The following is a 56,780-nucleotide window of genomic DNA, read 5'->3' as shown; positions in this document are numbered from 1 at the left end:
GTGTTCGCCGACGCCCACCTGGCCATCCTGCAACCGGAGTGGCACGGGCAGGCACGGGAATTCCTGCAGTCCGGCGGCGCCTTCTTTCCCTTCGAAGTCCAGGTCGATGCCAGTGGCCAGCTCTTCGTGCGCGCGGAACTGGGCGGAGCGGCGAGTTCGTACGCGCGCAAGCGTATCGAGCGCATCAACGGCGTGGCGGCAAAACAGGTAGTCGATGAGCTGCTGAGCCTGATGCATGGCGACACGCCAGAATTTCGCGCCCAGTTGCTGTCGCGCCGGTTCTGGTTCTTCTACTGGAAAGTGTATGGAGCGCCCGCGCGTTTCGATTTGTCGGTGGAAGGACAAGTCCTGCAGCGCGAAGCGAGCACCGCGCAGGGGCAGGCACTGCAGCTCGGCAGCGACGCGCCCTTCGAACGCATGTTCCATCTCAAGCACCTCGGGAACGACACTGCGCTACTGACGATCAACACCTTCCTCTGGCCGGATACCGAGGCGTTCTACGCCTTCACGACAGCGGCGTTCACGCGCCTGCGCGACGAGAAGGTAAAGACCCTCTTGATCGACGTGCGCGAGAACGGAGGGGGCGATGAAATCTGGAGGCAGGGAATCTTGCGGCACATTGCCGACAAGCCTTTCCGGAACGCCTCCACCTACATCAAAAAGGTGATTGCCGGACGCGCCGGCGCAGGTGAGAAGGTCGGCGACGTCGTGCATGGTAGCGCCACCAGTTGGGAGCAGCCGCAACCTGACAATCCGATCCGGTTCAAGGGCCAGGTGTACGTGCTGGTGGGAGGCACGACCTACTCGGCGGCGACGCTGTTCGCCAACGCGGTGCAGGATTTCGGTTTCGGGAAGCTGGTGGGGGCGGCCGGTTATGCGCGCGCGCGCCAGAGCGGCGGCGTGCAGAGCCGCACCTTGCCGAACACGGGCCTGGAAGTGGTGTCGCCGCGGTTCATCCTGGACCGTCCGTCGGGCCTGCGCGAGCCGGTGCTGCTGCAGCCCGACATCGTCTTGCCGGACGATCCGTTCAATCCGCAAGGCCTGGTCGACGCCCTGCTGGCGCGGCTGCGCACGCTGCCGGCGCGGACAGCGTCGCGGTAATAGATAGGGCTTAGCGCGGCGCCTTGAAGCCGTTCTCGATCCAGCCCTGGGCCGAGCTCGGGGTCAGCTTGAAGGTCGGCGCCACGCGCACCTGGGCCACCTGCTCGCCCATCTGGTCGATGGCGGTCAGCAGCGCATAGGGGTCGTCGTCATCGGGCACGATGTCGAGCGTCACCTTCAGTTCGCCCTCTTCGGTCGACACCACGGTGCTCTTGTGCAGCATCGCGTGCAGGTGCTGCTCGTGGCGGCGGATGACTTCCGACGCCGTCTTGATCAGCGTATTGAACGCGTTGACATCGAGCGGCTTCGGGTTTTTCTTGTCGCGGCCCATGGTCCACGGGCCGACCAGCGCCGGTTCCGGGTGGCCATCCTTGTACATGGCGACTGCCCAGCCTTCGTCGTCGTCGTTCTTGATCACGCGTGCGGTCCAGCCATTGCCTTGCCACAGGCGTGGTTCCTGGACCAGGGCGTCCGAGGTGTCCGCAGTGTCGTCGCCCGCTTCCAGGTCACCTGTTTCTTCGTTCATCGCTCACTTCTTTATCTGCCGGGCCTGTCGCCCAAAGACGAGATGATAGTGGAAATGCCGCGTGCAGCGCGATAGCAAACGGATAACAAAATGCAAATCACATCCGCATGCTGGGCGCGCCGGGTGGACGTACCGGCGGCGGCAAGGGCGTGCGCAGCGGATCGATGTTCGGCTGCCTTGGCGCTTCGCGATTGAAGGGATTGATGATAATCGGTGGAATGGTTGGCGGCGCCGATGGCGGACCCTTCGGGCCACCGCCAGCCAGGGACGCCGGTGTCCTGGCTTGGTGCATCTTCATCGTTGAGCTGACGATATGCATAAGAAGCCTCCTGGTAACCTACAACAGAGCAGGCTGTCAGTATAGGCGGCGAAACGCGTATTGCAAGGTCGGATGCACATCGGCATTCGTCGGCATTCGTCCGCGATTGGCGCGCTCCGGCCCGCCAAAAACGCCACCCGTCGCATGCGGCTGGCGAGAGGCCGCGGCCCGGCCTAGAGTTGCACCATCAACCCGACCCTCAAGGACCTGCCATGAAAAAGATCGCGCCCTACATTATCCTGATCCTCTGCGCCCTGCTGCTGTGGGACCTGCTGTTCACCTTCAGCGACGCCAGTTTCCACATCGACGGCGAAGAGTTCGACGGCCCGATCGGCGCCATGCTCGGGATCCTGCTCGGCGGCGGCGGCATGCTGATCGGCCTGCTGGTGGCGATCGTGGTGGGAGCGGTGCTGGCGGTAGTGTTTGCGGGCGTCGGCATCGTCGTGATCGTCGCGCTGGCGATTGCCTGTTTCGCCGTGGCGGCAGCAATCGTGCCCTTCCTGCTGCCCCTGCTGCTGCCGCTGGCGCTCGTCTGGTACCTGGTCAGCCGCTCGCGCAGGAATCGCGTCGTGAACCAGCAGGCGATTTAGAGCGCCTAACAAAACCTTCAGAGCAAGGCGCGGCGACGAAGACAGTACGCATGTACGGCGAGGAGCTGCAACGCAGCTATGGAGGTTTTGTTAGGCGCTCTTAAACGGTACCGCTCCGCGCCGCTGCAAACTGGGCATAGCCGCGCGCCCGCAGTTCGCAGGCCGGGCAAGTGCCGCAGCCATAACCCCAGTCGTGGCGCGCGCCGCGCTCGCCCAGGTAGCAGGTATGGGTCTCAAAGCGCACGAGGTCGACCAGCGCCGCTCCGCCGGCCTGCTCGGCCAGTTCCCAGGTCTGCTTCTTGTCGATCCACATGAGCGGTGTCTCGACCTTCAGGCGCGTTGCCATACCCAGGTTGAGCGCGACCTGCAAGGCCTTCATCGTGTCGTCGCGGCAATCGGGATAGCCCGAGAAATCGGTCTCGCACATCCCGCCCACCAGCACCGTGAGGCCGCGGCGGTAGGCCACGGTGGCGGCCACCGTCATGAACAACAGGTTGCGGCCAGGCACGAAGGTATTCGGCAAGCCGTTCGCCTGCATTTCGATGGCGACATTGCTGGTCAGCGCCGTATCGGAAATGCGGGCAATCAGCGACAGGTCGACCATGTGGTCTTCGCCCAGGCGCGCGTCCCAGCTTGGGGACAGCGCGCGCATCTTTTCCAGGACCGTCGGGCGCACTGCCAGCTCGATCGCATGGCGCTGTCCGTAGTCGAAACCGATCGTTTCCACCCGGGCGTAGCGCTCCAGCGCCCAGGCCAGGCAGGTGGTCGAATCTTGTCCGCCACTGAAGAGGACGAGGGCGGTATCGGAAGCGTGCATGTGTCGTTTTTTTGAAAGTTAATCGTTCGCCATCATTTTTGCAATTCCGCTAAGATGCGCTCAGCATTTATATACTGAATACTGAGACGGAGAGACATGGTTCTCGCGACATCCCAACGGACCGCAACGGCGGCAAGGCAATCACGGATTTTGGCACAAATCATGCTGTCCGTGTATGCGGTGCTGGGCACGCAAGCGGCCTCGGCCCAACAGGCAGGCGAACAGCCGCTGAGCGGGCAGACGCCGACCGAGCAGCCATCAAGCGAGCAACCGCTGACCGCCCAGCCCCTGAGCGGGCAGACACCGAACGGGCCCGTCAAGTACACCGTGCGCATTGACGCGCCGGGACGCCTCGACAACCTGCTTGAAGACAACCTCGAACTGCTGCGCTGGCGCGGCAATCCACGCGTCGACCTCGACCAGTTGCAACGCCTCGTGAAGGAGGCGCCCGAAGAAGCGAAAACCCTGATCGCCACCGAAGGCTATTACTCGCCGAAAATCACCGCAACGCTCGATACGAGCGGCGCCACGCCTGTGGTGCGCATTGGCGTCGATCCGGGCCAACCGACCCTGGTGAGCGACCTTGACCTGGTGCTGCAGGGCTTCGTGATCTTCGAGGGCGGCGGCGCCCCGTATGACGCGGGCGCGCTGCGCAACCGCTGGTCGCTGCCGGTGGGCGCGCGTTTCCGCACGGCCGACTGGGAAGGCGCCAAGCGCGATTTGCTGCGCGAAGTAACGCGCTCGCGCTTTCCACGCGCGCAGCTGGTCGAAACCAGCGCCACCGTCGATCCTGATGCTTATAAGGCTTCCTTGCGCGTCGTGATCGACAGCGGTCCCGAAATGCGTTTCGGCGCGCTGCGCATCCGCGGCCTGAAGCGCTACCCGGAATCGATCATCACCAACCTCAACAAGATCAAGCCGGGCGACATGTACAGCGAAGTCGCCCTGCAGGCCTTGCAGGCACGCCTGCAGGAAACCGGATACTTCGCCACGGTCGAGGTCAGCGCCGACATGCGCGCCGTGCTCAACGCCGAGATCAAGGACTTGAAAGAAGACGGCGACCTGGACGGCACAGCGACCGGGCCGGCGGCCGATTCCGCTGCTGCACAGGCTGCACAGGATGCGCCTGCCGTGCCCGGCCAGGCCGCGACTGGCGTCAAGCCGCCGGCCGCCACCGGCCCGACCGTGCTGCCGGTGCTGGTGCGCGTGACCGAAAACAAGCAGAAGAACATCGAAGTCGGCGTTGGCGTATCGAGCAATACCGGTGCGCGCGCCCAGGTCAGCTACGACGACCTGAACGTGTTCGGCAAGCGCATGAAGAGCGACCTGATCTACGAACAGAAGCGCCAGACGGCGCGCGTCGACTTTTACTGGCCGACCACGGCCGATGGCTACAACGACAGCGTCGGCGGCGGCATCGAACGCACCGACGTGCGCGGCGAACTGCTGACTGTCGGCACCGTGGCCGGACGCCGCGCCTGGGGCACGCCCGAGCTCGAGCGCAGCATCACCCTCGAGGCGCTGCTCGAACAGCGCGAGGTCGCAGGCCTGGAAACGACGCGCAGCAGGAGCGTCCCGCTCACCTACGCCGTCACCCGCCGCAAGCTCGACAATCTGGTGCAGCCGACCCGCGGCTACGCCCTCAACTGGCAGCTCAGCGTAGCGCCGCTGCCGCTGTTCACCGATGAAAAATTCGTTCGCGGCTACACCCGCGGCGTGTACTATCGCCCCATGGGCGAGAGCGGTACGATGATCCTGCGCGGCGAAGCCGGCGCCGTCTACTCGAAGGAGAAGCTGGGCGTGCCGAGCACCCTGCTGTTCCGTGCCGGCGGCGACCAGTCGGTGCGCGGCTACGGCTACCAGGAACTCGGCGTGCGCGAAGGCGACGCCATCGTCGGCGGACGCTACCTGCTCACCGCCGGCGCCGAATACCAGTACTGGTTCCGTCCACCATGGGGCGTGGCCTTCTTCGTCGATGCGGGTAACGCCGCCGACAAGCTCAGCGACCTCAAGCCGGAAGTCGGTGTCGGCATCGGTGCGCGCTGGCGCAGCCCGGTCGGTCCGATCAACGTCGATCTCGCCTACGGCGCGGCCGTGAAAAAACCGCGCCTGCACTTCTCACTTGGATTCACGTTCTGATGAACGACCATACCCCTACCCCACCTTCCACCGAGCCGAAGGCACAGGCGCCGGCCAAACCGCGGCGCTGGCCGCGCCGTGTCGGCATTGGCCTGGTTGTCACCGGCGTCATCGTCGGCGGCACGATCTGGTATCTCGGGCGCGAAACGACGCTGCAGATGATCGCCGAGCGCGTCTCCCGTTCCACCGGTGGCAAGCTGACCATGACCGGCGTGCGCGGTTCGCTCTACGGCGCCATGCACATCGACCGCATCGTCTGGCGCACCGACGAGCAGCTGGCGATCGCCACCAACATCGACCTGCAATGGTCGCCGCGCCAGCTGCTTTCGCGCGGCATTGAGATCAACAAGCTGCACGCGGCCGACCTGCGCATGGAAACCCTGAAGGAGACCGACGAGCCCGCGAAAATGCCGACCTCGCTCGCCGCGCCCTTCAAGATTACCCTCGACGACGCGCGCCTGGCGAAACTCACTTTTGTGAACAAGGGCGCCAGCACCGAAATCACCAACGTCCGCATGCGCCTGTACGGCGACAAGGCGCAGTGGCAGCTGCGCGATGCGGCGGCCAGCACGCCCTGGGGCCAGGTGGCAGCCAACGGCAGCATCGCCGCGACGAAGCCGTTCAAGCTCGATGCGACCGCCAGCCTGTCGGGGTCGCAGGTAGCCGCGGGCAAGGGTGCCACATCCGTGCCGGCGCAACTGAAACTGCGCGCCGGCGGCGACCTGAACCTCACTACCCTCGACATCAACGGCCAGGCCGGCCGCGCGGGCGGCGAAGCGCGCATGGGGATTTCGCCGTTTGCCGAGATCCCGCTGCGCACGATGACCCTAAACGCGCGCAACATCGACCCCGGCTTCTTCAACCCGGCCCTGCCGACCGCCGACCTGACCCTGTCGCTCGCCGCCAAGCTGGACGACAAGCGGGCGATTTCCGGCAGCGTGAACATGATCAACGACGGCCCGGCCGGCACCATCGACCAGCAGCGCCTGCCGCTGCGCGCGTTTCGCGGCCAGCTGGGCGGCGACCTGACGGCGATGCGCCTGTCGGACGTGCTGATCGACTTCGGCACTGCCGGGCGCTTCACCGGCAGCGGCAGCGTACAGCGCGGCGAAGACGAAGAGGGAATGGGCACGGCGAAGTTCGCGCTGCACACCGACCGCTTCGACTTGAAGCAAATTCACGGCAGCATGAAGCCGACGAAAATCGCCGGCGACATCGCCGTGGCCAACGTCGGCAAGGTGCAGACGCTCGACATCAACCTGTCCGAGCGTGGCCTGCGCCTGGCAGCGCGCGCCAGGCTCGAGAACAATGTGGTCGATGTGCCGGAAGCCCGCCTGTCGGCCGGCAGCGGCACCATTGCCCTCAGCGGCCGTGCGAATCTGTTAGAGGATAAAGCGTTCAAGGTCACGGCGAACGCCAGCCGCTTCAACCCGGCAGACCTCGGCGACTACCCCGAGGCGAACATCAACGCCGTGGTGAATGCCGCCGGCGTGATGGCCCCGGCGTGGAAAGTGACCACCGACTTCGCGCTGCGCCCGAGCCGCCTGTTCGACCAGCCGCTGTCGGGCAAGGGCAAGCTGACCGCCGACGCGAAACACGTCACCGGCGTGGACGCCGCCGTCTCCCTGGGCCAGAACACAGTCAACCTGAACGGCAGTTTTGGCGCGCCGGGCGAACGCATGAACTGGCGCGTCGATGGCCGCCAGCTCGCCACCCTGCGCAGCGACCTGTACGGCGCGGTGGTGGCGACCGGTGTCGTCACCGGCGCCATGGCCAATCCACGCACGACCTTTGTTGCCGACGCAAATGGCCTCGGCTGGGTCGCCGCGCAGCGCAAGGCGAATAACAGCAACCTCCATGTCAGCGGCGAAGCCTGGCTGGCCGGCAAGGAAGGCGCGCGTTTCGTCGAGGCGAAAGGGAGCGGCAACATGGCGCGCTTCAACCCGGCCGCGTTCGGCAGCCCCCTGCCCGGCAGCATCAACGGCAGTTTCGATGCCAGCGGCCGTTCCGGCGACAACTGGCGCGGCGCGCTGAACCTCAAGCTGCAGGACTCCACCTTGTCCAAGTCGCCGTTCTGGGGCCATGCGCGCCTGGCGGCGGATGCCCGCCACGTGTCGGGCGCCGACGTCGACCTGCATGTCGGCGCGAACGTGGTAGCCGCCAAGGGCAGCTTCGGCGCCGCCGGCGACCGCCTCGACTGGCGCATCGACGCTCCCCAACTGGCGGCGATCGGCCCCGACTTCAGCGGCGTCCTGCGCGGCGCCGGCACGGTAAGCGGCACGATGGACACGCCATCGCTCACCGCCAGCCTCGAAGGCCAGAACCTGCGGATGCTCACCCACAACCTGCGCACGCTGCGCGCCACCGCCAACCTCGGTTCCGGCCGCGGCGGCGCCGACCCGCTGGTGAGCGACATCCAGGTGGTCGACTATGTCAGCGGCGACACCCGGATCGCCGCCGCCAGCCTGCAGACGAACGGCACCCGCGCCGCGCACACGCTGCGCGCCGCCGCCCGTGGCGCAGATTTCGACGCCCTCACCGAGGTGCGCGGCGGCTGGAGCGGCAATGCCTGGGCCGGCACCCTGGCCACCCTGCAGAACAAGGGCCGCTTTGCGATGACCCTGGCGCAACCGGTGCCATTGCGCATCGGCGTGGCGCCGGGCGCCGGCGTGGCCGGTCTCGCCAAGCCGCAGTCGCTCGCGTTCAACGGCGCCGTGATCCGCCTGCCCGCCGGCACGGTACGGGTCGACACACTGACCAAAACCGGCTCGCGCTGGAACAGCAGCGGCGCGGCCGCCGGCGTACCGCTGAATTACCTCGCGCAGTTCTCGGAGGCGCTGCGTGAAAACGTGCGCGGCAACCTGCTGCTTGGCGCCAACTGGGCGCTCGACCTGCGTACCGCGACCGCCACCGGCGGCGCGCCGGCCCTGGCGGGCAATGTGCGCGTGTTCCGCGAAGGCGGCGACGCCATCGTCGGCGGCGGCGTCGCACCGGTGCCGCTCGGGCTGCGCACCTTCGAGGCGCGCGCCGATGTGCAGGGCAGCTCGCTGCGCACGCAACTGACGATCGACGGCACGCGTACTGGCACCGTCCGCGCCGACGGTACCGTGCAGATGATCCGCGGCCGCGTCGACCGCGACAGCCCGCTGCGCATGACGGCGAATGCCGACATGCCCTCGATCGCCTGGATCGCGCCCTTCGCCGGCCAGCGCGACCTGGAGCTCGACGGCAGCGTGAAGCTGGCGGTCACCGCCGGCGGCACCATCGGCACCCCAGTCCTGAACGGCAGCGTGAATGGCGATGCCATGGCGGTGCGCTGGCCCGAGCAGGGCGTACGCCTGCGCAACGGCCAGCTGCGCTCGCAACTGGCGGGCGACCGCCTGGTGCTGCAGCGCCTCTACCTGGAAGGCATGAGCGGCAACGCGACCGCCGACGGCTCGATCCGCTTCGGCGCCGGCGCCCCGGCCATGCAGCTGAACCTGGTGGCGAACAAGTTAGAAGCGCTGTCGCGGCCGGATCGCACCGTGATCGTGTCCGGCAATGCCGCGCTGGTGCGCGATACCAACCGCTTCACGCTCGACGGCAGCTTCAAGGCCGACCGCGCGCTGATCGAGTTCGCACCGGCGGGCCGGCCGACGATCTCCGAGGACGTCATCGTGCTCGGCCGCGGCAAGCCGGTGCCGCCGGAACCGAAGGAAGCCGAAGTGCCGTTGACGGTGAACCTGGCCGCCGACCTGGGCGACAATTTCCACCTGCGCGGCCTGGGCCTGGACGCCATGCTCGAAGGCAGCGTCAGGGTGCGCAAGATCGGCCCCCGCCCTCCGCGCGTGAACGGCACCATCCGCGTGGCCAGCGGCAAGTACGCCGCCTACGGCCAGAACCTGGCGATCCAGCGGGGCGTGATCACCTTCAGCGGGGCGATGGACAACCCTGCGCTCGACGTGCTCGCCGTGCGCAAGCAGCCCGAAGGCGAGCAGCTCAGCGAAACCAATGTCGAAGCCGGCGTGCAGGTGCGCGGTACGGCCCAGTCGCCGCAGGCGCGGCTGGTCTCCACGCCAAACGTGCCCGACAGCGAGAAGCTGGCCTGGCTGGTGCTCGGTCACGGCATGGAAGGCACGAGCGGCAACGAGAAGGATGTGCTGAGCGCGGCAGCTGGCGCCCTGCTGGGCGGCAAGGGCGGCACCGGCGGCATTACCAGCAAGATGGCAAACGCGCTGGGCGTCGACGAACTCGGTATCGGCCAGGGCCGCAACGGCGACGCCGAGGGCCTGGCGAACACGGTGGTGACGGTCGGCAAGCGGATTTCCTCGCGCGCCTACATTAGCTTCGAGCAGGGTGCGACGACGGCGTCGAGCCTGGTACGCCTGCGCTACAAGATGACCCCGAAAATCACGCTGCAGTTCCAGACCGGCACGAATACTGCGCTTGATGTGCTGTATGCGTGGGCGTTTGATTGAGGAGAGGACTCCGATTCAGGAGTATTTACACTCCTGAATTGGACCCTTTCAGTGCAGAATGCTGGGCTTCGGATCGGGGACCGGGTCGTCGTTCTGGGGCGTGTGCACCGGCATATGGTGCGGATGCGGCGCATCGAACGGTTCGGGCATCGGTTCTTCATTCGGGACGGGGTCCGGCGCGCGGTGAAAGCGCACCGGCACGGGAATGGCTGGGATCATGTTCGGGCTCTCCTGATTCTAGGGAGTTAACACCTTATCATGCCCGTCCAGGGGCCGACGCTCGGATGCCGACGCCCGTATGGCCGACGCTCGGATGCGGTCGATTACAATGCCGGCTTCGGCTCAACCTTTGCACCAGAATCGCATGAACATCACCACCCTCGCCCTGCTCGCCCTGACGCCCATCCTCGTCTGGCGCATCTATACGCGCCTGAAGACGCAGATGGCGCGCCAGCGCTCGATCGTCTCGCGCCACTACACGGGCGCGCTGGTGTTCGGCGGGATGATCCTGGTGTCGCTGTCGGAAACCCTCATGCGGCCCATGGAACTCGGCGCGCTGGCGGCGGGCACCGCGCTGGGCGTGTTCTGGGGCGTGTTCGGGCTGCGCCGCACCGTGTACGAAGATCTTGACGTCGGCTACTTCTTCACGCCGCCGATGCGGCTCGGGATCATCATGGCGATGATCCTGGTGGCGCGCATCCTGTACATCGGCATCGAGATCTACGCCAACCAGGGCAGCGGACTGCCGGCGCCGCGGCTCACGGAAAGCCCGCTGACCATGCTGTGCGTGGGGCTGACGGCCGGGTACTTCCTGGCGTATTCCGTCGGGCTGCTGCTGTGGCGGCGCAAGCTGCGGCAGGCGATCGGGAAGGTTTGAATTGTGCAGGGTGTGATGTACTATTGTTTAGCAAATTGAGCACATTGGAGGGAAACATGAGCAAAAGTCAGGATGCGAAGAAAGCCACCAAGAAAGAACCGGCCAAGACCGACAAGGAAAAAAAGGAAGCAAAAAAGGTAAAGAAAGAAGAGAAAAAGCGGCAGCAGTAAGGGCCGGGTTGCGTTGAAAAAAGGGGCCCATCGGGCCCCTTCTGCTTTACGCGGCTTTTGCCTCTTCCTTCCTTCGCTGCAGCACGAAAATCGGCTGCGCCCACTGCGTGTCCTTCTTCTTCTTGCTCGTGATGAGCGTCAGTTCCGAAGGATCGTAGACGTCGGTGTTGTGCGTCAGCGGCGTCGTCATCAGGTACTGGGCGTCGGTGTTCTTCAGGAATTCGCCCACCAGCTGGATGTTGCGGATGTCCAGGTGCGCGAACGGTTCGTCGATGAACACGAAGCCGCCCGAGCCCTCTTCCGACTTGAGCAGGCCGATCAGGAGCACCAGCGACTTCATCACCTGCTGGCCGCCCGAGGCTTCGCCGTCGTTCATCCCGATCTGGTCCTTGCCGTCGAACTTGAAGCGCACGTGCAGGCCGGCCTGGGCCAGTTGCACGTCGTCGTTCTCGAGGCGCACCGGGTCGGCCTGGACGTCGATGCCCGCCAGCGAACCGAGCTCCTTGATGTTCTTCGAGTAGGCCTTGATCGTGTAGCGCAGGCGCTCGATGTAGGCGCCGCGCGCGTTCCCCGTCGCTTCGATCGCGCGGTTGTTCTGGTAGCGGCGTTCCTCGGTCTCGACCTGGCGTCCCTGCAACTGGTCGTTCAGGCGCGCGTACTGGTCGATGACGGTGGCGTCCAGTTCCCAGTCGTCGCGCGCCAGGGCGTGTTCGAGCGAAGACACGCGCAGGTTCACCTGGTGCGCGTTCTGGTGCTGGGCGACCAGGGCCGCGCCGCGCGCCGGGCGGCGCCAGGCAGCCGGGATATTGCGCCAGCCGCGGCGCAGGGCCAGCAGCGCCTTGGCGTGCTCGCTGCGCTGCTCGATCTGGCGGCGGCTGTTCAGGCGCAGGCCCGCTTCCGCTTCCGACAGCGCCATGCGCGCGTTCTGCCACACGGTGTCGGCACGGGTGCGCGCCACCGTCGCGTTTTTCGTCAGGGTTTGCAGCTCGCCCAGGCGCGCGCCCACTTCCAGGCGCTCGGCCTTGATCGGGGCAATGCTGCGCGCCGCTTCCTCGAACTCGGCCTGGCGCGCCGCCAGTTCCTTGGCGGCGTCCACGCCCGCGATGCGGGCTTTCAAGCCGCCCACTTCGGCGGCGAGTTTGCTGATCGCCAGTGTCAGCGCGTCTTCTTTCGCTTCCAGTGCAGGCAGCGACTTCTGGATCGCTTCCAGGCGCTGGGTCTTGCCGGCGGCGCCGAAGCGGTAGCGCGAGGGCTCGACGAACAGCGAGCGGCCGCCGCGGCGTTCGCGGTGGTAGGCGTCCGGCGTGATCCACTCTTCGGTACCCGATTTGAAACCGGCGTCGACCGAATCGACGCGGTCGATGCGCGCCAGCTGGTCGATCAGCCAGCCAGGGGCCGGCGCCGAGAAGTTCACCACCGACAGCAAGCTGTCGTCCTTCATTTTTGGCGCTTCGATGCAATCCGGGACGATGAAGTGGCGATAGCGCTCTTTTTCGGCCAGGCGGTAGGCCGCCGGCGCATCCTTGGCGCGCTCGAGCAGCACGACCGAGGCGTAACCGCCGAGCACGCCCTCCACTGCCCCCTGCCACTTCGGGTCCGTCACTTCGACGATATCCGACAGCATCGCATGCGGAATACCCTCGTCGCGCAGCGCGCGGCGCATCTGGCGCTGGGCTTCCGGTTCCGGCATCGCGCTCTTGCCCTGCAGCGCGGAGATGGTGGCCATCTCGCCGGCGATTTTTGCCGCGATCGACTCGCGCGCGGCGCGCTGGCGCGCCAGCTCGGCTTCCTTCTCTTCGAGCTGCGAGGCCACTTCCGCCATGTCGGCGCCGGCCTCCGCCGCCAGCTTTTGCAGGCGTTCCTTCTGCTCGAGCAGGTTCTCGATCGGCTTGATGCGGCTGTTGATTTGCGTGAGGCGGCTCGCCAGCGCCGTGCCTTCCTGCTCGAGCAGGGTTTCCTGCTGCTGGGCTTCGGTCAGCGCGCGCTGCTGGGCGGCGAGGGCCTGGCGCTTTTCAAGCAGGATGGCGTCGACCTGCGCCATCGGTTTGCGCTGCTCGTGCAGCGCGCGGCTGATGTTGGCGGCCTTTTCGCGCGCTTCGTGGTATTCGAGGCTCGGCAGCACTTCCTCTTTCAGGTCGCGCCGCTCCTTGTGCAGGTCCTCCCATTGGTGGAAGTTGGCCACGCGCAGGCGCAGGCCTTCCAGGTTGATGCGCGAGGTTTCCAGTTCGGCCTCGAAACGCTTCAGTTCCGTTTCGGTGTCGCGCTGGTGGCGCTTCGCTTCGTCGTAGGCGTCCAGCACTTCCTTGTCGCCGAAGACCTGGAACACCAGGTCCAGCAACTGGCGCGGCGCGTATTCGCACAGCTTGTCGGTTTCGCCCTGCTCCAGGGCCAGCACCTTCGACATGGCCGGCGACAGGCCGGCCGAGGCCAGGCGTTTCCGGTAATTCTCGACGCCCATCCAGTCGGTCGCCTCGGTCACTTCCTCGATGTCGACATTCCCCGGGCGCATCAGGTACTGGCGCTTCCAGTCGCCGCCGTTCTTCTGCACCTGGCAAAAGAGCGTGACTTCGTCGTCGCTGAAAAAGCCCGAGTGGCGGAACGGGCGGTTCGAGAGCTGGCGCCCGACCGGCTTGTTGTCGACCACGGCGCGGATCCAGGCGCTTTGCTGGCCCGAGTGGCGCGCGTAGTGCTTATAGGTGCGGCCCATCGAGCAATCCAGGCCGAACAGCGTGCGCAATGCGTCGAGCAGGGTCGTCTTGCCGGAGCCGTTCTGGCCGGCGATCGTGATGATCTTGGCGTCGAGCGGGATGTTCTTGATCCGCTGCCAGTAATCCCAGTGGACCAGTTCGAGTGATTTAATGTGGAACATGGTGTCTCAATTCGGTGTTTCGAGGATGTCGACTGAGTCGGCGTCGTTCGCCGCGTCGACCTTGCGCGGCACGGCCGCCAGCGGCGCGCGCTTGAACACGTCGGACAGCGCGCCATTGATGATGCGTTCCTTCAGCAGGTCGGTGTCCATCATCAGGTCGAGCAGCGGACCCTCCAGGATCACGTCGCCGCGCCGTTCGATGAAGCCGAGTTTCGACAGCACGCCCAGGTTCATGTCCATGCGCGTCTTCTTGCCCAGCTTGTCACCGAAGTCCGACAGCAGCGCCGTGTAGGAAATGCCGATCGAGGTGTCTTCGGCGCGCGGGATCGGGCTGTCCTTGTCGAACAGGTCGTTCTGGTCGTCCGCCACGGTGATGTGGGTCTCCTGGCGCTCGCGCTTGGGCAGGATGATCTGCGCCCACAGCACCACCAGCAGCGCCACGCCATCGCGCGTCAGGCCGAAGTTATTGTTCTGCCAGATGTCTTTCGCGCCGAATATCTTCGGTTCGACATTGCGGTGCAGGGCGATCGTCACATGGTCGGCATACACGTTATCTAACAACTTCATGCCGGCGTCCAGCAGGCGCTTGTCGACTTCGATGCGGAACTGCTCGTCCGACAGCGCGCGCTTGACCATCTTGTCGTCGCGGCGCAGCGTCTGGTGCGTCAGCAGGCGGGCGATCAGGATTTGTGCGTCGTCATTCATTATCCGGGGTGCTTTCTGGATTCAGTGAGAGGGTGGCAAACGACATGGCGGCCACTTCAGGGTCATCGAGCTGGACCATGTCGTCGGTCGGCTCGAAGCGGATCGGCAGGCGCGCCAGTTCGGCCGTCGCGCCCTGCAGGCTCGCCTCGGCGGCGTCGCCCAGGAGCGGCAGCAGCGAGGCGCGGTAGGAGGCCAGCGCAAAACTCGCCGGCAGCAGCGACTCGTGCAGCTGCACCTTCTTGGGGCCGGATTCCGAGAATTCCGGGAAGTTGCCGAGGTTGGCGAAGTCGGCCAGTTTGTTGATCCAGTCGTTCAGTTCCCCCTGCATCGCCGGGTTGTCGTTGATGGTGAGCGGCGCGTTCTCGCCGGAAGGCAGCCCTTTCGGGCCGGCGACGACCGTGCGCTCGGTCAGCAGCTCGGTTTCGGCGACGTCGATCATCTCGGCCGGCGTGCCGAACAGCGGCACCACCGGGCGGTCGATCGCGTTTTCGGCCAGGCTGGCCAGGTCCTCATGCGCCAGCAGCCAGCGTTTCACGTCGGTGGTGGACAGGCCCGACTGGCCCAGGTGCACGCGCTGGCGCTCGATCTGGTTCAGGGCGCGCGAGAACATGCCCTGCATGTTGAGCAAGGCGCTTTGCGCCCGGCCGATCGCCTGCGCCGCCTTGTGGGTGGCGGCGTCGGCGCGTTCGTCCGAGGTGATCGCGCGCAGGATCACGGAGCCCTTCTCGACCCAGTCGCAGGCCATGTGCCACTTCGCCTGCGAGGTGCGCAGCTTGAATTCGGAACCGGAGGCGATCGCGTCGCGGAACTCCTCGGTCAGTTCGACCAGGCGCCCCAGCAGGTGCCTGAGCTGCTCCACCGTGACGCCGCCCACCGCCTGGGCGCCGGCCACCTGCGACAGCAGGTAGCCCATCTCGGCATCGTCTTCCTCGGGCTTGCCGAGCGCCAGCAAGGCGTCAAGCGCGGAGAGCACGTTGCGCGCCAGCGGCGTGATGCGGTAGACGGCGCCCGGCGCGTCCCAGGCCAGGAGGCCATGGGTGCGCAGGCGGTTCAGTACCGTCTCCAGGCTCTCGGGAATCAGGTAGGCGAGTTTCGTATTGATGTCGGCGCGCGAGAAGGCCGGGCTGGCGGTGTCGGCAGCCAGTTCGCGCAGCACCAGCAGGCGCACCAGGACGCCGTCCTGGCCGCCGTGGAACAGCGCCGTGAACGCGGACAGCATCGGCTGCGCGCGCTTGAGGTGGAAGACCTGCTCGATTTCGTCCGGTGCGACGCCGTGCTGGAAATGCGCGGCGAGCGGATCGTCCTCGAGCGCCGTGCCATGGGATTCCGCGGCGAGGGCCGCGCCTGCCTGTATGTCGATCATGTGGGATACCAGTTTATACCAGTGTTGCTGGCGCGAAGGGGGGCTGCTGCTGCCAAGCAAAGTCAACGCAGAGTCAATGGGGCAGCCCGGCTGTTTCGCGGGGGCGCCAGTATAACAGTTAAGATCGGGCAACTAGGAGGGGAAGACGCCGGCAGGATACCGGCTTGGCCGGAATGACACACTCCGGCTGGCGGTCCGATGCAAACTTGATAACGCCTTCCTTGGCTTTATTTACGCGTGATGCGCGACACCGTCTGCTCGATCGTCTCGCGCTCGTCGTCGCGGAAACGCAGCTTGACCGGATACCATTCCTGGTCGGGCGCCAGCCAGATGTCGACGCCCTCGCTCCTGCCCCCGGCACGCGGCTCGCGGGTCACCAGCAAGGTGTCGAGTTCGCCCATGCCGGTCTGGATCTTTTCACGCTTGACCACCTTGAAGGTCCAGGGCTCGACGTCGCGCCGGCCTGCGACCACGAAGGTCCACTCGCTGCCCGGCTTGAAGCGGGCCTCCCCCGCCGCCCGCGCGACGGACGCCAGCTGCCAGGTCACCGAGGCGCGGTCCTGCTCGCCGCCCTTGAGCGCGACCGGTTCTTTCCCTTCGGGCAGGGTAATCGTTTTCGCCTTGCGGTCGAAGACGGTCGTCGTCGGGTCCTTGCGGTAGCGCTTTTCGTAGTAGTCGGCCGGCGCCAGCCCGAAGCTGTCGACCGTGCCCTGGCTGCGGTATTCGGTGAGCTTGCCGATCAGGGGCACACGCGCTTCGACGTCGACATCGTATTTGCCGTCGCCGGCGCGCCAGGTGATGGTTGCCTCGCCCTTCAGGCCGAAGCCGCGATGCTGGGCGGCCAGGTCGTAGGCCAGGTCGGCCGACGGCGGCAACTCGACCGAGCGCCTGGTTGGATTTGGTGCGGCAGCCTGCGCCGCCACGCCCAGGGTCAGCAAGGCGGCAATGACGCTGGTCTTGAGGAGAGTGCTTCGCATATCATTTTCCTGTAGCGGTAAGGGCTATATTATTCACGGTTTGCGTGGTGACCGCACCGTTGGCTTCCGTACTGCGACTCTGCACCGGATACCAGCCACGCGAGGGCGCCAGCCAGATGTCCAGGCGCGAGCGGTACGAGCCCTCTTTCGGCGGGCGCGACAGGTGCACGGTCTGCAGCTTGCCGAGTTTCGTGTCGATTTCTTCCTGCCCCACCACGACGAAGCGGTACACGACCGCGTCGCGCTCTTCGCCGACCTGGATGTCGATCTCGCCCGTGAGCTGCGCCGGGTCGCCGCGGGCAATGGCCGTCAGTTGCAGCGGCACGCTGGCCTTGTCCTGCGCCCCCGCCGCCAGGTCGACGTTCTTTTGCGAGGCGGAGAAACTGATCTTCTTGTTCTCCCAATCGAAATGGGTGGCGGTCAAGGCACGGCCACGGCGCTTTTCCGTCATTTTCACGGGCGCGAAACCGGTGCTCGCGACAGTGCCTTCGCTGGTCAGCACCGCCAGGTTGACTCGGGTGAACACGACGCGGATGCCGGCCTCGAACGCGATCCGGTAGCGCTCGCCCTCCTGCTGCCAGGTCAACTGCGCCTCGCCGCTCCAGCGCGTGCCGTCGCGATCGACGCGGGCGACGTCCATCGTCATCGCGCTCGAAGGCGGCAGGCTGACCTTGTAGCTGCGCGGTTCCGGCACCGGAGGCGCAGGCTGGGGCTCGGGCGCGGGCTCGGGCTTCGGCGGCGCAGGCTCGCCCGCGGCCAGGATGGCCTTGGCCTCGCGCACCACGCCCATGTCGGCAAGCATGTCATCACCGAGGCCACCGGCGCCCGGCTCGACCGGCGGGGCAACTGCATCTTCGGCCAGGAGCGGCGCCGGCTCGGGCAGCTCGGTCGCCAGCTCCGGCAGCGGCGGTGGCGGCAGGGACTGCGGCGCCGGGATCGGCACGGGCGGCGCCACCTCCGGCGCAGCATCGGGCAACAGCTCGGCCTGCACGAAACGCGTGTCGGACAGGCCGCCGGGCAGGCGCGGCAGCGCGATGCTGCTTCCGATCAGGGAGAACAGCATGGCATGCAGCAAGACGATCAGCGTGCCCAGCATCACGGCGCGGCGATGTCGGCGAATGATGGAAAAGATACCCATGCCCCTAGTGTACCTGCCCAACTGAGCGCTTGCTGCCCGTCAGCGGCGCCGCCTTTGTACGCTTGTTATTTATCTGCTACGCTAGAACTCCAATTTACGGAGAGACCAACATGCTTAAACCACCCTCGCAGAATGTGCCCGGCATGACGGATACGCTTGAGTTCGTGAAGAACCTGTGGGGCGGCATGGGCGTGCCTGTCGGCATGCCCGGGCTCGGCGCACCCCAGGTGTCCATCGAGGATCTCGACAAGCGCATCACCGACCTGAAAGCCGTTGAAACCTGGCTCAACCTGAACCTGACGATGCTGCGCACCTCGATCCAGGGGCTCGAAGTGCAGCGCGGCACCATCGCCGCCCTGAAATCGATGTCCGACAGCATGGCCCAGGTAATGGGCAAGGCCGGCGACCAGACCGCCTCGCTGCCGCCCTTCGCCTCCTTCTTCACGGCAGGCGGCACCCCGCAGCCGGGTACCGGGACCGCGGCATCGGCCAGCTCCCCAGGCGCAGCCCAGCCTGGCGCCGACGGCGCGCTCGATGCGACGATGGCCCCCGCCGTGGCGTGGTGGAACCTGTTGCAGGACCAGTTTCGCCAGGCGGTAGCCAGCACCATGCCGGCGGATGGCGCCGCCCCGGCCCCTGCCGCGTCCAACGCGCCGCGCAACGAGTCGCGTGCCGCAGCGGGAAATGAAGCGCGCGCCGCAGCGCCCGGCAACGAATCGCGTGCCGCGCCGGCCAGCGCGGCAGGCAGCACGCCGCGTGCACCTGCCGGCGGCGACGTCGGCGGTACGTCAGGCACCAGTTCCCCGAAGCCTGCGCGTCCGAAATCCGACAAAGCGTAATCATTTGACAGGACAAGCGTCCTGTTCCGCCCGTCATTTGATTTGACGGGCATCACATCTGCCCTAGTCGTGCTGAACTCGTTCTGAACGTGACAGCACGGCCCGGGCATCCCGGCTGCCGTGTTCCTGTTGGAGAACGGCATGTCCACCATCAATGCTTCTAGCACCGATTTTTCCGGCGTTAATTTCTCTGCTTTCACTGCCGAGCAGGTCGGCGACGTGCGCCGCAAGCTCGAGAGCGCGGGCTGCCGCGTGCCGCCGCATGCCCACCGGCTCGAGGAACTCGGTGCGGCCATTGCCGCGTTTCGCAAGGCGCAAGGCCTGCCCGCGACCGGCCCGCTCGACGCCACCACCTGGCGCCGCCTGAACGACCACAGCGGCAGCGTCTTCGGCGAGGTGTTCCAGAACGAACTCGACCTGCTGCGCCAGCGCGAAGGCGCCGCATCGCCGCCGACCGCGGTGCCGGCACCGGCAGAGGTCCAGCCGGCCGCGATGTCCGCCCTGCTGTCGCGCGCCCACCAGGAGCAGCTGGCCGGACTGGCCCTGTCCGGCGGCGGCGTGCGCAGCGCCACCTTCAACCTCGGCGCGCTGCAGGCCCTGGCGGAGCAGCGCCTGCTGCGCGATTTCGATTACCTGTCCACCGTCTCTGGCGGCGGCTTCATCGGCGGCTGGCTGTCGAAATGCATCCGCGAACGCCGCGGCGACGTGCGCGAGGTCGAGGCACTGCTCACGCCCGGAGTGACCGGCCAGGCAGTCAGCGCCGAGCCGGTCGAAATCCAGTTCCTGCGCCAGTACAGCAACTACCTGTCGCCGAGAAGCGGCACCTTCAGCGCTGATACCTGGACCCTGATCGGCACCTATGTGCGCAACACCTGCCTGAACCTGGCGATGCTGGTGGCCTGGCTGTGCGCGCTCCTGCTCCTGCCGCGCTTCGCGGTCTGGGCCGTCAACCGGGTGATTGGCCCGGGCGGGCCCTGGGCGCGCTGGTCGGATGCGATCTGGCTGCTTGGGACCGGCCTGTTCCTGGTCGCTGTGTTCTGCATCGCCCTGTCGATTTCCAGCAAACCGGAACACTCGCGCGGGGTGCGCCGTTTCCCGCAGCAGCAGGGCGCGGTCCTGTGCTGCGTCAACCTGCCGCTGCTGGCGGCGGGTTTCCTGGTCAGCATCGGGCTGTGGCGCCACGGCGGCGTGGTGCCGGTGATCTGGGAAGTCGGGCTGCCGGCACGCTTCGCCGGCTGGGGCGCGGCCTGGCTGCTGGTGCCGGGCCTGGTGTATTTCATCGTCTGGGCCAGCGGCTGGTATCTCGCGCACGACCGCATCAGTCCCTACCGCGGCGCCGGCTACGTGATCTGCGGCGCCGGTGCGGCCGCCGTGGCCGGCATGTCGCTGGCGGCGGCGCTGGAATTCGCGCCGGGGGCGCTGGCGCACTTCATCGCGGTCCCGGTCGCGCAGCTGGCGGCCTGGTGGATTTGCCCGTCAGCGGTGGCCGTGCTGCTCGTCTACGCCCTCGGCCTGGCCATGGAGCAGCGGCTGCGCCTGCACCGGCCGGCTCCCGACATCTCGCGCGCCGAGCTGCTCGAAGGCGCCGGCCACTTCCTGTGCGCGGTCGGGGCGCTGGCCGTCGGTACGCTGCTGTTATTGGCTGGTCTTGCGCTGCTGCCGGATCCCGAAAAACACCCGATCCTGAACAACGCCATCGCGCTGGGCACCTTCGGCATGCCGCTGATGATGACCCTGTTTTCGGTGACGATGACGCTGATGATCGGCCTGATCGGCTCGCTGTACAGCGACGCCAGCCGCGAATGGTGGAGCCGCCAGGGCGCCTGGTCGTCGATTTTTTCGCTGGCCTGGCTGATCATGTTCGGGGTCGCCTTTTTCTGCGCACCGCTCTTGCACTGGGCCTGGTTGACCTATGACCCGATCGCCAATGCCGGCACCGCGCTGGGCTGGCTGGTGATGACCTGGATCGGCCTGAAGGCCGGCAGCGGCAGCGCCACCGGCTCGCGCGAAGGCAACTGCGCCAAGCGCGAAATCGCCGCGCGCCTGGCGCCCTATTTTTTCACGGTCGGCATCTTTGCGCTGTTATCGAGCCTGGTGCAGGCCGTCGTCGCCAGCCCGGAGATACGCTGCCCCTCGCCGGTGTCGCTGCCCTGCGTGTACGCCGCGCACGCCAACGCCACGCTGGCGACGGGCGGTCAGACGCTCTTCAATGCGTTCTGCTGCTTCCTGGGCGCGGCGCTGCTGCTCGGCTGGCGCGTCGACATTAACAAGTTTTCGCTGTATATGCTGTACCGCAACCGCCTGGTGCGGGCCTATTTCGGGGCCAGCAGCGCCACCCGCAAACCGCATCCGTTCACCGGCTTCGACCCGAACGACGACCCGCAACTGGCCGACTTCGCCAACCAGCGCCCCTACCACATCGTCAACACCTCGCTCAACCTGGTCAGCGGCGAGGAACTGGCCTGGCAGACGAGAAAAGCCGCCTCGTTCGCCTTCACGCCGCGCTTTTGCGGCTTCGAGATGCCGCTGATGCCGGCGCACGGCGCCAACGGCGGCCTGCGCGACGCCCAGCGCGGCATCTATCGCCCGACCCGCGAATATGCGTCGCGCTCGGGCACGGGCGACGACGACACCAAGGTCGGGCTCGGGATGGCGGTGGCCCTGTCGGGGGCGGCGGCCAGCCCGAACATGGGCACGCACTCCTCCCCGCCGCTGAACTTCCTGATGACGATGTTCAACGTGCGCCTGGGACGCTGGTGCCCCAACCCGCGCAAGTCCGCGTGGACCCATTCCTCGCCCGGCATTGGCCTGTTCAGCCTGATTGCCGAACTGTTCGGCATGACCAATGCCGACGCCAACTACGTGTACCTGTCCGACGGCGGCCATTTCGAGAACCTCGGCATCTATGAACTGGTGCGGCGGCGCTGCCGCCTGATCGTCGCGGTCGATGTCGCCAGCGACAAGGAGACGGCCTTCGAAGACCTCGGCAACGCGATCCGCAAGTGCGCGACCGACCTGCACGTGAGCATCGACGTCGACGTCTCGAAGATGGACCTGGTGAAAGGGACCAGCCTGTGCGGCGGCAGCTGCGCGGTCGGGACGATCCGCTACAGCCACGTCGACCCGGACGGCCTGGACGGCACGCTGCTGTACATCAAGCCGGCGATCGTCGGCTCGGAAAACGCCGACGTCCTCAATTACCGCAAGGCAAACCCGGACTATCCGCACCAGAGCACGGCCGACCAGTGGTTCGACGAGGCGCAGTTCGAGAGCTACCGCGCGCTCGGCTACCACATCACCAAGGCGGCGCTGGCAAAGGCCGCCGCGGCATCGGCACGGCCCGGTGGCGGGCATGATATTGCGAAGCTGTGCGAGCAGTTGATGAAGCAGCATGGGTTGGCGCCGGCGGTGGCGGCGGCATCGCCGGCAAGGGCGTGCGGATGCCAGGCCGTGTGCGGCTGCGGGCGCGAGGTGCGGGACCGGTTCCGGTGAATCACGCCGTCGTATCCACGGCTTCCGGCTTCGGCACCAGCGCCGCCAGCTGCTCCATCAACTGCGCAAACCGCTGCTGTCCCGGCTGCAGGCGGTCGACGTGGGCCAGCACATGATAGGCCTCAAGCGACAGAGCCTCGTCGTAGCCTTTTTCGCGCATGGTTGACACCAGCACCTGGGCCGCGTTGAACAGGATGCGCTGGTTGTTCGGCAGCTTGGCACGCGCGCTGCGCATCCATTCGACGGCCTCGCGCAGCTTGCCGGTCTTCCACAGCAGGACGCCCTGGTTCATCAGGTCCGACGCTTCCTTTTTCGACGCGCGGATCAGGTCGACGCCCTCCTCAAGCATGCGCGCCTTCTCGAAAATCGCCTGCACCTCGTCGAGCAGCACCGGGTTGTCGTGGTTGTTGCGGGCCACGTAGCACAGCAGCTCCACGGGCGCATCCTTGACGCCGACCGCGAACAGCAGGGTCGCCATCTCGAGGCAGGTCGGCACGTCGGGCCGCTCGGCACGCGTTTCCAGCAGGGCTTCCAGTTCGTCGCCGGCCTTGCGCGCGCGGCGGTAGTCGCCGCTCTCGTGGTACACCAGCCCTTCGGTGATCTTGGCGCGCAAGTCGATGTCCGGGTGCAGTTCGCCAAATTCGCGTTGCGCGGCCGCCAGCAGCGCCTGCGCCTCCTTCGGATCGTTCTTCAGCCCGCAGACGCGTGCCAGTCCCAGGTAGGCATCAGGCGTGCGCCGCACCGAATATTCTCCGATGGCGATGCATTTGCGGAAGGCCCGCTCGGCCATGCCGACATGGCCCAGCTTCAGGCAGACCTGCCCCAGGCTGCTCTGGCGCGGTACCGAATTCGGGGACAGCTTGGCGGCGCGCTCGAGGATCGAGCAGGCTTCCTCCAGCTTGCCCAGGCCCAGCCAGGCCTGCGCCAGGCCGTCGTAGGCGTCGATGTAATAGCGGTTCTCGGCGATCACGCCCTGGAACATCTGGCGCGCCTGCTCGAACTCGCCATTCGCGAGGCGGATCTTCGCCAGCCCGGCGCGCGCCCACTGGTATTCGCGCTGGGCCAGCACGCGCTCGTAGGCTTCGCGCGACCGTTCCGGTTCGCCGCTCTTTTCCATCAGGCGCGCCTTCATGCGCAGCAGTTCCACCTCGTGCACGGGGCTGGCGGCGATCTGCTCGTCGCACAGGCGGGCGGCGCGCAAATAATCCTTTTCGGCATACGCCTGGTCGATCGGGCGAAATACCTGCTTGCGGTGCCAGACGCGGTTCAGGCGCGTGAGCAGCACGCCTTCGGTGATCGGCTTGACGAGGTAGGCATCGGGCTGGTGCTCGGCCGCGCCCATCACCGATTCGACGCTCTTTTCGGCCGACACCATCATCCAGATGCTCGATGGCAGCAACAGGTTGCGCATGCGCGCTTCCTCCAGCACCTGCTGGCCGTTCTTGCCCTCGCCCAGGTTGAAGTCGCACAGCACCACGTCGTAGCGGATCTTGGCCAAGAGGCCGATCGCCTCGCCGCCGCTCGCGGCCTGGTCGATGTTGCGCGCACCCAGGCTGCGCAGGCTCTCGCGCAGCAGCTGGCGCACGCCGATGAAGTCGTCCACGATCAGGTAGTTCTTGCCGGCCCAGTCGATCGGTTCGGCCCGGGCGCCGGAGAGCTCAGGGGGGCTCATGGCAGGCTCAGGATGAAGCAGCCGCCGCCGAGCACGCCGCCATTTTCCAGGCGCACGGAACCGGTGCGGCCGCGGTGGCGGTGCATGCGGGCGACTTCGCGCGAGAAGTACAGGCCGAGGCCGGCGCTGTTGCCGTGGAAGTCGACCCCACTGTCCATGCCGGTCAGCGCGGCGGCGCCGGCTTCCAGCAGCGGCTGCGGGTAGCCGGCGCCATTGTCCTCGACACGGATGTCCAGCAGCTCGCCATTGCGGCGCAGGGACAGGCGGATGCGGTCGCGCGTGTAGTGGACGGCGTTGTTGACGGCGTGCGATACCACGCCGACGATCAGGTCTTCGTCCAGGTGCCAGACCAGGTTCGCTTCGACGTCGAGATCGAGCGAGATATCGCGTGCTGCCAGCAATACCCGACCCAGGGCCACGACCTGCGCGGCCAGCTCGCCCGCCTCGATCGGCTGCACGTCGAACGGATAGGCCGGCGTGCCGACCTGCTTGTACAGGGCGAGCAGCTGCATCAGGCTGTCGTTCAGGCGGCGCGTCTGGTACAGCATCTGCGCCATCTGGCCGTAAGTCTCACTGCGAGCCTCGCCGTGCGCCCCGTTCTGCCCCGCGCCATCGCCGAGCAGCCCCTCCAGGGTGCCGGAGAGGACGCTGATCGAATTCTTCATGTCGTGGGCGGTCGAGGCCAGGAACATCAGCAGGTCCGGCGAGTGTCGGGTGTCGTCCATGCGACGGCGCCCTCCAGTGGCGCAAAAAAGTTGCTTCGCGTTAATTATACGCGCGTGACAGGGGATGCGCGCTTTGCGCCAGCGCAGACGCGCCTAATCCGTCTGATTCAATGCGGGCCCACGCCCGGTGCGGCGTGCACGCAACACAAAGCGTGCCGGATCGAGCGCGTCGACCAGGGCCGACTCCAGCGGCAGCGGTTCGTTTTCGAGGCGGGCAGCGAGCAGCTCGGCGCATAGCGGCGCCCAGATCAGGCCGCGCGAGGCGTAGCCGAGCAGGCCGTGCAGGCCGGCATGGCGCGGCACGTCGCGCAGGCGCTCGGTGCTGCCGGCGGCGTCGAAGTCGGGCAGCGTACCCACCAGCGGCAGGCGGTCGGGCGCGACGCTGCGAAATCCGACGCGCCCGTCGAGCGGGGCGTCCGCGCCTGCAGCCGGGCTTGAGATCAGGCCGCGCAGCCGCTCGATGTTTTCGGCCTGGCTGGCGATACTCAACTGCGGATCGGCATCGAGGTCGTAGGTGGCGCCGGCGCAGGCGATGCCGCCGGCCGCCGGGGTCAGGTAGGCCTCGCGGCACAGCACGAAGGGCAGCTCCGGCAGCGTGGCCGCATCGAGGTGGGTGACCTGCCCGCGCAGCGCCGCCAGCGGCAGGCGCGCGGCCTGGGCCAATTGAACCGAACCGGCGCCGCCGGCCAGCACCACGGTCGCGGCGCGAGCAAGCGTTGCGCCATCTTCTGCGCGCACTTGCCAGGCGTCGCCATCGCGCGCCAGGCTGACGCTGCCCACGCCGAAATGCGTCGTCAGCTGCGTGCCGCAGGCAGTCAGCATGGCCTCGCAGACGCTGCCGGGGCGCGCCCAGCCGCCCTGCCGGAACAGCCAGGCGCCGTCTGGTGCGGGCAGGCCAAGCTGCTGCTGCGCCTGCGGTGCTTCCAGCCACTCGGCGAACTCCTGCGGATACTGTCCGCTGGCGGCAATCGCACGCGAAGCTGCCGCATGTTCGGCGTCGCGCGCCAGCTGCATCACGCCGCAGGCGGCGCCTTCGATTTCGCGGCCAATACCGCCCAGCGTGTCCCAGTAGCGCAGCGCATACAGGTAGGCGGCGCGCGTGAGCCGGGTCGGGATGTTGTCGTCTTTCGACAGCAGCGGCATGAAGATGCCGGCCAGGTTGCCCGACGCCTCGCGCGCGACGCCTGCATGGCGCTCCACCAGCGTCACCTGCCAGCCGCGGGCGCACAAGCGTTCGGCCGCAGCGCATCCGGCCAGCCCGGCGCCGATCACGATAGCCTGGCGCGCGGGAAGCGGCGGCAGCGGCAGGCGCGGTTTGCGGCTGGCGAAGTGCGCAGCGGCGTTTGCGTCATCGAACACGAAGCCCTGCGCCGCCAGGGCGTCACGCTGCGCGCCGTCCAGGCCGTCGCAGGCCAGGCGCGCGTCAGTTGCAGCCAATCGCGCCAGTCCGCGGGCAAAGCCCGTCCTCTGCCCTTGTATCCCTTCCAGGTGCGCGAAATCGATCCGGCACGCGAGCTGGGACAATGCACTGTCGAGCGGCGCGGCCAGCAGGTCGAGCGTGACGCCTGCCTGCTGTTGCGGGATGCGGTGAAAACCAGGCAGCAGGCCGTCGGCCAGGGCGACGATGTGCAGGCGCGCCGGACGTGCCGGATCGGCGCGCCACGCCTCGATCAGCGCGGCGGCCCTGGCGCCGCTGCCGTAATGCGTGTCGAAGACCGTATAGCGCTCGCGGCCCTGCCAGAAGCTTGCCGCATTGTTTACCACACTCACGCCGCTCCCGCGTGGCGAAAGCACTGTGGATCGTGGTCGTCGACCATGCCGATGCCCTGCATGTAGGCATACACGATGGTCGAGCCGACGAACTTGAAGCCGCGTTTCGACAGGTCTTTCGAGATGCGGTCGGACAGGGCCGTTTTCGTCGGCCGCTGGCCGTCCGGCCAGTCCATGACGATCGGCTTGCCGTCGACGTAGTCCCACAGGAAGCTGTCGAGCGTAAGCCCTTCGGCACGCAGCAGCAGATAGGCGCGCGCATTGCCGATGGCCGCCGCCACTTTCAGGCGATTGCGCACAATGCCGGGGTCGGCCAGCAGTTCGGCCACCTTGGCCTCGTCATAGCGGGCGATGCGTTCCGGGTCCCAGCCGTCGAAGGCGGCGCGGTAGGTATCACGCTTGTTGAGGATGGTTTCCCAGGACAGGCCGGCCTGCGCGCCCTCCAGGTTGAGCATTTCGAACAGGCGGTTCTCGTCATGGCAGGGTACGCCCCACTCGTGGTCGTGGTAGTCGAGGTAGCGGGGATTGACCGGGTTGGCCCAGCTGCAGCGGTTCGTCGTCATGGGCGCAAGTATAAAACAGGGCGAGACAGCGCGGCCCGCAACATGGTTATTTCAACCACGCCCGTTTTGCCTTAGGATAAGACTTTTTTATCGCGGAGAAGCGCTGATGTATATCCCTGCCTCGACGGCCGAAACCCGCCCCGCCATGCTGCATGCCTTAATCAGCGCGCATCCGCTCGGCATGCTGGTGTCGCACGGCGCATCCGGAATCGATGCCGACCACATTCCGTTCGAGATCGCACCGGGCGACGCGCCGCTGGGCGTGCTGCGTGCCCATGTCGCCCGCGCCAATCCGCTGTGGCGCAACGACGGTGAGGCCGTGATGGTGGTGTTCCGGGGCGAATCGGGCTATGTGCCGCCAAGGACGAGCATGCGCCATCCCGGCGACACCCGCGTGGTGCCGACCTGGAACTACAGCGTCGTGCATGCCCACGGACGCCTTCGCACCGTCGAGGATCCGGCGTGGATCATGGCCCTGCTGCGTCGCCAGAGCGCCGTGCACGAGGCGGCCGAGGCCCAGCCGTGGTCGCCGGACGATGCGCCGCGCGACTACATCGACAGGCTGCTCAAGGCGATCGTCGGCATCGAAATCGTTATCGAACGGTTGGATGGCAAGACCAAGGCGGGCTGAGCGCACAAACAAAAGCGCGCAGGACAGTTTTACCGTCTTGCGCGCCCATCAGGCACCTGGGTGCCTGAGCAATCAAACGATGCTTGTTTGCCCGCTTATTTGCCCGACGTCGTACCGGCCTTGGCGGTCGGCATCTGCTGGGCGGATTTCAGGTGCTGCTCCACCACCGGCATCATCTTGGTCACCAGGGCCTGAACGTCAGGATCCTTGGCGGCCTTCTGGTTCTTTTTCAGCAGGGCGTGCGCTTCCTTGTGCGCTGCCAGGCCGCCGACCTTCATGTATTCGCGGTCGAACTTCTCGCCGCTCAGCTTCGCCAGCCTGTTCGACATGGCCTTGTGCTTGGTATCGAGTTCGGTCGGCAGGGTCACGCCCTTGGACTGGGCCACGCCTTGCACTTCCGCCAGGCCCTTGGTGTGGTCGTCGATCATTTGCTGGGCGTAGGTTTTTACCTCCGGATTCTGGCTCTTGCTTTGGGCCAGCTTGCCCATTTCGATCTCGGCCATGTTCACCATCGCCATGTCCATGATGCCCTTGCTGTCGGCCTTGTTCATTTTCGCGGTGCCGGCGGCGGTCGCGCCCGCCGTGCCGGACTGGCCCGAGGTTTGGCTCGACATGCCGGTGGCGCCGGTGCCGGTGCTGCCGCTCATGCCGGCGCTGCCGGCCGTGCTGCCGCTCTGGTCGCTATGGCCGGCGTGACCGCTGTGGCCGGCAGTACCCGACGTGGCGCCCGTGGCCGTGCTGCCCGATCCGGTCGTGGTCTGACCGGCGGTGCTGGAGCCGACCTGGCCGCTGCGGTCCTCCATGCCCTGGCTGTTGGTGTTGCCGGCGGTGCCGTCACGGGCGGTCTTGCCGGTCATGTTGGCCGTGCCCTGGTCGGTCTGCTTTTGCAGCTCGGCCGCGCTCTGGTTCGAGGTGGCGGTTTGTGCCTGGACGCTGAAGGCGCTGAACATGGCGGCTGCTACCGATACGGCGAGCAGTCCCTTCAAAGCTTTGTTTTTTTGCATGATGCTCTCCTGGGGTTGGGGAAGGAGCCGGCATCACGTCTCCGATGCACCGCTCCCTTTCAAATTGACATCGGCATGTCTGCGCAGCGACCCGGCTGCGCAATCTAGAGCCAACCCGGAGTCTATCGCCGCGTTCAGGAACCTAGCGCGCGGTAGCCATTTGGAAATATTGATCAGAATCGGCAGGACGTCCTTCGAGGTGAATTGGCCTGGCGCCCTTGCGTGGAACGCTGCACTGGCGTGCGCCTGCGCGGGTCGAATCGGCGTAGCTTGGATGTGCGGGTGGGGCAACCGCTTCGGCAGGAGAGCCATCATGATCGAATCGCAACCGGGCACCGCGTTTCGCGGCCTGCCCCTGAGCGTTCAGCAGGAACGCGAAATCACCCATTTCATCGAGGCGCACCAGCGCGCCGGCCAAGAGTGGGACACCCCGGAGCTGGCCGCGCTCATCCGCGACATGCTCGAACCGCCCGAGCTTGGCGACGAATCGCGACTCGACCTCGACGACAGCACGGCAACGGAACGGTTCACCGCAGTCCATGAGGAGTCGACCGACGACGGCCACGAACGCGACTTGGGCGGCGCGCCCTGAGCCGGACCGGCCCGCGCATTCAGGCCAGCTTCAGCACTCTTCGGAGGAAATGGTAGCCAGCCCGGCGTGCCCGCCTGCGCCGCAGGCCTCGTTTGCCAGCAGCGAGCGCAGCTCGCCCAGCGGCATCGGCCGGGCAAAATAATAGCCCTGGGCTTCATCGCAGGCGGCCGAGCGCAGGAACTCGACGACATCGAGCGTCTCGACGCCTTCGGCCACCACCGACATTTTCAGCGCATGCGCCATGTCGACAAACGCTTTCACGAAGTCGAAGGCGCTGATGCGCTCGTCGTGCTGCAGCACGAACGAACGGTCGAGCTTGAGCACGTCGATCGGGAAGCTGCGCAGGTAGGCCAGCCCTGAATAGCCGGTGCCGAAATCGTCGACCGCCAGTTTTACCCCAAGCTCGTGCAGTTCGCGCAGCATGTGCGCGGTGCGCTCGATGTCGTCGATCAGGGCGCTCTCGGTCAGCTCGAGCTCGAGGCAAGCCGGCGGCAGGCCGGTGTCGAGCAGCACTTGCCTTACCTCGTCAACAAAGGTCTGATGCGCCAGCTGGCGCGCCGAGACATTCACCGACACGCAGATCGTGCGCCCCAGTTCATCGATCAGGCGGCGCGTCTGGACGCAGGCTTCCTCCAGCACCCAGCGCCCGATCTGGACGATCAGGCCGGTTTCTTCGGCAATCGGGATGAACTGTTGCGGCGACACGCGGCCGCGCTCCGGGTGGTTCCAGCGGATCAGCGCCTCCATGCCGAGCACCGACATGTCGCGCAAGTCGATGCGCGGCTGGTAGTGCAGCTCGAATTCGCCGCGCGCCAGCGCCGGACGCAGAGAGGTTTCGAGCGTCATCCGTTCGCGCGTGGCGACCGCCATTTCCGGCTCAAAAAAGCGCGCCCGGTTGCGCCCCGCCGCCTTGGCCCGGTACATGGCGGTGTCGGCCGCCTGGAACAACTGCTCCTTGGTGGGAGCGTCGAACGGGAACTGGCTGATGCCGATCGAGGCGCCGATGATCACGTCCTGGCCGGCGATGGTGATCGGCGCGGTCAGGACGTCGAGCAGCTTTTCGGCGATGCGTGCGGCGGCGGTGCGCCCCGCCGGGCAATGGGCGGCGATCACGAATTCGTCGCCGCCGAGACGGGCGATGACGTCGGTCGGGCGGATCACCCGGCGCAGGCGCGCCGCGACCTCGCACAGCAGGACGTCGCCGAACTCGTGGCCAAACGAATCGTTGACTTCCTTGAAGCGGTCGAGGTCGAGGAACATGGCCACCACCGAGACGGTGGGCGGGCAGGTGTCGAGCAGGTGCTGCACGCGCTCGCCCAGCAGCGCACGGTTCGGCAGGCCGGTGAGCGTATCGTGCGTGGCCAGTTCCTGCAGCCGGTTCTGCGCCTCCTCGCGCTCGGTCACGTCGCGGATGATGGCCTGGAAAAATTCGTTGCCGCCGTCCTCGAAACGCGAGATGTGGACGTCGGCCGGAAAGGTCGTACCGTCGCGGCGCCGCTTTTCGATACGCACTAGCTGGGTCTGTCCGCCGCTCAGCGCCGCCGCGAGGTCTTCCCCATAGGTGTAGCCGCAGTCGATGTCGCGCACGCTCAAGCCCAGGAATTCTTCCTCGGTATAGCCGAAGTTGCTGCAGGCGCGGCCGTTGGCGGCGATGATGCGCAGCTCGTGGTCGGCAATGACGATGCTGTCCGCCGCCTGCTGGAACAGGTTGCGAAAGCGCTGCTCGCTCTTCTTCAGCGCCTGCTCAGCCTGGTACTTGAAGGTGATGTCGTGGAAATACACGGACAAGCCATCCTCGCTCGGATAAGCGCGCACTTCGACCCAGACGCCGGACGGCTCCCAGAACGATTCAAAGGAACAGGGGACGCCGCTTTCCATGGCTTTGACGTAATAGCCGAGCGAGTCGGAATGGCGCAGGTCGGGCGCCACCTCGAGCAGGTTGCGGCCGATGTTGGCGCCCACGTCCACGTTCACGAAGGCACCCGCCTTGCGGTTGGCGTAGGTGATGCGCCACTCGCGGTCGACCGCGAAAAAGGCGTCGCCGATGCTCTCGAGCATGACTTGCAGCTGTTGCTGCGACTTGTGCAGTTGCTCGCGCGCCAGGTGCTGCGCGGTGATGTCGCGTGCCGTTGCGTAGGTCACCTGGCTGAGGGCGCACCAGCGCACCGAGACCGACATGATGATCTCGCTGCCATCCTTGCGTATCCAGCGGTGCTCGAGGCCGCGCCGGGTCGATACGCCGGAGCGCAGCTCGGTGCGCAAGGCCTGGAATTTTTCACGATCCTCGACGCTCAGCAGCTCGCTGTAGTTGCGCCCGACCAGCTCCTCGGGAAGATAGCCCAGGATCTCGGTCACCGCGCTGTTGAGGCGAAGGAAATAACCTTCGGCGTCGGTCAGGGCGATCAGGTCGAGCGAGTTTTCGATCAGGGCGGTATTTTCTTCAGCAAGCCTTGCGAGGCGTGCTGCGTTGGTCAAGTCGTTCAATGGATGCTCGTTTCTGCGTCGCCGGCGGATGGGGGAGCTTTGTCAGGATGGGGGCAGCAAGCCGGGCAAACTGCCCGCAAGCGGCGTGACAAAGTGATCATCTAATGAAATATATTTTCCGAAAGGAAATTTTAGACTCTTTTGACCGGCGATGACACACTCGCCGCAGCGTTCCGGAACAATTCGCTGCCAAGTGTGTTGGCAACGATACAGGTGGCGACGTAGACTTGCCATCTATATAGCGTTACCGAGAGAGACAGCACGTGCAAACCGATAGACGAAGCGTCGAGCGACCCAGAATCGTTCTTCCCGTCATTACGCGGGAGAGCGTACGCGAACTGGTCGAAAACGAAGCGGCACACCTGCGCAGCGCCGTGGCGGCCGGGCGCAACCATTACCAGGTGCGGCTCGACCAGCATGACCAGATCGTGGCCTTCATGGCGACCCTCAACCCGGTCGACCTGGAACGCTTCTCCGCCTTTTACGAGACCGAAGCGGCGTCCGTCCGCGCCGCCGCCGCGCAGCGCGACAGCTGGCGCCCGGCATCCGGCCCATTGGCGGTGCCGGGCGGGCAAGCAGGCGAGATGCGCATCGGCCCCTGGGCCGTCGCGGCAGCTGGTGCGGTCGCGGCAATGGCGGCGGTCATCCTGAAGCGCTGACCTGGCGCCCGGGCGGCAATGCAAACGTGCCCGGGACCGCTAACGCACCTCCCGCGCCCTGCTTTTGACCAAGCTCAAGAACCAGTCTTGATCTGTTGCAGCGATACGCCACTCACAAGTTGCGCCAAGGAAATTTACTGCAGACGCGGCTGCGCCCGTGTAGACTCGACTTTTCAGCTTTCTTCCCGCTACACCGTGCTTCCGGTGAGCCAATAAACTTGCCATGCCTCTTGGACATTACGAACCAACGCTAGTCGTGGTGTCGATCCTGGTTGCGATCTACGCTTCCTACACTGCGCTGAGCCTGGCCGAACGCGTGCGCCATTCAACCGGGAGCGCGACTTACTGGTGGATGGGCGGCGGCGCCTTTGCCATGGGCTCCGGCATCTGGGCCATGCACTTCATCGGCATGCAGGCCTTCCGCCTGCCCTTCCCGGTCGGCTACGACGTCGCCATGACCTTCGTGTCCTGGCTGCTGCCGGTGCTGGCCTCGCTGCTTGCCATGTCGCTGATCAGCCGCCCGGCGCCCACCGCTTCCCATTTCGCCATCAGCTCGGTGCTGATGGGCATGGGCATCAACGCGATGCATTACACCGGCATGGCGGCGATGCGGATGCGCCCCGGCATCGAATACGATCCGCTGCTGTTCGCCGCCTCGGTGGCGATCGCGATCAGCGCCTCGGCCGGCGCCCTGTGGATTGCCTTCCACCTGCGCGACCGTCACCTGCGCGGCCGGCTCGCGCAGCTTGCCGCCGCTGTGGTCATGGGCGGCGCCATCGTCGGCATGCACTACACCGGCATGGAAGCGGCGCATTTCCAGCCCGGCAGTGTCTGCCTCGTCGCCGATGCCGGCATCAGCCAGGACTTGCTGGCCGCGATGGTCACCGTGACCGCCCTGTTGCTGCTGACCATCGCCACCCTCGTCGCGGTCTACGATTCGCGCCTGGAAGACCGCTCTCGCATCCTGGCCGCTTCGCTGGCCACCTCGGCCGAACACGAGACCCTCTACCTGCACGAGCAAAAAGCGCGCGTCGAAGCCGAGCGCCTGTCCGAAATGAAGGACGAATTCCTGTCGACGCTGTCGCACGAGCTGCGCACGCCGCTCAACGCCATGCTCGGCTGGGCGCAGCTGCTGATGGATGGCGGCAAGGACGAGAAAATGCTCAAGCGCGGCCTGCAGACGATCGAGCGCAACGCGCGCGCGCAGTCGCAACTGATCGAAGACATGCTCGACATGAGCCGCCTGATCGCCGGCAAGATCCGCATCGAGGTCGACCGCACCTGGCCCTCGGACTTCATCTCCGCCGCAGTGGAGACGGTGCGCCCGGCCGCGATCGCCAAGGGCGTGCGCCTGGAAACCCGGATCGAAAGCCATGCCGGCCCGCTCGCCGCCGACGCCGGCCGCCTGCAGCAGGTGATGACCAACCTGTTGTCGAACGCCATCAAGTTCACGCCGAGCGGGGGCCTAGTGCGGATCAGCTCGAAGCGCCTGGGTGACGCCATCGTGATCGAGGTGGCCGACACCGGCATCGGCATCCGGCCCGAATTCCTGCCCTTCGTATTCGACCGCTTCCGCCAGGCCGACGCCTCGTCCACCCGCCACCACGGCGGCCTCGGGCTGGGCCTGTCGATCGCCCAGCAACTGGTCGAACTGCAGGGCGGCCAGTTGACGGCCGCCAGCGCCGGCGAGAACAGGGGCGCCACCTTCACCCTCAGCATGCCGCTCATCGGTACGGAAACCGAGGCGACGCCGGCGCCGGATTGCCTGGTCAAGGCGCATGACCTCGACGCCGTGCGCGCCAGCAGCGGCGCCTTGGCCGGGCTGACGATCCTGGTGGTGGATGACGAGCGCGATTCGCTCGACATCGTCCATTACGTGCTGGCCGACATGGCCGCGACCATCGTCACCGCATCGACCGCCTACGAAGCCCTGCAGAAAATCGACCAGCTCAAGCCGGACTTGATGATCAGCGACATCGGCATGCCGGAAATGGACGGCCTGGAACTGATGCGCCGCGTGCGCGCCTCAGGCAATGCCCAGGTAGCGGGCGTGCGTGCCCTCGCCCTGACCGCCTTCTCGCGCCGCGAAGACCGGCTGCGCTCGCTGGAGGCGGGTTTCGACGAATACCTCGCCAAACCCGTCGCGCCGGCCGAGCTGGTGCGCGCGGTGCTGACGATGTGCGACAGCCTGCTCGACAAATCGGCCGGGGCGGCAAGGCGCGTGTAAAGGCCTGTATCGTCGCCAGATTGTCACGCGCCGGTCAAACGCCCGTCACATTTGGGAGCGAAGATACGCCTGTTCGCAAGAACCAGGCAGCCCCCGCTGCCCTACCGGCGTCGGCGGTCGGGAAACATACCGGCACCATATTCTTCGCGGCCGCATTGGCCGCCTCATTGGCCATCCCATTGGCCATCCCATTGGCCACCTCATTGCCCCTCATTAGCGCAGACCTTCCCGCCTTTTCGGCGCCTTCCCGGCGCTGCCAGCCGAACTCTTGAGCTGGCCCAGTACTCATTCGGCCATGGTACTTATGCTGGCGGGAGTGCCCTCGTTTACCACCTATTTCTGTGTGGCATTTTGATGGAGCACACGAACTAGCCCAGGAGGAACACATGCAAATGAGAACTGCAGGAGGCGTGCAGCACAGGAACAGTTGGGTGCGCTGGTGGCCAGGCGCGCTCGTGGCACTCGCCGCATCCGCTACAGCCGCGCTGGCCTCGCCCGCTCCGGCGCCCGCCAGCACCACTTATCGCGTCGTCCAGCTGTCCACGCTCTGGGCCTACGAGCCGCGCATCAATGCGAAAGGCCAGGTCGCGTTCAACGAATACGACCCGACGCGGTCGCCGACCGTGAGCTGGGGCTCGGAGCGCGCCAAATTTTACGACGGCAATGTGGTGCACGATCTCGGGACGCTCGGCGGCCCCGTCGCCACGATCGCGGCGCTGAACGACGCCGGGCAAGTCGCCGGCACTTCGTCGATCAGTTCGATAGGCAACGAGGCGCATGCTTTCCTCTGGAGCAGGGAAACGGGGATGATCAGGCTGGCCCCGCCAGGAGCGGCAAGTTCCGGCGCCTCCGACATCAACCGCCGCGGATGGGTGACCGGCAGCGTCCGTTTCCCGAACGGGTGGGGACAAGCGTTTCGCTGGACGCCGCGAGGCGGCATGGTCGTGCGGGGTGCGCTCGACAACGGCGCCTACGGCGCCGCGCTGAACGACGCCGGCACCGTTGTCGGGGAATCGGCAGGCCGCAATAGCGAGCCGCGCCTTGCCGTCGCCTGGCCAGGGACGACCCCGCTGGCGCTGGAGACCTTTGGCACCTCGTACTCGGCTGCGTCGGACATCAATAACGCCGGCCAGGTCGTCGGCCACGGCGTGTCTCCCCATTCGGGTGAAATTGCCCTCCTGTGGGCGCCGCACAAGGGCGTGCTCGACCTTGGCCTGCCGCGCGCGAACTCGTCGCTCGCCCGGAAAATCAACGAGAAGGGGCTCGTGATCGGATCGACCCGCGCCTACGGCGGCGCCAACAAGGGTTTTATCTGGAGCCGCGAGAACGGGCCGCTCATCCTCGGGCCGGCCGACGCCAGCGTGGAAACGAGCACGCGTGACCTGAACAACCTGGACCAGGTGGTCGGCAGCTTCAGCGGCCGGGCCTTTGTCTGGACGCGCGCGGACGGCGTCGTCGACCTGAATACCCGCATTTCCGGCGCCCCGCCGGAGCTGGTGCTGGAGGAAGCGAGCGCGATCTCGGACAACGGCACGATCGTCGCGAAGGGCAACACGGGCCTGGTGCTGCTGGTGCCGGGTAGCGCCTCCCAGCAGCCTCCGGTTGCCGGCCCCGTCCAGATGACGGGCACGCCGCGCGCCAACACCCTGCTGTCGTTCTCCGCCAGCTTCCGCGATGTGGACCCGGGCGACCGCCACAAGGCCGTCTGGTCATGGGGTGACGGCAGCCAGACCGTCGGCACCGTCAGCGGATCACGCAACGTTGGCAGCGTCAGCGGGCAGCATGCCTACGCCAGGGCCGGCAGCTACCTGGTCAGGCTCACCGTGACCGACAGCAGCGGCAAGTGCACGACGGTGGCGTATCTGGTGGATGTGCCGGGCATGTAGGCAGCCGGCGCCGGCCAGGGCTTCAGGCCGTGTTTGCAGGCAAGGCCCAGCCTTGCCTGCTACGTTCAATCGAACTTCGAAAAGTCCGGCTTGCGCTTCTGGAAGAAGGCGGTAAACGCTTCCTTCGCCTCGGCGCCGGTCAGCATCGCGCTGAACTGCTTGTTTTCGACGGCGATCGTCTCGGCGACCAATGCCGCGCGCGGGCGCCTCATCAGCGCCTTGGTGGCGCGGATCGAGGCGGCCGGCAGCGCCACCAGCTTGGCGGCCTGCGCCTGGGCGAACGGCAGCAGTTCGGCGCTTGGGACCACGCGGGCGACGATGCCCATCTCGAACGCTTCCTGGGCCAGGAAGGCTTCGCCCAGCATCAGCTTTTCGGCGGCGCGGGTGTAGCCGGCGGTTTGCGCGACCAGCAGGGACGACGCGAATTCCGGGCACAGGCCGAGCTGGGTGAAGGGCATCGAGAATTTCGCATTGTCTGCGGCATATACCAGGTCGCAGTGCATCAGCATCGTGGTGCCGATGCCGACCGCCGCGCCGGCAACGGCCGCCACGACCGGCTTGGTGCAGCCCTCAAGTGCGCGCATGAACTGGAACACTGGGCGGTCCTCAAGCATGGCGCCTTCGCCCGTGTTGTTCAGGAAGTCGTCGAGGTCGTTACCGGCGGTGAAGATTTCCGGCTTGCCGGTGATCAGGACGGCGCGCACTTGCGGGTCCTGCTCGGCGTCGAGCAATGCGTCGGCCATGGTGGTGTACATGGCGCCGGTGATGGCGTTCTTGCGCTCGAGGCGGTTGAATTCGATGGTGAGGATGCCGTCGGTTTTATTCGTCAGGATGGTCATTGTTTCTGTCTCCGGGTGTTTTAGCCGCACGAAAGACCGCGTGGGCACAAGTGCCCACCCTACGATTCGGTAGGGTGGGCATTCATGCCCACGCGGACTCATGGGCCGCATCAACGCGCACGTCGACACGGCCTGATTCGAAAAATCAAACGCGCTCGATGATACCGGCCGCGCCCATGCCGGCGCCGACGCACATCGTCACCATGCCGTACTTCAGGTTGTTGCGGCGCAGTGCGTGCACGACGGTCGCGGCGCGGATGGCGCCGGTGGCGCCCAGCGGGTGGCCGAGGGCAATCGCGCCGCCCATCGGGTTCACCTTGGCCGTGTCCAGGCCCAGGTCGCGGATCACGGCCAGGGCCTGCGCGGCGAAGGCTTCGTTCAGCTCGATCCAGTCCAGCTGGTCCTGGGTGATGCCGGCGGCGGCCAGCGCCGCAGGAATCGCGACCTTCGGGCCGATGCCCATGATTTCCGGCGGCACGCCGCGCACGGCGAACGAGGAGAATTTCGCCAGCGGGGTCAGGTTGTGCTCGCGCAGGATCTTTTCGCTCACCACGATCAGCGCACCGGCGCCGTCCGACATCTGCGACGAGGTTGCAGCGGTCACGGTGCCCTTGGCGGCAAAGACCGGCTTCAGTTTCGCCATGCCTTCCATGCTGGCGTCGGAGCGCGGGCCTTCGTCGGCGTCCACGGTGCGGCGCTTGACGTCGATTTCACCAGTGGCCAGGTTCGGCGTGCGGGTGATGATTTCGACCGGGGTGATCTCGTCCTTGAAGTAGCCTGCCTGCTGGGCGGCGATGGCCCGGCGGTGCGATTCCAGGCCGAATGCGTCCTGGTCTTCGCGCGACACTTTCCACTGCTGCGCGACCTTCTCGGCCGTCAGGCCCATGCCGTAGGCCAGGCCCACGTTCTCGTCCCTGAACGTCTCCATATTAATGGAGGGGTGGTGGCCCATCATCGGCACCATCGACATCGACTCGATGCCGCCGGCGAGCATCACGTCGGCTTCGCCGACGCGGATGCGGTCGGCCGCCATGGCCAGGGCCGTGATGCCCGAGGCGCAGTAGCGGTTGACGGTCACGCCGCCGACCGTGTTCGGCAGGCCGGCCAGGATGACCGAGTTGCGGGCAATATTGAAACCCTGCTCGGCTTCCGGGAACGAGCAGCCGACGATGGCGTCGACGATCAGCGCCGGGTCGAGGTTCGGCACGGCGGCCATGGCGCCGCGGATGGCGGCCACCAGCAGGTCGTCCGGGCGGGTCGTCTTGAACATGCCGCGCGGCGCCTTGCCGATAGGGGTGCGGGTCGCTGCGACGATGTATGCGTCTTGAAGTTGTTTGCTCATGTCAGTCGTCCTGTAATTAGTTCCGCACCGGCTTGCCGGTCTGCATCATGCCCATGATCCGCTCTTGCGTCTTCGGGTTGTTCAGCAGTTCGAGGAAGGCTTTCCGTTCCATGTCGAGCAGCCACTGCTCGGACACCACGCTGCCCTGGTCGACGTCGCCGCCGGTCACGATCTCGGCGATCATGTCGCCCAGCTTGTAGTCGTGGGCCGAGATGAAGCCGCCGTCACGCATGTTGACCAGCTGGCCGCGGATCGTCGCCCAGCCGTAGCGACCGGTCACGGTGACCGGGCGCTTCGCTGGAGCGCGGTAGCCGGCGTCGAACATGGCGCGCGCGGTGACCTTCGCCACGTGCAGCAGCTCGTAGGTGTTGAAGACGATGATGTCGTCTTCCTTCAGGTAGCCCATCGCTTTCGCTTCCAGCGCCGACTTCGACACCTGGGCCGTGGCCGCGTTGGTGAAACCGGTCTTCAGGAATTGCAGGATGTCGTTGCCCTTGGCTTCCGTGAAAGCGCGCACTGCCGCTTCCTTCAGGCCGCCGCCGGCCGGCACCAGGCCGACGCCCACTTCGACCAGGCCGATATAGGACTCGATCGAGGCCACGCGCTTGGACGCGTGCAGCGCCATCTCGCAGCCGCCGCCCAGCGCCAGGCCGGCAACGGCAGCCACCACTGGCACATTCGAGTACTTCATCTGCATGAAGACGTCCTGCAGCTGGCGGACCATCGGGTCCATTGCTTTCGCGCCGCCGGCCATGAAGGCAGGCAGGGCCGATTGCAGGTCGGCACCGGCCGAGAACGCGCCGCCTTCGGTGGCGTCGGTGTTCCAGATGACCAGGCCCTTGAAGTTGGCTTCCGCTTCCGCCATGGCGCGCTGCAGGCCCTTGACGACGCCTTCGCCGATCACGTGCATCTTGGTCTTCAGCGAGATGATCAGGACCTCGTCGCCGGTATGCCACAGGCGCACCGAGTCGTCCTCGAACACGGTGGTGCCGGCGGTTTTTGCGTCGGTGACGCCTGCGCCCAGCACCGGTGCGCGGAAGGCCTGGCGCTCGTAGACGGCCAGGTTCGAACGCGGCACGTAGCTGTTCGAGGCGGCCGAATACGAACCCTCGGCGGTGTGCACGCCCTTCTCGGCGACCTGGCCTTCGAACACCCAGGCTGGCAGCGGTGCATCCGTCAGCGCCTTGCCGGCGTCGATGTCTTCCTTCACCCATTCGGCGATCTGCTTCCAGCCTGCGGCCTGCCAGGTCTCGAACGGGCCAACGCTCCAGCCGAAGCCCCAGCGCATGGCGAAGTCGATATCGCGCGCGTTGTCGGCGATGGTGTCGAGGTGGATCGCGATGTAGTGGAAGGCGTCGCGGAAGATCGCCCACAGGAACTGCGCCTGCGGGTTGGTCGAGTCGCGCATGGCCTTGAACTTCTTGACCGGGTCCTTTTCCTTCAGGATGCGCGCGATGATGTCGGCCGCTTTCCCGCCGCCGGCGACGTATTCGCCGGTCGCAAAGTCGAGGCGCTGGATGTCCTTGCCGACCTTCTTGTAGAAACCGCCGCCGGTCTTCTGGCCCAGGGCGCCCTTCTCGATCAGCCTGGCCAGCACTTCAGGCGTCTTGTACAGGCTGAAGAACGGGTCGTCCTGAAGGGTGTCCTGCATGGTCTTGATGACGTGGCCCATGGTGTCCAGGCCCACGACGTCGGCGGTGCGGAAGGTACCCGACTTGGCGCGGCCCAGTTTGGCGCCGGTCAGGTCGTCGACCACGTCCACCGACAGGCCGAATTTTTCGGCTTCGTGGATCGTGGCCAGCATGCCGAAGATGCCGACGCGGTTGGCGATGAAGTTCGGCGTGTCTTTCGCGCGCACGACGCCCTTGCCCAGGACCGAGGTCAGGAAGGTCTCGAGCTGGTCCAGGATTTCAGGACGGGTATCAACCGTCGGGATCAGTTCGACCAGGTGCATGTAGCGCGGCGGGTTGAAGAAGTGCACGCCGCAGAAGCGCGCCTTCAGTTCCTCGTCAAAACCTTCGGCCAGCTTGTTGATCGACAGGCCCGAGGTGTTGGACGCGAAGATCGCATTGGCGCCAATGTGCGGTGCGACCTTTTTATACAGGTCGTGTTTCCAGTCCATGCGCTCGGCGATCGCTTCGATGATCAGGTCGCAACCCGCCAGCACGTCGAGGTTGTCTTCGTAGTTGGCCACTTCGATCAGCGAGGCGTCATCCTTGTTGCCCAGCGGGGCCGGCGACAGTTTTTTCAGGTTCTCGATGGCGCGCAGGACGATCCCGTTCTTTGGGCCTTCCTTCGCAGGCAGGTCGAACAGCACGACAGGCACCCTGGCGTTGATGCAGTGCGCAGCGATCTGCGCGCCCATCACGCCCGCGCCCAGCACGGCGACTTTCTTGACGGTGAAATTGGTCATGGTTTTATCCCTTCGTTCTTAGAACAGGTCGGCGTCGAGCGCCAGCAGGTTGTTCGCGCCCGAGCGTGCCTGGCGGATCAGCATCGCGGTTTCCGGGTACAGGCGGGCAAAGTAGAAGCGTGCGGTGGCCAGCTTCGCTTCGTAGAAACGGTCGCCCGAGTCTTTCTTTTCCAGCGCGATCTTCGCCATCTGCGCGAAGAAATAGCTGAACACCATGTGGCCCACGACGCGCAGGTAAGGCACGGCAGCCGCGCCCACTTCGTCCTGGTTGGTGAAGGCCTTCATGCCGATTTCCATGGTCAGCTTGCCGACCTTTTCGCCCAGCTCGCCCAGCGGCGTCACGAATTCGGACATCGACTCGTCCAGGCCGTTCTCTTCCACGAAGGCCTTGATCTTCTCGCCAAAGGCGCGCAGCTTGGCGCCGTTGTCCATCAGGATCTTGCGGCCCAGCAGGTCGAGCGACTGGATAGTGTTGGTGCCTTCGTAGATCATGTTGATGCGTGCGTCGCGCACGTACTGCTCCATGCCCCACTCGCTGATGTAGCCGTGGCCGCCGTAGACCTGCATCGCTTCCGAGGTCGCGATCCAGCCGTTGTCGGTGATAAAGGCTTTCACGATGGGCGTGAGCAGCGCGACTTCGCCGGCGGCTTCCTTGCGCACTTCTTCGTCAGGGTGGTTCAGTTCGCGGTCGATCTGCAGCGCGACATACGAGCAGACAGCGCGCCCGCCTTCAGCGTAGGCCTTGGCCGTCAACAGCATCCGGCGCACGTCCGGGTGCACGATGATCGGGTCGGCCGGCTTGTCCGGGGCCTTCGGGCCCGACAGGCTGCGCATCTGGATCCGGTCTTTCGCGTACACCAGGGCGTTCTGGTACGCCACTTCGGTCAGGCCCAGCGACTGCATGCCCACGCCCAGGCGGGCCGCGTTCATGAACACGAACATCGCGTTCAGGCCTTTATGGGGCTGGCCGATCAGGGTGCCGACGGCGCCGTCCAGGTTCATCTGGCAGGTGGCGTTGCCGTGGATGCCCATCTTTTCTTCGATGGCGCCGCAGAAGATCGGGTTGCGCTCACCGAGCGAGCCATCGGCGTTCGGCAGGAATTTTGGCACCAGGAACAGCGAGATGCCTTTCGAGCCTTCCGGTGCGTCCGGCAGGCGCGCCAGCACCAGGTGGATGATGTTTTCGGCGACATCGTGCTCGCCGGCCGAGATGAAGATCTTCGAGCCGGTGATTTTATAGGTGCCGTCGCCCCGCGGCTCGGCCTTCGAGCGCAGTAGACCCAGGTCGGTGCCGCAGTGCGCTTCGGTCAGGCACATGGTGCCGGTCCATTCGCCCGAGACCAGCTTCGGCAGGTAGAACTGCTTCTGCTCGTCGGTGCCGTGTTCTTTCAGGCACTCGTAGGCGCCGTGCGACAGGCCCGGGTACATCGTCCAGGCCTGGTTGGCCGAGTTGAGCATTTCGTAGAACGAATTGTTCAGCGAGACAGGCAGACCCTGGCCGCCGTATTCAGGATCGCAGGCCAGGGCTCCCCAGCCGGCTTCGACGTACTGTTTATAGGCTTCCTTGAAGCCCTTCGGGGTCGTCACCGTCTTGGTGGCGGCATCGTAATGGCAGCCTTCGCGGTCACCGGAGTGATTCAGCGGGAACAGCACTTCCTGCGTGAATTTCGCGCCCTCTTCCAGCACCTGGTTGATGATGTCGGCGTCGATCTCCTGGTACGCCGGCAAGTTCTTGAACTCTTCGGTGACGTTGAGGAATTCGTGCAGCACAAACTGCATATCCCGAATTGGCGCGACGTACTGACCCATGGTTTTCTCCTGACGAAGGTAAGATATTTAGAACTTGGTTTTGATACTGATGGAGCGGGCGAATCCGGCTGCGGATGTGCCCACTACCTGCTTTGAACGGGATTACGGTAATTCTCGATCAGCCGCGCGAAGCCGCGGTTGGCGCGTTCGACCGCGCCGGGAATCCGCAGGAAACGTGCGTCGTGGTGCAAGGCCAGGATCAGCCCGTAGCATTCGTACACCAGCTGCTCGGGATCGGTGCCGGCCTTCAGGTCATTGCAATCGATTGCCTGCTGCACGCAACGCAGCAAGGCGCCCTGCCAGGCTAGCACCATCGCGACCAGCGATTCGCGGATAGGGCCCGGCCGGTCATCGTACTCCACCGCGCCGCTGATATAAATACAGCCCGACGCGATTTCGACCGATACCCGCTTGAGCCAGCGCGCAAACATCGATTCCAGGCGCGGCAAGCCGCGTGGCTCTTTCACGCTGGGGAAAAAGACTTCCTGCTCGAAACGGTGGTGGTAGAGCTTCAGCACTTCCATCTGCAGGTCTTCGCGCGAACCGAAGTGCGCGAACACGCCCGACTTGCTCATGCTCATGCGATCCGCCAGCAGGCCGATGGTCAGGCCTTCGAGGCCATTACGGCTGGCCAACTCGAGCGCGACGTCGAGAATCGCGGCCCGCGTCTGCTCGCCCTTGCGCATGAATTTGGCTGAAGTGTTGATGGCAGTCCCTCGCGTGAATCGAAAAATCCGAACGCTCGTACTATTATCTATCGGCCGTCGAATGTCAAACAGGAACTTAGAGGTGGGGTTCTAGGATTGAGGTGGGGCAGCTTCGCGACTATGCAGTGGCTGGTTGAACGCGTGGGCGGGAGACCCGCCCACCCTACGCTGGCTCGCGGAACGCTAACGTGACTCGGAGGGACGTAGGGTGTGCGGCTCTGCCGCGCACGCGTTCAACCAGCCCCAGCGTAGCCTCGACGAAAAAACATGCCTACCCCCCAGCCCGCGAAATCGCCCGCCGGTCGCGCTTGGTCGGTCGCCCCTTGATACTGCTGCCCGGCTCCGGAAACAGCCGCCGTGCCTCCGAATCGTTCTCGCGCCGCGTGATGCTGTCTTCGGTCTCGCTATACAGCGCGCGCGCAATCGGGGCCGCGCCGCGCTTGTCGGAAATGCCGAGCACCACGACTTCCCAGCGGTCCGAGCCGTTGTCGATGAAAATCTTGTCGTTCACCTTCACGGCGCGCGCCGGCTTGATCGGTTCGCCGCCGATGCGCACGCGGCCGCGGTCGACGGCGTCGGTTGCCATCGAACGGGTTTTGAAAAAGCGCGCGGCCCACAGCCACTTGTCGATGCGTACGTTGTTGTCTTCCATAACCCTGCTCTTCCTTATGCGTAACCGATGGCAAACACGCGCATCGTCAACTTATAGAGAAGGTACGCCAGCTCATACGATGCCCTGCGCACCCATCCCATGCCTTCGAATTCCTCGGGACGCACGACGACGCCGTCGGCGATGCCCCCTCTGATATGGGTACGCACGGCCTGGGCAAAAGAGGCGTTTCTCACGACAATGTTCGCTTCCTGGTTGAGGAACAGGGACAGGCCGTCGCAGTTGCTCGAGCCGACGGTGGCCCAGTCGTCGTCGACCACCGCGATCTTCGCGTGCAGCTGGGTCTTGCGGTATTCGACCACCTGGATGCCGGCGGCCAGCAGCTTCGGGTAAAACGAGCGCGCCACGGCGTCCTGCAGGCGGAATTCGCCGACGCCGATCAGGAGCGTCACCTCGACACCCCGGCTCGCGGCCTGGGCCAGGGCGTCGCGGAACTTGCGGCCCGGCGCGAAGTACGGATTGGCCAGCAGCACGCTTTTCCTTGCCTGGCCGATGGCCTGCAGATAGGCGCGCTGGATCGTGCGCCGGTTGCGCAGGTTGTCGCGCACGACAAAGCCTGCCCGCATCGGCCGCACGGCCTCGCCCGGCGGCTGGCGCACGCCCGTGCGTCTTGTTTCGCGTTGGGTTTCGAGAAACAGCTCCATGCGGTGGATCAGCTTCAGGTGGCCGGCCCGCATCCACTGGGCCTGGGCCTCGAAATGGATCTGTTCCACCAGCGGCCCGCGCACGCATACCGCGAAATCCCAGCGCGGGGCCGGCAGCGAGCGTCTGGGATCGTAGTCGCACAGCATGTCGTCGTTGATGTTGATGCCGCCGACAAAAGCCGTGGCACGGTCGACCACCGTGATCTTGCGGTGGGTGCGCGCGATGCCGCGCCTGAACCAGCGGTTGAACACGCGGTAATGCACGCCGGCGGCGGCAAAGGCTTCACCGATGCGGCGGCAGGCACGGTCGCCGGTGCCGAACCAGTCCACCAGTACCCGTACTTTGACGCCGCGGCGCGCGGCGCGCATCAATGCCTGGGCAATGCTGCCGGCGACCGCGTCTTCGGCAAAGATATAGGTTTCGAACAGGATTTCCTGCTGGGCGGCGTCGATCGCCGCGATCATCGCCGGGAACAGCTGTTGCCCGGTTTCCAGCAGGGTGACATCGTTGTTCGCTACGTAAGTAACGCTGCGCATGGCTCAGGCCAGCTGCAGTTCGGCGACGATCGGAGCGTGATCGGACAGTTTGGCCCATATAGAACCGGCCATCACCTGGGCATTGTCGACCTTGAAGCCGCGCACATAAATGCGGTCGAGCCGGAACCAGGGCAGCGCGGCCGGGAAGGTCCGCGCCGGCGCCAGGCGCGGCTGGCGGCCGGCCCAGCCGCGCACCATGTCGCCAAGCGGCGACTTCGGCCCGAGCTCATCGAATACCTCGGTCACGCCCAGTGCCTGGCGCAGGCGGTCGCTGAGGGTGTTGCGCCAGTCGTTGAAATCGCCGGCGATGATCACCGGCTCGTCGTTCGGCGCCGAATGCCTGACGGCCTCGATCAGCTGGAGCGTCTGGCGCCCGCGCCCACCCTCGAACAGGCCGAGGTGGACGACATAGCAGTGGACCTTGCCAGCTGGCGTTTCAAGGACGCAATGCAGGATGCCGCGCTGCTCGTAGGCATGGTCGGAAACGTCGTGGTTATGGCTGTTTTCGATCGGAAAACTGCTGAGCAAGGCATTGCCGTGGTGGCCGTGGTCGTAGACGGCGTTCATGCCGTAGGCGGAATGGTGCGAGTCGCCGGCAAAGTACTCGTACTGCGCTTCGTCCGGCCAATGGCGGTGCGTATGCGCATGCTCGCCGTAACGCACCTGGTGGCGGTCGTGCCGTCCCTGCACTTCTTGCAGGAACACGATATCGGCGTGGAATTCGGAGATCGCCTTTTTCAGTGCCAGTACCCTGGGGGTACTACGCAAGGACGAGACGCCTTTGTGAATATTATAGGTTGCGACACGAATCTTCATGGGAACATTCTAACCCCATCAGTCCGTGTTCTTTTTTATAACGCTTCCAATCGTGCGGACGCGGGGCGCGGTCTTCTGGGAACCGCTACCCCCGCGCGCAGGATCATTCAAACGCAGGCGCTGCTTCCCAGTTTTTACGCAGGGCCGCGTTGCGAGGCGAAGCCAGGTGCTCCGCTTCGGCCAAAGGCACGGAAATCAGGCGCGGGCCGGCAAGGCGTAACCCGCACTGCAGGTCGATGTAAAAACACTCATTGTCCACGCTGACTGCCTTGACTTTCTCGTGCGTTGGTTCGAATTGTTCCATTGCGTTCTCCCAGAATCCGTTGATTGGACTTTTGTGTTGCAGATCAAAAACTCGCTTGATGCGAGCCGTTGACGATATGCGACTCGTTTCCGATTGTCAAACGCCGGAGCTATTGTGCGCGAGATAACATAGCAAATTTTATAGCAATTTTTTTCCTACAGGAACATGTTTCTAGATGTAAGCAGGAAAGTTTCCGTACATAATTTGTTTAATTGAGTCGCATAATTGTATCAATTTGTATGCAAAATAGGCCGTTTTACGGCCCAGTCTAACGATTTTTCCCTAAGGCAATGAAAACTAATGATTGCTAAAAAGCATTTTTTTGTGTGCTAACAAGAAATACTTTGTACGTTTTTAAGCAATCATTTTGTAGGACTTTTGGAGGTCTGCCGTTGTATTTTCGCCTACGCACGAAAAACGCTTGACGCGTATCGAAAAGCGGTATCTCTTCCTTTCGGCATTCAAAAAGGCTACACGTTCCGCATCTGGGCCTGGGTAACGTTGCTGCCCGGCGCGACGCTCTGCGTCAGCCAGACATTGCCGCCAATGGTCGAGCCGGCGCCGACCGTGATCCGGCCGAGGACGGTGGCGCCGGCATAGATGACGACGTCGTCCTCGACGATCGGGTGGCGCGGCGCGCCTTTCAGCAGCGCACCATTGTCGTCCGTCGGGAAGCGCCGCGCGCCAAGTGTGACGGCCTGGTACAGGCGCACGCGCTGGCCGATGATCGCGGTTTCGCCGATCACGACACCCGTGCCGTGATCGATGAAGAAGCTGGCGCCGATCCGGGCGCCGGGGTGGATGTCGATCCCGGTCAGCGTATGGGCGATGTCGGCCGCCAGGCGCGCCAGGAAAGGCGTGCCGAGGCGATGCAGGCAGTGCGCCAGCCGGTGGTACAGCACCGCAATGGTGCCGGGATAGCACAGCATGATTTCGGCCACCGAACTGGCGGCCGGGTCGCCGGCCAGCGCCGCTTGCACGTCCGACACCAGCAAGGCGCGGATGTCGGGCAAGCTGCCTGCGAACGCGCGCGTGATGCTGCGCGCCTGCTCGGCCAGTTCGAGCTCGCCCGCATCTTCCAGCCCGGGATTGAAACGCAGCGCGCGCCGCACCTGCCCGACCAGGCGGTCGAGTGCGACATTGAGGGTGTCGCCGACAAAATAATCGATGCTTTCGTCGTTCAGGTCCGGGCGGCCATAGTGGGTCGGGAACAGCGCCGCCGACACGCCCTCGATCACCTGCTGCAGCACGGCGCGCGAGGGGAGCTCGCGTACGCGCCCCTGGTGGCGGATGTTATGGGTCGACTCGCGCGAGGTGCGCAGCGCGTCGATGATGGGGCCGAGGTGCCAATGGCTGGCGCCGGCCGGGTCATGGTCATTGTTCATTTGACCAGATTACTCCAGGACGGAGGCGAAGCGAACGATTTTAATCGCACTTCTTTATATTAAAACAAGGTCCCGGATCGTATTGAGTGTATGCAATTTACCGACAGAAAAGTTAGTCTGCGGCGGCGCGGCGGCTAACGCTGGATATGACGCGGCAGTTGCAGGACCGCTTCCGCGTTCGACGACGAAAAGCAGCGGTCCGCGGCTTCGAGCAGCGGTAGCCAGGCGTACTGCAGGTGCTCGCGCGGGCTCAGCGTGATGGCGATGTCGCGTGGCACGCAGACGGAAAACACGTGCTCGGTGTTGTGGGTGACGCCAGGCGCGTAGCGGTGGCGCCAGGTCGGGTAGATCTCGTAGATGTTCGACAGGCCCCAGTCGTGCAAACGGATGCGTTCGCCATCGGCGACGATGCCGGTTTCCTCGAACAGCTCGCGGGTGGCGGTGGCCAGCAGAGGCTCGTCCGGCGTGTCGAGCGAACCGGTGACCGATTGCCAGAAGCCGGGACGGTCGGCGCGCTCGATCAGCAGCACATCCAGGTCAAGCGTGTGGATGACGACGAGGACGGATTCTGGAATCTTGTGCACTGACTATCCTTGTTATGCAAATAAAAAAGGCCGGAGCGTCATTGACGACGCTCCGGCCCCTATTCTACCCAGCCATCAGGCCAGCCGTGCTTAGCCGACTTTCGGTTCAACCGACCTTAGGCTCATTACGCAGGCGGATATGCAACTCTTTCAGCTGCTTCTCGTCGACTTCCGACGGCGCATTGGTCAGCAGGTCCTGCGCGCGCTGGGTCTTCGGGAAGGCGATCACGTCGCGGATCGATTCCGAGCCGGTCATCAGGGTCACCAGGCGGTCCAGGCCGAAGGCCAGGCCACCGTGCGGCGGCGCGCCGTACTGCAGGGCGTCGAGCAGGAAGCCGAATTTCAATTGCGCTTCTTCGGCGTCGATCTTCAGCGCGCGGAAGACCTTGCTCTGCACTTCTTCGCGGTGGATACGGATCGAACCGCCGCCCAGTTCCCAGCCGTTCAGGACCATGTCGTAGGCCTTGGCGATGCAGGCGCCCGGATCCGTTTCCAGCATGTCTTCGTGGCCGTCTTTTGGCGCGGTGAACGGGTGGTGGGTCGCGGTCCAGCGGTTGTTTTCTTCGTCGTGCTCGAACATCGGGAAGTCGATGACCCACAGCGGCGCCCAGGTTTCCTCGAACAGGCCGGCCTTCTTCGCGAATTCCGAGTGGCCGATCTTCACGCGCAGCGCGCCGATGGCGTCGTTGACAACCTTGGCCTTGTCGGCGCCGAAGAAGATCAGGTCGCCATCCTGCGCGCCCGTCAGTTCCAGGATCTGCGCCAGGACCTCGTCCGAGATGTTCTTGACGATCGGCGACTGCAGGCCGTCACGGCCTTTTGCCTTCTCGTTGACCTTGATGTAGGCCAGGCCCTTGGCGCCGTAGATGGCGACGAACTGGGTGTAGGCGTCGATTTCCGAACGCGGCATCGAGCCGCCCTGCGGCACGCGCATGCCGACCACACGGCCGCCGGCCATGTTGGCGGCGCTGTTGAAGACCTTGAACTCGACCGACTTCATCAGTTCGGTCAGTTCGGTGAACTCGAGTTTCACGCGCATGTCCGGCTTGTCCGAACCATACATGCCCATGGCGGTGGCGAAATCCATCACCGGGAACGGGTTCGGCAGGTCGATGCCGGCAGCGTTCTTGAAGACGACGCGCATCATGTCTTCGAACAGGTCACGGATTTCCTGTTCCGTCAGGAACGAGGTTTCGCAGTCGATCTGGGTGAATTCCGGCTGGCGGTCGGCACGCAGGTCTTCGTCGCGGAAGCACTTGGTGATCTGGTAGTAACGGTCGAAGTTGGCGACCATCAGCAGCTGCTTGAACAGCTGCGGCGACTGCGGCAGCGCGAAGAAGTTGCCCGGATTAACGCGCGACGGCACCAGGTAGTCGCGGGCGCCTTCCGGGGTCGACTTGGTCAGCATCGGGGTTTCGATGTCGATGAAGCCCAGGTTGTCGAGGTACTTGCGCACTTCCATCGACACTTTATAGCGCAGGCGCAGGTTGTGCTGCATCTGGCCGCGGCGCAGGTCGAGCACGCGGTGCGTCAGGCGGGTAGTTTCCGACAGGTTGTCGTCGTCCAGCTGGAAAGGCACCGGCACCGAAGGGTTCAGCACTTCCAGTTGCGTGGTGTTGATCTCGATCTTGCCCGACTTCAGGTTGGCGTTGGCGGTGCCTTCGAGGCGGTTGACGACGGTGCCGGTGATGCGCAGGCAGTACTCGTTGCGCACATGCTCGGCAGCCTTGAACACGTCGGCATTGTCCGGGTGGCAGACCACCTGCACCAGGCCTTCGCGGTCGCGCAGGTCGATGAAGATCACGCCGCCGTGGTCGCGGCGGCGGTGTACCCAGCCGCACAGGCTGACGGTTTGGCCCAGCAGTTCTTCGGTGACGAGGCCGCAATAGTTGGTACGCATGGAGGACATATTTTTCTCTATTCCAGGTTGGTGTATCGGTTGCCGCCCGCGGCGGCCTTGATGCTTGCTTGTTCTTAGTGGGTGACCACGTCGCGGGCGACGGGGGCGCTGACAGGCGTGTCGCCCGGCGCCACCACTCCCATGGAGACGATGTATTTCAGCGCCGCATCGACCGTCATGTCCAGCTCGACGACCTTGCTGCGTTCCATCATCAGGAAAAAGCCGGAGGTGGGGTTCGGGGTCGTCGGCACGTAGACGCTGACGTACTCGCCGACCAGGTGGTTCTTCACGTCGCCGCCGGGCACGCCGGTCAGGAACGCGATGGTGTACGACTCGGCATGCGGATACGGGATCAGCACGGCCTGGCGGAAGGCGTTGCCGGACGACGAAAACAGGGTGTCGGACACCTGCTTCACGCTGCCGTAGAGCGAGCTGACCACGGGAACGCGCTTGAGCAGGCGCTCGCCCACGCGCACGACCCATTTGCCGACCAGGTTATTCGTCAGCAAGCCCGTCAGGAAGACGATGGCGATCGTCAGGATCGCACCGATGCCCGGCACATCCATGCCGATCAGGTTGCGCGGCTGCCAACGCTCGGGCACGAACATCAGCGACTGGTCGAGCGTGCCGATGACCAGGTTCAGGACCCAGCCCGTGATCGCCAGGGGAACCAGGATCAGGAGGCCGGTGAGGAAATATTTGCGCATCGCGTTCTCGTTGTTCTTATTGCTGCGGCCCAAAGGCCGCAGGGCGTGATCCCATCAGGACGCGCTCTTGTCGCCGCTTGGTGCCGCGGCAGCGGGAGCAGAACCGGCGCTCTTGCCGGCGTCGCCCGAGGAAGAGGCAGCAGCAGGAGCGGCGGCCGTATCGGACGCAGCGGCGGCAGGTGCCGCTCCGGTCGCCGGCGCTTTGCCGCCACGGAAATCGGTCACGTACCAGCCCGAACCCTTGAGCTGGAAACCGGCGGCAGTCACCTGTTTCTTGAACGCGCTCTTGCCGCAAGACAGGCAATCGGTGAGGACCGGGTCAGAAATTTTTTGCAGTACATCTTTGGAAAAACCGCATTCGTCGCAGCGGTAAGCGTAAATCGGCATGTGATACTCCGCAAAAATCTTCAAAACCCTGAATTATAAAGCTTTTAGGGCCGGTGTTAGCTTTTCGGGGGCAAGGCCGGCGAGAGGATGGGCGGCGGATGACATCCAGGGCGAAGCGCCCGGGCGCCCAAGCCCATAGTGTTGTTTTTCGCCAGCATCGCGCAAGGTTCGGTTTGCCGAGTGTCAACTGTATGTTTAAATAGCATCCCTGAACAGCATGCTGCCGGTTGGGCAAACGACCAGCCGCACGAATGATCAAGAAACAGAAGTTGGCGCGATCCCGAATCGCCGCATGGCCGTACAAGAACGCTGTATTTCCCGAGCCCGCGCATGCGGGCATTTTTTTTGCCTGTGCGTCTAGCGGCGGCGCCAGACCATCCAGCGTTCCGTGCCCTCGAACACCGGCAGCGAGTCGGCAACCGCTGCCTCGTCGACCAGCTCGAAATGGGGCGACAGCAGCGCCTCGAGCGCCGTCCTGGCGATGCCGAAGGGCGGGCCTTTGGGCGACTCTCCAAAGAAAAAGAAGCCGGCCAGCAGGCCGCCCGGCACCAGCAGCGCCGCCCAGCGCGCCGCGAGCTGCGGCCACAGGCTTGGCGGCATCGCGCACAGGAAGGCGCGCTCATAGATCAGGTCGAGCGGGCGCTGCGGCTCCCAGGCAAAGAAATCCGCTTCGAGCACGCGCGGCGCCCACTGGCCGGCAAGTTGGCGCGCCCGGCTCACCGCCGCCGGCGAAAAATCGATGGCGAGCGCATCCCAGCCGGCATCATTCAGGTAAATCAGTTCGTATGCAGTGCCGCAACCGGGAATCAGGACCGTGCGCGGCCCTTCGCTGGCCTTGACGAAATCGTGCAAGGCAGCCGGCACGCCGCCCAGGTCCCAGGGCGTGAAGCCGCGTTCGAAGCGCTCGTCCCAGAAATCGGGTGCGCGCGGATCGCGGCTTGCGAATTCAGGCATGATTATCAGGCATGGTCAGTGGAGCAAGCCTAGAACGGGTTGCCGTAGCGCGTCAACACGGCGGCGAAGATGATGCCGGACGCGACACCACCCGCCAGCCAGGCCACGAATCCGATCAGCCGGTTGGTGCGGCGCTGCTCGACCACGAGCATGCTGAGCAGCTCATGGGTGGCCAGGTGCGGATGGGACTGCTGCTCGAGCGCGCGGTGCACCAGGCGCGGCAGTTGCGGGAAGATGTGGGCGTAGCGCGGCGCCTCGTCCTTGAGTTTCTCGACAAAGCCCCGCCAGCCGAGCTGGTCGCCCATCCAGCGCTCGAGGTAGGGCCTGGCCGTCTTCCACAGGTCGAGGTCTGGGTCGAGCTGGCGTCCGAGGCCCTCGATGTTGAGCAGGGTCTTTTGCAGCAGCACGAGTTGTGGCTGGACTTCGACATTGAAACGGCGCGAGGTCTGGAACAAACGCAGCAGGACCTGGCCGAACGAGATGTCTTTCAGCGGGCGGTCGAAGATCGGTTCGCAGCAGGCGCGCACGGCGGATTCGAGTTCATCGACGCGGGTATTGCGTGGCGCCCAGCCCGACTCGATGTGGGCCTCGGCAACGCGCTTGTAGTCGCGCCGGAAGAAGGCCAGGAAGTTTTGCGACAGGTAGTCCTTGTCGAAATCGTTCAGGGTGCCGACGATGCCGAAGTCGAGCGCGATGTAGCGGCCAAAGGTTTCCGGCTCGACCGACACCAGGATATTACCGGGGTGCATATCCGCGTGGAAGAAACCGTCGCGGAAGACCTGGGTGAAGAAGATCTCGACGCCATCGGTCGACAGCTTTTTCAGGTCCACGCCTTCGGCCGCCAGGCGGTCGATCTGCGAGACCGGGATGCCGTTCATGCGCTCCATGACGATCACGCTGCTGGAGCAATAGTCCCAGTACATTTCGGGCACCATCAGCAAATCGGAATCCGCGAAATTCCGGCGCAGCTGGGCGGCATTGGCCGCCTCGCGCATCAGGTCCAGCTCGTCGTGCAGGTATTTGTCGAATTCGGCGACGACTTCGCGCGGTTTCAGCCGGCGGCTGTCCTTCCACACGCGCTCGACCAGGCTCGAGGCCATGTCCATCAGCGCCACGTCTTCGTCGATGGTTTTCTTCATGCCCGGACGTAGCACCTTGACCGCCACTTCCTTGCCGTTCTTCAGCGTGGCGAAGTGCACCTGGGCGATCGAGGCCGAGGCCACCGGCACCGGGTCAAAACTGGCGAACAGCTGGTCCGGATGGGCGCCGAGCGACTCGGTGATCTGGGCAATGGCGAGGGCCGAATCGAAGGGCGGGACCCGGTCCTGCAGCAGGGACAGCTCGTCGGCGATATCTTGCGGCATCAGGTCGCGCCGGGTCGACAGCACCTGGCCGAACTTGATGAAGATCGGGCCGAGCTCTTCCAGGGCGAGGCGCAGGCGGATCGCGCGTGGACTGGTCATCCTCCTGCGCCAGAAAAACATGCCGCTAACAAAACGCGCAGTACGCGGCGCGTCGAAACCGGACATTGCAATTTCATCGAGGCCGTACTTGGTTGCGACCGTGAAGATTTTAAGCAGGCGCAGGAATTTCAATATCATCAGCTGTCCAGGGTGGTGTCCCCGCTCGGGCGGGTTGTCGGAATGAGGGCAATCGGTTCAGCCGGCAGCTGCGCGGCCACCTTGCGAGCCTGATGCTGCGCCAGCAGGCTTTCCAGCCGTGCCACCTTCTTAGCCGCGCGTTCGACGTCATCGCGCAGGCGCACGACATCGGCGCCGAATTCCTCGACCTGGCCTGGCCGGGCCAGCACCGGGCGTTCTTCGACCAGGAATTCGGCCAGGTTCTCCGCCAGACGGCGGCCGGTGGCGCGCAGGCCGTTCACCGAGCTGCGGGCCCCGCCGGCCACCCGGGTCGCGACGATCGGACCGAACAGGCGTTCGAGGTCGTGCTCGGGTTCCCAGCGCAGGCCGCGGCTGAGCGTCGATATCGTGTTCGCAAACTCGGCATCGCCTTCGATGCGCACATAGGAAAACGCCCGGTCGCGGTGTTGCGCGATCAGCGGCAGGTCGGCCAGCTTGACGTGGATGGTGACGGCCGGCAGCGCTGCCGGTTCGCCTGCCTCAAGCAGCCCATCCGCCCCCACACGCAGGCGCAATTGCAGGTGACCGGTATCGATGCAGGCGAGTTTGCCGGCATGGCGCCGCAGCGACGCGCGCGCCCACTCCTCCCCAGCCAGCAGGTGGTTGATCGTGGCGACGGCGGAAACCGTCAGGGCACGTTGCGGCGACAAGAGAGAAGCGTTCGGGAACATGGGTAGGGGTCGCTAAAAAACAAAACCGCCCGTTGTAACGCGGGCGGCTCTGATCTTACCAGTTTGCCCGGCACAAACTCGGGCGCACGGGAAACTTTCCAAAAAATTATTGCTGCTGTTGAATACCTGCGAGGACCCAACCGGTATTGCCCGACAGCGGCTTTTCCATGTTCCACACTTCCGAGAACGGCTCGGCCGGCGCGTTCGGTGCGGTGCGGATCATGCCGTCGAACTGGACGCTTGCCAGGTAATCGCTGGCCGTCGTTTCGATCCCCAGCAGCTGGGCGTCGATGGAGACGACATCGGTAAAGTCGGCATTCGCGCCGCGTTCCGCGATCTGCATCTTCAGCTCGGCAAACACCTCGGGGGTGGTGAACTCGCGCAGGTCGGCGACGTCGCCCTTGTCCCAGGCCGCCTGCATGCGGATGAAGGAGGACTTGGCATGGCGCAGGAAGGCTTCGGTATCGAAGTCGGCCGGCACGCCCCACGGGGTGTGCGGGGTCGCGCCCGCCGGGGCGACTGGCCCAGCCTTGTTCAGCGACACGCCCGCTGCCGTGCCCTGGAAGGCGCTCGGCTGGTGGCGCAGGCCGGAACCGATTTCAGGCGTGGCGCCGGCAGGGACCGGCTGGCCGCTGTAGCCGCCCTGGAAGGCCGGGTTGGCTGGCGTGTCCTTGCGGCGGAACATGCGCACGATGAACATCACGGCCAGCGCCAGCAGCGCGATCATCAGGACGGCAGAGAGGAAGGACGCTATGGCGCCGCCGATACCGAGATGCGAGAACAGGGCGCCCAGGCCCAGGCCGAGCAGCGCGCCGCCGAGCAGCCCCTTCCACATGCTCGGTTTCGCTGCCTGTGCGGCACGCGCACCGGCCGCGCCGGCAGCAGCGCCGGCAACCGGGGCGGCTGGCGCCGGGGCTGCCTGCTGGCGATTCATGGGCGCCGCCGGAGCCGGAGCCGGCATCTGGCGGACCGCCTGCGACTGGCGGCCGATGGAACGCTTGCCGCCCATCGGGCGCGCGGTGGCTTCGGCAATCATGGCGGTGGCGGTCAGCGCCAGCATGGCCGTGGCCAGGAATTTTTTCATTTTCATCGAAGTCCCCTTAAAGTTTGATACCAGTATGCAAAGCTGCCACGCCTGCCGTCAGGTTGAAGTACTGCACGCGCTCCAGGCCCGCGGTCTGCATCATGCCTTTCAGCGTTTCCTGGTCCGGGTGCATGCGGATCGACTCGGCCAGGTAACGGTAACTCTCCGCATCGCCGGCGATGCGCTGGCCCAGCCACGGCAGCACCGAGAACGAATACACATCGTAGGGCTTTTGCAGGGGCGTCGCCACTTTCGAAAATTCCAGCACCAGCAGCTTGCCGCCGGGTTTCAGCACGCGGCGCATTTCCGCCAGCGCCTGGTCCTTGTGCGTCATGTTGCGCAGGCCGAAAGCGACACTGACCCGGTCAAAATAATTGTCCGGGAACGGCAGCTTTTCGGCGTCACACAATAAAGTTGGGGTCACCAGGCCTTTATTCAATAGTCGGTCGCGGCCGACGCGCAGCATCGATTCGTTAATATCGGTCAGCCAGACTTCCCCGCTCGGCCCCGCCTGTTTCGCAAACGCCTTCGACAGGTCACCCGTGCCGCCGGCGATGTCGAGCACCTTGAAACCGGGACGCACGCCGGCCTGGGCGATGGTGAAGGTCTTCCAGATGCGGTGCAGGCCACCGGACATCAGGTCGTTCATGACGTCGTATTTCGCCGCCACGGAATGGAAAACCTTGGCGACCTCGTGGACCTTCTCGTCCTCGGACACGGTCTTGTAGCCGAAATGGGTGGTATTGGTCATAAGTAGGTGACTGTTTAATCTTTTCGCATTATACAAGCGCCCTG

The 56,780-nt window shown here is 65.3% G+C and carries 46 protein-coding genes (1 of these 46 running past the window's edge); 12 read left to right on the top strand and 34 right to left on the bottom strand.

The features are described from left to right. A protein-coding gene (locus ACFPN5_RS07650) for a S41 family peptidase (RefSeq protein ID WP_379781760.1) crosses the window boundary here: on the top strand, positions 1 to 1,101 show its 3' portion. Its footprint begins 258 nt before the window's first position; only the last 1,101 of its 1,359 coding nucleotides appear in the window; its start codon lies beyond the left edge, outside the window; it ends in the stop codon at positions 1,099 to 1,101. 10 nt (positions 1,102 to 1,111) lie between these two features. On the opposite strand, the gene ACFPN5_RS07645 is transcribed toward ACFPN5_RS07650, so the two are convergent. Beyond that, a complete protein-coding gene (locus ACFPN5_RS07645) occupies positions 1,112 to 1,627 on the bottom strand; it encodes a hypothetical protein (protein ID WP_379781758.1) in 516 nt (171 codons plus the stop codon). A 97-nt stretch (positions 1,628 to 1,724) separates the two neighbouring features. Then, positions 1,725 to 1,946, bottom strand: a complete 222-nt coding sequence (locus ACFPN5_RS07640) for a hypothetical protein (RefSeq protein WP_379781756.1) — start codon at positions 1,944 to 1,946, stop codon at positions 1,725 to 1,727. 212 nt (positions 1,947 to 2,158) lie between these two features. Between ACFPN5_RS07640 and ACFPN5_RS07635 the strand changes: the two genes are divergently transcribed. Continuing rightward, positions 2,159 to 2,536, top strand: coding sequence for a hypothetical protein (locus ACFPN5_RS07635; protein ID WP_379781754.1), 378 nt, complete (start codon positions 2,159 to 2,161; stop codon positions 2,534 to 2,536). A gap of 100 nt (positions 2,537 to 2,636) precedes the next feature. Here the strand turns inward: ACFPN5_RS07635 and queC are convergent, their stop codons facing one another. Further along, the gene (queC, locus tag ACFPN5_RS07630; protein ID WP_379781752.1) at positions 2,637 to 3,353 is read right to left on the bottom strand and encodes a 7-cyano-7-deazaguanine synthase QueC; all 717 of its coding nucleotides are present in this window, start codon (positions 3,351 to 3,353) and stop codon (positions 2,637 to 2,639) included. Between the two features lie 162 nt (positions 3,354 to 3,515). Here queC and ACFPN5_RS07625 point away from each other — a divergent pair, with 162 nt between their 5' ends. Both ACFPN5_RS07625 and ACFPN5_RS07620 read left to right on the top strand, forming a co-directional pair. Next, the gene (locus ACFPN5_RS07625) at positions 3,516 to 5,492 is read left to right on the top strand and encodes an autotransporter assembly complex protein TamA (RefSeq protein WP_379781750.1); all 1,977 of its coding nucleotides are present in this window, start codon (positions 3,516 to 3,518) and stop codon (positions 5,490 to 5,492) included. Beyond that, a complete protein-coding gene (locus tag ACFPN5_RS07620) occupies positions 5,492 to 9,949 on the top strand; it encodes a translocation/assembly module TamB domain-containing protein (RefSeq protein ID WP_379781748.1) in 4,458 nt (1,485 codons plus the stop codon). The genes ACFPN5_RS07625 and ACFPN5_RS07620 overlap by 1 nt, the downstream gene beginning before the upstream one ends. A 48-nt stretch (positions 9,950 to 9,997) precedes the next feature. On the opposite strand, the gene ACFPN5_RS07615 is transcribed toward ACFPN5_RS07620, so the two are convergent. After that, a complete protein-coding gene (locus tag ACFPN5_RS07615; protein WP_379781746.1) occupies positions 9,998 to 10,168 on the bottom strand; it encodes a hypothetical protein in 171 nt (56 codons plus the stop codon). Between the two features lie 145 nt (positions 10,169 to 10,313). Here ACFPN5_RS07615 and ACFPN5_RS07610 point away from each other — a divergent pair, with 145 nt between their 5' ends. After that, positions 10,314 to 10,826, top strand: a complete 513-nt coding sequence (locus tag ACFPN5_RS07610; protein WP_379781744.1) for a CcdC protein domain-containing protein — start codon at positions 10,314 to 10,316, stop codon at positions 10,824 to 10,826. A 216-nt stretch (positions 10,827 to 11,042) separates the two neighbouring features. On the opposite strand, the gene ACFPN5_RS07605 is transcribed toward ACFPN5_RS07610, so the two are convergent. From ACFPN5_RS07605 to ACFPN5_RS07585, 5 genes are all read right to left on the bottom strand, one after another. After that, entirely contained in the window at positions 11,043 to 13,865 is a 2,823-nt protein-coding gene (locus ACFPN5_RS07605) for an ATP-binding protein (protein WP_379781742.1), read from the bottom strand. Positions 13,866 to 13,871: 6 nt separating this feature from the next. Next, a complete protein-coding gene (locus tag ACFPN5_RS07600) occupies positions 13,872 to 14,570 on the bottom strand; it encodes a hypothetical protein (RefSeq protein ID WP_379781741.1) in 699 nt (232 codons plus the stop codon). Continuing rightward, positions 14,563 to 15,933, bottom strand: a complete 1,371-nt coding sequence (locus tag ACFPN5_RS07595) for a hypothetical protein (RefSeq protein WP_379781739.1) — start codon at positions 15,931 to 15,933, stop codon at positions 14,563 to 14,565. The genes ACFPN5_RS07600 and ACFPN5_RS07595 overlap by 8 nt, the downstream gene beginning before the upstream one ends. Before the next feature lie 227 nt (positions 15,934 to 16,160). Continuing rightward, on the bottom strand, positions 16,161 to 16,910 hold the full coding sequence (locus tag ACFPN5_RS07590; RefSeq protein WP_379781737.1) for a DUF3108 domain-containing protein: 750 nt from the start codon (positions 16,908 to 16,910) through the stop codon (positions 16,161 to 16,163). Position 16,911: 1 nt separating this feature from the next. After that, entirely contained in the window at positions 16,912 to 18,048 is a 1,137-nt protein-coding gene (locus tag ACFPN5_RS07585) for a DUF3108 domain-containing protein (protein WP_379781735.1), read from the bottom strand. 110 nt (positions 18,049 to 18,158) lie between these two features. On the opposite strand from ACFPN5_RS07585, the gene ACFPN5_RS07580 reads away from it, so the two are divergent. Next, complete coding sequence (locus ACFPN5_RS07580; protein WP_379781733.1) at positions 18,159 to 18,887, top strand: PhaM family polyhydroxyalkanoate granule multifunctional regulatory protein; 729 nt, start codon at positions 18,159 to 18,161, stop codon at positions 18,885 to 18,887. Positions 18,888 to 19,028: 141 nt separating this feature from the next. Then, a complete protein-coding gene (locus ACFPN5_RS07575; protein WP_379781731.1) occupies positions 19,029 to 22,379 on the top strand; it encodes a patatin-like phospholipase family protein in 3,351 nt (1,116 codons plus the stop codon). Position 22,380: 1 nt separating this feature from the next. Here the strand turns inward: ACFPN5_RS07575 and ACFPN5_RS07570 are convergent, their stop codons facing one another. From ACFPN5_RS07570 to ACFPN5_RS07555, 4 genes are all read right to left on the bottom strand, one after another. Next, complete coding sequence (locus tag ACFPN5_RS07570) at positions 22,381 to 24,051, bottom strand: tetratricopeptide repeat protein (protein ID WP_379781728.1); 1,671 nt, start codon at positions 24,049 to 24,051, stop codon at positions 22,381 to 22,383. Beyond that, positions 24,048 to 24,776 carry a sensor histidine kinase gene (locus tag ACFPN5_RS07565; protein WP_379781726.1) on the bottom strand — a complete coding sequence of 243 codons (729 nt, stop codon included), beginning with the start codon at positions 24,774 to 24,776 and terminating at the stop codon, positions 24,048 to 24,050. The genes ACFPN5_RS07570 and ACFPN5_RS07565 overlap by 4 nt, the downstream gene beginning before the upstream one ends. A 93-nt stretch (positions 24,777 to 24,869) precedes the next feature. Next, complete coding sequence (gene mnmC1 / locus ACFPN5_RS07560) at positions 24,870 to 26,546, bottom strand: FAD-dependent 5-carboxymethylaminomethyl-2-thiouridine(34) oxidoreductase MnmC1 (protein WP_379781724.1); 1,677 nt, start codon at positions 26,544 to 26,546, stop codon at positions 24,870 to 24,872. Further along, positions 26,543 to 27,109, bottom strand: a complete 567-nt coding sequence (locus tag ACFPN5_RS07555; RefSeq protein ID WP_379781722.1) for a DNA-3-methyladenine glycosylase I — start codon at positions 27,107 to 27,109, stop codon at positions 26,543 to 26,545. The genes mnmC1 and ACFPN5_RS07555 overlap by 4 nt, the downstream gene beginning before the upstream one ends. Positions 27,110 to 27,215: 106 nt before the next feature. Here ACFPN5_RS07555 and ACFPN5_RS07550 point away from each other — a divergent pair, with 106 nt between their 5' ends. Next, a complete protein-coding gene (locus ACFPN5_RS07550; RefSeq protein WP_379781720.1) occupies positions 27,216 to 27,740 on the top strand; it encodes an FMN-binding negative transcriptional regulator in 525 nt (174 codons plus the stop codon). A 95-nt stretch (positions 27,741 to 27,835) separates the two neighbouring features. On the opposite strand, the gene ACFPN5_RS07545 is transcribed toward ACFPN5_RS07550, so the two are convergent. After that, on the bottom strand, positions 27,836 to 28,744 hold the full coding sequence (locus ACFPN5_RS07545; protein ID WP_379781718.1) for a DUF4142 domain-containing protein: 909 nt from the start codon (positions 28,742 to 28,744) through the stop codon (positions 27,836 to 27,838). 313 nt (positions 28,745 to 29,057) lie between these two features. Between ACFPN5_RS07545 and ACFPN5_RS07540 the strand changes: the two genes are divergently transcribed. After that, entirely contained in the window at positions 29,058 to 29,336 is a 279-nt protein-coding gene (locus ACFPN5_RS07540) for a hypothetical protein (protein ID WP_379781716.1), read from the top strand. Between the two features lie 30 nt (positions 29,337 to 29,366). Here ACFPN5_RS07540 and ACFPN5_RS07535 read toward each other — a convergent pair whose 3' ends face one another. Continuing rightward, on the bottom strand, positions 29,367 to 31,820 hold the full coding sequence (locus ACFPN5_RS07535) for a sensor domain-containing protein (RefSeq protein WP_379781714.1): 2,454 nt from the start codon (positions 31,818 to 31,820) through the stop codon (positions 29,367 to 29,369). 263 nt (positions 31,821 to 32,083) lie between these two features. On the opposite strand from ACFPN5_RS07535, the gene ACFPN5_RS07530 reads away from it, so the two are divergent. The 3 genes from ACFPN5_RS07530 (at position 32,084) to ACFPN5_RS07520 (ending at position 36,592) form a co-directional block, all read left to right on the top strand. Then, positions 32,084 to 32,479 carry a hypothetical protein gene (locus ACFPN5_RS07530; RefSeq protein ID WP_379781712.1) on the top strand — a complete coding sequence of 132 codons (396 nt, stop codon included), beginning with the start codon at positions 32,084 to 32,086 and terminating at the stop codon, positions 32,477 to 32,479. Between the two features lie 223 nt (positions 32,480 to 32,702). Next, positions 32,703 to 34,706 (top strand): hybrid sensor histidine kinase/response regulator, encoded by a 2,004-nt coding sequence (locus tag ACFPN5_RS07525; protein ID WP_379781710.1) that lies wholly within the window; start codon positions 32,703 to 32,705, stop codon positions 34,704 to 34,706. A gap of 386 nt (positions 34,707 to 35,092) precedes the next feature. Then, positions 35,093 to 36,592: a PKD domain-containing protein gene (locus tag ACFPN5_RS07520; protein ID WP_379781708.1), complete on the top strand. Its 1,500-nt coding sequence runs from the start codon at positions 35,093 to 35,095 to the stop codon at positions 36,590 to 36,592. Positions 36,593 to 36,657: 65 nt separating this feature from the next. Here ACFPN5_RS07520 and ACFPN5_RS07515 read toward each other — a convergent pair whose 3' ends face one another. From ACFPN5_RS07515 to ubiE, 19 genes are all read right to left on the bottom strand, one after another. Further along, positions 36,658 to 37,431, bottom strand: a complete 774-nt coding sequence (locus ACFPN5_RS07515; RefSeq protein WP_379781706.1) for an enoyl-CoA hydratase — start codon at positions 37,429 to 37,431, stop codon at positions 36,658 to 36,660. A gap of 145 nt (positions 37,432 to 37,576) precedes the next feature. After that, positions 37,577 to 38,773 carry an acetyl-CoA C-acyltransferase gene (locus tag ACFPN5_RS07510; RefSeq protein ID WP_379781704.1) on the bottom strand — a complete coding sequence of 399 codons (1,197 nt, stop codon included), beginning with the start codon at positions 38,771 to 38,773 and terminating at the stop codon, positions 37,577 to 37,579. A 16-nt stretch (positions 38,774 to 38,789) separates the two neighbouring features. Then, positions 38,790 to 41,186: a 3-hydroxyacyl-CoA dehydrogenase/enoyl-CoA hydratase family protein gene (locus ACFPN5_RS07505; RefSeq protein WP_379781702.1), complete on the bottom strand. Its 2,397-nt coding sequence runs from the start codon at positions 41,184 to 41,186 to the stop codon at positions 38,790 to 38,792. Between the two features lie 18 nt (positions 41,187 to 41,204). Beyond that, entirely contained in the window at positions 41,205 to 42,995 is a 1,791-nt protein-coding gene (locus ACFPN5_RS07500) for an acyl-CoA dehydrogenase C-terminal domain-containing protein (protein ID WP_379781700.1), read from the bottom strand. An 83-nt stretch (positions 42,996 to 43,078) separates the two neighbouring features. Next, a complete protein-coding gene (locus ACFPN5_RS07495) occupies positions 43,079 to 43,681 on the bottom strand; it encodes a TetR/AcrR family transcriptional regulator (RefSeq protein WP_379781698.1) in 603 nt (200 codons plus the stop codon). A 292-nt stretch (positions 43,682 to 43,973) separates the two neighbouring features. After that, entirely contained in the window at positions 43,974 to 44,354 is a 381-nt protein-coding gene (locus ACFPN5_RS07490) for an RNA-binding S4 domain-containing protein (RefSeq protein WP_379781696.1), read from the bottom strand. A 14-nt stretch (positions 44,355 to 44,368) separates the two neighbouring features. After that, complete coding sequence (clsB, locus tag ACFPN5_RS07485) at positions 44,369 to 45,553, bottom strand: cardiolipin synthase ClsB (protein ID WP_379781694.1); 1,185 nt, start codon at positions 45,551 to 45,553, stop codon at positions 44,369 to 44,371. 3 nt (positions 45,554 to 45,556) lie between these two features. Further along, positions 45,557 to 46,369 (bottom strand): endonuclease/exonuclease/phosphatase family protein, encoded by an 813-nt coding sequence (locus ACFPN5_RS07480; protein WP_379781692.1) that lies wholly within the window; start codon positions 46,367 to 46,369, stop codon positions 45,557 to 45,559. Positions 46,370 to 46,472: 103 nt separating this feature from the next. Beyond that, positions 46,473 to 46,673 carry a hypothetical protein gene (locus tag ACFPN5_RS07475; protein WP_379781690.1) on the bottom strand — a complete coding sequence of 67 codons (201 nt, stop codon included), beginning with the start codon at positions 46,671 to 46,673 and terminating at the stop codon, positions 46,473 to 46,475. A 470-nt stretch (positions 46,674 to 47,143) separates the two neighbouring features. Beyond that, positions 47,144 to 48,058 carry a serine O-acetyltransferase EpsC gene (gene epsC, locus ACFPN5_RS07470; RefSeq protein ID WP_379781688.1) on the bottom strand — a complete coding sequence of 305 codons (915 nt, stop codon included), beginning with the start codon at positions 48,056 to 48,058 and terminating at the stop codon, positions 47,144 to 47,146. A gap of 134 nt (positions 48,059 to 48,192) precedes the next feature. Next, positions 48,193 to 48,642, bottom strand: a complete 450-nt coding sequence (gene nudB, locus ACFPN5_RS07465; RefSeq protein ID WP_379781686.1) for a dihydroneopterin triphosphate diphosphatase — start codon at positions 48,640 to 48,642, stop codon at positions 48,193 to 48,195. 106 nt (positions 48,643 to 48,748) lie between these two features. After that, the gene (gene aspS, locus ACFPN5_RS07460) at positions 48,749 to 50,542 is read right to left on the bottom strand and encodes an aspartate--tRNA ligase (RefSeq protein ID WP_379781949.1); all 1,794 of its coding nucleotides are present in this window, start codon (positions 50,540 to 50,542) and stop codon (positions 48,749 to 48,751) included. Positions 50,543 to 50,616: 74 nt separating this feature from the next. Continuing rightward, entirely contained in the window at positions 50,617 to 51,249 is a 633-nt protein-coding gene (locus ACFPN5_RS07455) for a DUF502 domain-containing protein (RefSeq protein WP_379781684.1), read from the bottom strand. Positions 51,250 to 51,303: 54 nt separating this feature from the next. Further along, complete coding sequence (locus ACFPN5_RS07450) at positions 51,304 to 51,636, bottom strand: FmdB family zinc ribbon protein (RefSeq protein ID WP_379781682.1); 333 nt, start codon at positions 51,634 to 51,636, stop codon at positions 51,304 to 51,306. Positions 51,637 to 51,993: 357 nt separating this feature from the next. Further along, the gene (locus ACFPN5_RS07445; protein WP_379781680.1) at positions 51,994 to 52,590 is read right to left on the bottom strand and encodes a methyltransferase domain-containing protein; all 597 of its coding nucleotides are present in this window, start codon (positions 52,588 to 52,590) and stop codon (positions 51,994 to 51,996) included. A gap of 29 nt (positions 52,591 to 52,619) precedes the next feature. Then, positions 52,620 to 54,191 (bottom strand): ubiquinone biosynthesis regulatory protein kinase UbiB, encoded by a 1,572-nt coding sequence (gene ubiB, locus ACFPN5_RS07440; protein ID WP_379781678.1) that lies wholly within the window; start codon positions 54,189 to 54,191, stop codon positions 52,620 to 52,622. After that, entirely contained in the window at positions 54,191 to 54,901 is a 711-nt protein-coding gene (locus tag ACFPN5_RS07435) for a ubiquinone biosynthesis accessory factor UbiJ (protein WP_379781676.1), read from the bottom strand. The genes ubiB and ACFPN5_RS07435 overlap by 1 nt, the downstream gene beginning before the upstream one ends. Before the next feature lie 106 nt (positions 54,902 to 55,007). Next, positions 55,008 to 55,991 (bottom strand): Tim44 domain-containing protein, encoded by a 984-nt coding sequence (locus ACFPN5_RS07430; protein WP_379781674.1) that lies wholly within the window; start codon positions 55,989 to 55,991, stop codon positions 55,008 to 55,010. Between the two features lie 10 nt (positions 55,992 to 56,001). Next, positions 56,002 to 56,736 (bottom strand): bifunctional demethylmenaquinone methyltransferase/2-methoxy-6-polyprenyl-1,4-benzoquinol methylase UbiE, encoded by a 735-nt coding sequence (gene ubiE, locus ACFPN5_RS07425; protein WP_379781672.1) that lies wholly within the window; start codon positions 56,734 to 56,736, stop codon positions 56,002 to 56,004. Between the last annotated feature and the right edge of the window lie 44 nt (positions 56,737 to 56,780).

Origin of the sequence: Massilia niabensis, from assembly GCF_042655085.1 — a bacterium.
GTDB lineage: Bacteria > Pseudomonadota > Gammaproteobacteria > Burkholderiales > Burkholderiaceae_D > Telluria > Telluria niabensis.
Note: the sequence above shows the minus strand (reverse complement) of the source record. Positions and strands in the feature narration are given on the sequence as shown.

What these genes read in the sequence shown, in the direction of transcription:
- epsC (WP_379781688.1), bottom strand. Translation starts at nt 48,058, where the DNA reads ATGAACAATGACCATGACCCGGCCGGCGCCAGCCATTGGCACCTCGGC.
- ACFPN5_RS07625 (WP_379781750.1), top strand. Translation starts at nt 3,516, where the DNA reads ATGCTGTCCGTGTATGCGGTGCTGGGCACGCAAGCGGCCTCGGCCCAA.
- ACFPN5_RS07555 (WP_379781722.1), bottom strand. Translation starts at nt 27,109, where the DNA reads ATGACGACGAACCGCTGCAGCTGGGCCAACCCGGTCAATCCCCGCTAC.
- ACFPN5_RS07615 (WP_379781746.1), bottom strand. Translation starts at nt 10,168, where the DNA reads ATGATCCCAGCCATTCCCGTGCCGGTGCGCTTTCACCGCGCGCCGGAC.
- ACFPN5_RS07480 (WP_379781692.1), bottom strand. Translation starts at nt 46,369, where the DNA reads ATGAAGATTCGTGTCGCAACCTATAATATTCACAAAGGCGTCTCGTCC.
- ACFPN5_RS07545 (WP_379781718.1), bottom strand. Translation starts at nt 28,744, where the DNA reads ATGCAAAAAAACAAAGCTTTGAAGGGACTGCTCGCCGTATCGGTAGCA.
- ACFPN5_RS07540 (WP_379781716.1), top strand. Translation starts at nt 29,058, where the DNA reads ATGATCGAATCGCAACCGGGCACCGCGTTTCGCGGCCTGCCCCTGAGC.
- ubiE (WP_379781672.1), bottom strand. Translation starts at nt 56,736, where the DNA reads ATGACCAATACCACCCATTTCGGCTACAAGACCGTGTCCGAGGACGAG.
- ACFPN5_RS07590 (WP_379781737.1), bottom strand. Translation starts at nt 16,910, where the DNA reads ATGCGAAGCACTCTCCTCAAGACCAGCGTCATTGCCGCCTTGCTGACC.
- ACFPN5_RS07490 (WP_379781696.1), bottom strand. Translation starts at nt 44,354, where the DNA reads ATGGAAGACAACAACGTACGCATCGACAAGTGGCTGTGGGCCGCGCGC.
- ACFPN5_RS07445 (WP_379781680.1), bottom strand. Translation starts at nt 52,590, where the DNA reads ATGCCTGAATTCGCAAGCCGCGATCCGCGCGCACCCGATTTCTGGGAC.
- ACFPN5_RS07580 (WP_379781733.1), top strand. Translation starts at nt 18,159, where the DNA reads ATGCTTAAACCACCCTCGCAGAATGTGCCCGGCATGACGGATACGCTT.
- ACFPN5_RS07495 (WP_379781698.1), bottom strand. Translation starts at nt 43,681, where the DNA reads ATGCGCAAGGGCGAGCAGACGCGGGCCGCGATTCTCGACGTCGCGCTC.
- ACFPN5_RS07570 (WP_379781728.1), bottom strand. Translation starts at nt 24,051, where the DNA reads ATGAGCCCCCCTGAGCTCTCCGGCGCCCGGGCCGAACCGATCGACTGG.
- queC (WP_379781752.1), bottom strand. Translation starts at nt 3,353, where the DNA reads ATGCACGCTTCCGATACCGCCCTCGTCCTCTTCAGTGGCGGACAAGAT.
- ACFPN5_RS07515 (WP_379781706.1), bottom strand. Translation starts at nt 37,431, where the DNA reads ATGACCATCCTGACGAATAAAACCGACGGCATCCTCACCATCGAATTC.
- ACFPN5_RS07610 (WP_379781744.1), top strand. Translation starts at nt 10,314, where the DNA reads ATGAACATCACCACCCTCGCCCTGCTCGCCCTGACGCCCATCCTCGTC.
- ACFPN5_RS07435 (WP_379781676.1), bottom strand. Translation starts at nt 54,901, where the DNA reads ATGTTCCCGAACGCTTCTCTCTTGTCGCCGCAACGTGCCCTGACGGTT.
- ACFPN5_RS07520 (WP_379781708.1), top strand. Translation starts at nt 35,093, where the DNA reads ATGCAAATGAGAACTGCAGGAGGCGTGCAGCACAGGAACAGTTGGGTG.
- ACFPN5_RS07605 (WP_379781742.1), bottom strand. Translation starts at nt 13,865, where the DNA reads ATGTTCCACATTAAATCACTCGAACTGGTCCACTGGGATTACTGGCAG.
- ACFPN5_RS07430 (WP_379781674.1), bottom strand. Translation starts at nt 55,991, where the DNA reads ATGAAAATGAAAAAATTCCTGGCCACGGCCATGCTGGCGCTGACCGCC.
- ACFPN5_RS07645 (WP_379781758.1), bottom strand. Translation starts at nt 1,627, where the DNA reads ATGAACGAAGAAACAGGTGACCTGGAAGCGGGCGACGACACTGCGGAC.
- ACFPN5_RS07640 (WP_379781756.1), bottom strand. Translation starts at nt 1,946, where the DNA reads ATGCATATCGTCAGCTCAACGATGAAGATGCACCAAGCCAGGACACCG.
- ACFPN5_RS07510 (WP_379781704.1), bottom strand. Translation starts at nt 38,773, where the DNA reads ATGAGCAAACAACTTCAAGACGCATACATCGTCGCAGCGACCCGCACC.
- aspS (WP_379781949.1), bottom strand. Translation starts at nt 50,542, where the DNA reads ATGCGTACCAACTATTGCGGCCTCGTCACCGAAGAACTGCTGGGCCAA.
- ACFPN5_RS07620 (WP_379781748.1), top strand. Translation starts at nt 5,492, where the DNA reads ATGAACGACCATACCCCTACCCCACCTTCCACCGAGCCGAAGGCACAG.
- ACFPN5_RS07585 (WP_379781735.1), bottom strand. Translation starts at nt 18,048, where the DNA reads ATGGGTATCTTTTCCATCATTCGCCGACATCGCCGCGCCGTGATGCTG.
- ACFPN5_RS07450 (WP_379781682.1), bottom strand. Translation starts at nt 51,636, where the DNA reads ATGCCGATTTACGCTTACCGCTGCGACGAATGCGGTTTTTCCAAAGAT.
- ACFPN5_RS07455 (WP_379781684.1), bottom strand. Translation starts at nt 51,249, where the DNA reads ATGCGCAAATATTTCCTCACCGGCCTCCTGATCCTGGTTCCCCTGGCG.
- ACFPN5_RS07635 (WP_379781754.1), top strand. Translation starts at nt 2,159, where the DNA reads ATGAAAAAGATCGCGCCCTACATTATCCTGATCCTCTGCGCCCTGCTG.
- ACFPN5_RS07475 (WP_379781690.1), bottom strand. Translation starts at nt 46,673, where the DNA reads ATGGAACAATTCGAACCAACGCACGAGAAAGTCAAGGCAGTCAGCGTG.
- ACFPN5_RS07600 (WP_379781741.1), bottom strand. Translation starts at nt 14,570, where the DNA reads ATGAATGACGACGCACAAATCCTGATCGCCCGCCTGCTGACGCACCAG.
- ubiB (WP_379781678.1), bottom strand. Translation starts at nt 54,191, where the DNA reads ATGATATTGAAATTCCTGCGCCTGCTTAAAATCTTCACGGTCGCAACC.
- ACFPN5_RS07595 (WP_379781739.1), bottom strand. Translation starts at nt 15,933, where the DNA reads ATGATCGACATACAGGCAGGCGCGGCCCTCGCCGCGGAATCCCATGGC.
- clsB (WP_379781694.1), bottom strand. Translation starts at nt 45,553, where the DNA reads ATGCGCAGCGTTACTTACGTAGCGAACAACGATGTCACCCTGCTGGAA.
- ACFPN5_RS07500 (WP_379781700.1), bottom strand. Translation starts at nt 42,995, where the DNA reads ATGGGTCAGTACGTCGCGCCAATTCGGGATATGCAGTTTGTGCTGCAC.
- ACFPN5_RS07575 (WP_379781731.1), top strand. Translation starts at nt 19,029, where the DNA reads ATGTCCACCATCAATGCTTCTAGCACCGATTTTTCCGGCGTTAATTTC.
- ACFPN5_RS07565 (WP_379781726.1), bottom strand. Translation starts at nt 24,776, where the DNA reads ATGGACGACACCCGACACTCGCCGGACCTGCTGATGTTCCTGGCCTCG.
- ACFPN5_RS07505 (WP_379781702.1), bottom strand. Translation starts at nt 41,186, where the DNA reads ATGACCAATTTCACCGTCAAGAAAGTCGCCGTGCTGGGCGCGGGCGTG.
- ACFPN5_RS07525 (WP_379781710.1), top strand. Translation starts at nt 32,703, where the DNA reads ATGCCTCTTGGACATTACGAACCAACGCTAGTCGTGGTGTCGATCCTG.
- ACFPN5_RS07550 (WP_379781720.1), top strand. Translation starts at nt 27,216, where the DNA reads ATGTATATCCCTGCCTCGACGGCCGAAACCCGCCCCGCCATGCTGCAT.